This is a genomic window from Shewanella sp. CAL98-MNA-CIBAN-0140 (genome assembly GCF_040309905.1).
GTDB classification, from domain to species: Bacteria; Pseudomonadota; Gammaproteobacteria; order Enterobacterales; family Shewanellaceae; genus Shewanella; species Shewanella psychromarinicola.
Map to the genome: position 1 here is coordinate 115,343 of NZ_JBEOPI010000003.1, position 57,671 is coordinate 173,013.

Below are 57,671 nucleotides of genomic sequence, written 5' to 3' on the forward strand. Positions count from 1 at the left end.
TAAAGATATTCTCAGCCGATGATATAAAAATCAATGATTGATAATACCAATATTCACTTTGTTACATGATAAATCAGAGGGCGACATTATGAACTTCGAATTAAAAGCACAACAACACGCGAGTGTAGTTCGCTTACCAAGAAAAATGGTAATGGCACAAACGCCAACATATAGAGCCGCTATTTTAGAATACATCAACAAGGGTAATACTCGACTGGTCTTCGACATGAGCCAGCTTGAATACATTGACTCAAGTGGGCTTTCAGTTTTGATTTCTGCACGTAAAAATACCATGCATTACCATGGGAATATTGTGTTGTTAAATCCAAATTCTAGCGTGAGAGCATTAATTGAGTTAACTCGGTTGCATCATATTATGGATATTTATGAATCTGAAGAGCAAGCGCTTGATGGGCTGCGTGAAGATACGCCTTTAAAAGAAATAACCCGCTAGTGTCAATACGGGCAGATTGTTGGGCTTTACTTATTAAGGAATTTATCATGACAAACTTATCCCACGTTACGCTCATTGGATTATTTTGCGTAAGTGTTTCAGCTTGCGTCACCCCCAATAGACCAGCAAGCCAAGATATTTGCCAGTTAACTACCTCTAGTGAATGCCACTATTTTGGTCAGCACACGCCTTATGATCGACAGATCAGTGCCCAACGTCCAAATAATCTTAAATTGGGCTTAATCGAAAACGTGCCAATCAATAATTCCTACATTAATGCAAACAGCCATTTGCTCACTAAAGAAGGTGTTAAGGCGCAACACCTTGCCCCGGGCTTAATTGACTCGCAATGGCAAAAAGCCCAACTGAAATTGTCGGTGGGTGACAAATTAGATATTAATATTTTAAACGGTGAAGATTTCAGTAAAGCCGTTGAAATTGATGCCGATGGCAATATCTACCTGCCATTCATTCAAAGTGTATCAGCAAAAAACCTCACCTTAATACAATTGAACGATGCCATCAGGCATCAATTGATCGTTGAAAAACTGATGCAACCTGCTGCTATCCGTATCAGCATTGTGCCCATCAGTTGGGCCCCGATTAATATCACCACTTCTGGCGCGGTATATGAACCTGGTCAGCACATGATTAATAAAAAACAACCCATTGAAACTAAAGATGACGGAAGTGATTTTTCTGGTGATCAAGCCACTGAGCGAAGCATTGATGCAGCGCTTCGTTCTTCTGGAGGTATTCGTCCAGATGCCGATTTAACGGCGGTGAATGTTATTCGTGATAATCGGATATACCGCATCGACTTAACAGGTGTTTTAACCGGCGAATCGATTCAAGAGTTTACCTTAATGGCAGGGGACAAAGTGTATGTCCCCTCAACAAACCAATTCAATGACGAATTGGCTAGACCATCGCCGATTACAACACCGGGTATTCGAGTATTTATGTCTAACTTAACCCAACCAGCAAGTTCAAACAGCCAATCAGCAGTAGACAGAGAAGCCACCCGATTCCCTTACGGTACACGCTTACTTCATGGCGCCATTGCAGCCAACTGTGTCGGCGGCGCGCAATCAACCAATGCCAGCCGTTACATATTATTAGTGACCAAAAATCCATTATCGAATCAGATGGATGTAGTCGAACGTTCGATTGATGGGTTAATACAGCAATCTTGGAAAAATAATATGAACCCAGTGTTATTACCGGGTGATGGCATTGCCTGTTATGACTCAAGAATGACCAACTTCCGTGAACTTGCACGTAGCCTAACCGACGTCATTATTCCAAGCAGCTTAATTGGCTGGTTATAAGGAGCATGTCATGGATAATATTATTGAAGATAAAAACCAGCAAAAAAGGGCACACAGTAACAATGAAGCTGATTATCAAATCAATGATGCCAAAGATAATAGCTTAAGCGAATTGGCTTACTTATTTTGGATAAAACGGGCAGCATTGGAAGGCAGTAAACTCACCCCCAAAGCACGTAAGCGTTTATATCTTAAAACGGCAATGATGAGCTTATTAATTATCTGGGTAATGACGTCGATATTACTGGTGATTAAACCCACCTCTTACGTGTCAAAGTGGATATTAATCTTGCCCGGTAATGGCGCAGGAGCATTAGTTAACCTAGATAGCGTAGGCCAAGCAACCAGCTCATCTAGCTCACCTTATTTGAGTTCGGCAATTGATCCTCGAGAAAATTATAAAGCCATATCAAGCAGTGATATGTTAATGACTCAGGCAGCAAAACAATTAAAAATGTCCGTTGCAAAACTCGGTAAACCAAAGCTTAAGTTACCCAGCCAAACGGGCCTAATGGAATTTAGCGTTAAAGGCGGTACAGCTCAAGAAGCGCAAGATAAAGGTTGGGCATTATATCGTTCATTACAACAGCTGCTCAGCGACCTTCGTACCGATGAAGTGAATCTTCGAGATAGTGGCATTAGTCAAGGTTTAGCGGGCTACAATAGCAAAGTAAAAAAGACTCAAGATGCTATTTTAGCCTTTCAGTCAGAACGTGGTTTAGTATCACTTGATCAGTTTAAAGAACTCGCATTAACCATTGAGCGATTACGCCATGGTCGGGTCAATATGCTGTCTACTTTAACCGGGATTGAAGCGGAAGAACAAAGTCTACATCAACATTTAGGAACATCATCTGATGAGGCCGCAGCTCTGTTAAAGCTGCATAATGATAAGCTCTTTCAGCAGCTATTAATGGCTTACAATGACACCATGGGCCAACAACATGCCCTATCCGCTCATTATGGAACTAATCATCCACAAATAACCAGTTTACGTGCCGAAGAAACTAAATTACAAACAGCCTTAGAAGCGCGTATAACGTTATTATTAAGACAAAAACAGCGTATACAACAAACTAAGCTACTGAATATACTGATGTTAAAAGACATTGATGGCCGCGCAGAGTTAATGGGGCAACTGATACAACTAAGGGCTAAACATCTTGGTTTAAAGCAACAACTTAGCACATTGGATGAACAAATTGTACACTGGGAAATCCGTTTAGACTTGTCTAATGATGATGCCGCAAAACTAGAAGATTTACATCGTGCTCATCAACTGGCCACCGCGGTAATGACCTCTGCTGTAGCCAAAATGGATGTAGGAAAAGCGGATATTTTTACTGCCTATCCGTTATTGCAATTACTGTCGCCACCTTCATTTGCTTCTAAAGCAGATAATTTGGCGACCATGTTATTACTTGTTGCGGCCTTTTGCGCATCGTTTATGGCAATAATAGGACTGAGTATTTTATGGATCCGCAAACCGTTACTCCGCAAAATGCTGACGAAAGAATCGTCTACAAAGCCATAGTCTATAGCTATTTGTTTTGGCTAGTGGGAGCCCTTTATATTATCGCTCCGGTTATTGCTTGGATTTTATTTTGTCGCTTACTGGTCAAAAAGCTGTCTTATCAACCCGCAAGTACCATCAGCTTAACCCTGTATATTTGGTTATTAGGTATGTGGGTGATGTTAATCGCCCTTATTGTTGGCCATCTTGAACAGAGCTTGGGCATAGCCAAATTAATCAAGTCGAGTATAGGCTGGGCTAAGGGATGGGCTTTATTGGCTATTTTTCCTGTGATTGGTTGTTTAGACATTAGGCCGCAAGTTATTTACCGAGCGTGTTGTCAAGTCTGCAAACATACCGTTATATTGCTGCCGATATTTGTACTGGCATGGCTACTTAAATTACCCAGTACCTTATATGTTTCCCCATTAAGTATTATTGGTGGCCCAGGGCCTGAGTTTTTCTCATTAAGCTTATATGAGATAGATCCTGGCAGTGGGATCCCGCGCTGGCGTTTATTTACACCTTGGGCTCCCGCATTAGGGATGTTGGGCAATTTATATTTTATTTTTGCACTGCAAGAGTCTTCTCGTCGTTGGAAACGTTGGGGGGTTATTGGCAGTTTACTTATGGTGCTAATGTCTCAATCTCGGCTGGCCTTAATTTGCTATATGGCCTTATTTGGCTACTTCTCGATGCTAAAATTTGTCCGTACCCCACTCCTGTACTTTATATTATGCCCTATCATTTTAGCGACTGGATTTGTTGGTGAATCCATTCTGAATAAAATAACCATGACTATTGCTGCGGTGAAAGGAGCCAGAGCAGACTCCACTCGGGTTCGACAGTCCTTAGCTGATATTGCTGTTGAACGATGGTGGAACGAAGCGGTTATGTTTGGTCATGGTATTGTTGAGCGAGGACCGCATATGGTGGAGTTTATGCCAATTGGTTCTCACCATACTTGGTATGGGCTATTATTTGTCAAAGGTTTGGTGGGGGCTATAGCACTGGCTATTCCCATGCTAGTGACATTTGTGGTGTTATTGCTGAGGATTTTTACCCACCCATTGGCAAAAGTAGGCATGGCGATACTGATGCTGTTAATGCTATACACTTTTGGTGAAAACTTAGAAATTCTCGCTTATCTATTTTGGCCTGGGTTGATCATTTTGGGCAAAGCGCTTATTGATCCACCGACCGCGCCATCGCACCTTGTTGACACCAAGCAGTAAATCAATTTCATCAAGGTCATTTACTCATCAAGTCTATCACTTAGCGATATTCGTTAAGTGAACTACTCTGCGACTTTCGCTCCGCCCGGATCACAGGGTTTTCTCGACAGATTCAATAAATAAAGCTCACTCCCTCCAGACTATCGAACGTTGCATTTTGCTTTTGCAATCTGCAACACGACCTTTTACAAATCGCCATTCTCAATTAAAAAAACAAATAAACCATATAAAACAATGCATTAAAACATGGCACAATTTATGTATTAATCCCTACGAGGCATAGCATCTATGCAGTAAATTACCGTGGGATTAATATGAAAAACTGGCACGTTAATAAGTTATATCAATCAAGCCAACTCATAAATCAAGGCTTTGCGGGGTTGGGAAAAAGTATGATGTGGCTTGGTTCTGCGCAATTTAGTGGCCGAATGATCCGCTTAGTTTCCAGTGTTATTTTAGCGCGTTTATTAATGCCCGAAATTTTTGGCCAAGCAGCAATCGTACTCACCCTATTTGAACTCATTTGCACCGCCACTCGCCGTATTACCTCAGCGGCATTAATTCGCATGGATGATCAAACCTTTTCCGACCACTTTAACAGTGCAAACTGGGTCAATATCATCGTCTGCATCATTGCCTTTTTGCTTATGGTGGCGATTAGTTTTCCATTAGCGAACTACTACCAATCTCCTCAATTGGTTATGCCTATCGCGCTAATGGCGACGAGCTTTTTATTTCTACCAATGGGTATGCAGTATGCAACATTAAATTTGCGTAGAAATAATATGCGTATTGTGGGCAGAGCTAATTTATGGCAGACCCTAATAGATGCGTTTTTAACGGCCACATTGGCATTATTAGGCTTTGGAATTTGGGCCATTATTTTACCCAAAGTTCTGGTTATTTTTATTTGGATTGCGATCCATCGTTATCAAAATCCTCTTCCTCAAACGCTGTCTACTTCGAACACCTTTAGGGACATCAACTTGGTTAAAATAACCTCGTTGTTAGCTTTTGGTATTCCGGTGAGCTTAAGCGATCTCACCACCACCCTTAGACAAAATATCGATTACTTGCTAATTGGTTTCTTTATGGGGGTAGAGACACTCGGAGTGTACTTTTTTGCTTATAACATCAGTTTAGGGATCAGCCTTGGCTTAATACAAAGTTTTGGCACCGCGTTTTACAGTCACCTTTGTCAACGCAGTTCTTTACAACGCGATCTTTGTGCTAAATATCTCAGCAGCATTGCAGCCATTATGGCGATAACCATCCCGATAATTTTATTACAAAGCCTGTTATCACATTGGTATGTGCCCATGGTCTATGGCGATAAATGGCTCGCAACGGATGCTGTGAGTGTATTCCTGTTTTTGTGTCTGAGTGGTTTAGCAAGGCCATTAGGCGAAGCCGCTAGTCAATTATTGCTCGTTAATGGCTTAAGCCAAGTCAATTTGAAAATCAACCTATTACTAACCGCTCTATATGCCGTGGTCATCAGTATTGCTTGTCAATATAGCCTCGTTGCCGTAGCTCAAACAGTAATGGTCACCTATCTCATCACGTTACCGCTAGTGAGTATTTATAGCTATCAAAGAGTGTTTAAAAGCACTCTCCAATTAAGCCCTGTAGGAGAATCATCATGAGCCCTAAAATCTCTGTAATCATGCCCGTTTATAATGTGCAGAAATTTGTAAAACAAGCCATTGAATCTGTTTTAAGTCAAACGTTTACTGATTTTGAACTTATCATAATTAATGACTGTGCGACGGACAATAGTCTGAGAATTTGTCAGAAAATAATCGATCCTCGTATCCGTATCATTAATCATATTGAAAACAAAGGACTGGCAGCTGCTCGTAATACCGGAATTCGTCATGCTTTAGGTAAATACGTCGCCTTTATTGACTCCGATGACATGTGGCATACAGAAAAACTGCAGCGTCACTGCACCCATTTAGACGAAAACCCTAAGGTGGGGATCAGCTTTTCACGTTCAAGCTTTATGAACTATGAGGGCAAAACGATTGATTTTTACCAAATGCCACAGTTAACTAATATTGATGCTGCACATTTACTTTGCCGTAATCCGGTTGGTAATGGCTCAGCACCCGTTATCCGTCGCGAAACGTTGGATGATATTCGTTTTCAAGCGGTATACAAATATGAGTTGTACTCATGTTATTTTGATGAAAAATTTCGTCAATCTGAAGATATCGAATGTTGGCTGCGTATTGTGGCAACCACTAAGTGGAAAATGGAAGGATTGCCGCAACCGTTAACTTATTATCGACTTAACCATGGCGGATTATCCGCTAACTTACTAAAGCAGCTTGCCTCTTGGGAGCAAATGATCAACAAGGCAAGATATTTTGCTCCTAAACTATTAAAACGTCATGAAAATGTTGCACGAGCTTATCAGTTACGTTATTTAGCTCGTCAAGCAATAAGAATGAAAGATGGCAAAATGGCAGCCAAATTAGCCACCCAAGCATTGCAAACGTCACCTAAAATTCTAATCGATGAAATGGGCAGGACAATTAGCACTGTGAGTGCCGCTTATTTACAATGGATACTGCCGGCAATTTGCTACCATTGGTGTGAAAGTGTAGGACATAAAATCATTGGTTTAATCCAAAAATACAAGATTATCCGTGACGGCGTGTCATCCGCGTTCTTATAACAAGGTTCATTCAAGCAATATCATCTGATTGCAAGCTGCTTTGCAAACTGCAATCAGGTGAAACAAACCCAAACAAATCAAAATAAACCCATACAAATCAACATTATAAATAGTGGCACGATTTAAGCATTATCTAGATAACTCATTAGGAAACTCACCGAGTTTCCTATCCGTACCACAATGGTTATCGAGGTGGCTTATGCGCACTCACATCAAAAACATTTCATGGTCAGTCAGAATAGTTGAATCAATTATCAGCTTGATATTACTACTCTTGGTCAGTCCGTTGTTATTATTAAAAGCTTGTTACTTGAAATATCAGCACGCTCAAGCGATTGAAGTGGTCTATTTACACAGCGGCAATGAAAAACCTATCGCGTTATTACAATTTATTCAGCCGCAATGGTCCTATTGGTTAGGCCTCATTAATGTGATTAAAGGTGAGCTTGGCTTTGTGGGTTGTCAATATCAATATGAGGTATTGGAATATCAAGACTATATAGTCCGTCCAGGTTTAATGTCCTTTAGCCAAATGCACTCAAGAATGGGTATTGCCTATGACAAGTTTACCATTGACCCGAAATTAAATGCCTCAGTGAGCCGCTATATATTAACAACCCTTCGTTGCTTAATAGGTTATACCTTGTCATCAAAGATGGTTTGCACTAGCCAGACCCATTTTACCTTACTCAAAGTGGCGATTAGTAACGTCACCATGAAACAAGCCATTGATAGCTTATTAACCAGTGGCCGAAGCCGTAACTGTGACGCTTTCGCATTCGTCAATACAGACTGCATGAATATTGCCCATACCAATATTGAGTATCGCCAAGTATTAAATCAAACCAAGCATGTTTTTGCTGACGGCAGTGGTTTGCGCTTAGCCTGTAAATACAACCACATTGTGCTTAAAGATAATGTTAATGGCACCGATATGTTTCCACGCTTATGTGAACAAGCAGCCAAAAATGGCACATCTATTTATTTGTTAGGTGCTAAACCTGGCGTAGCAGAAAAAGCCGCGGCGAACATGACAAAACGTTATCCCCAATTACGCATTGCTGGCATACAAGATGGCTATTTTAAAGCTCATCAAACTGAGGACATCATTAAGCATATTAATCAGTCTGATAGCGGAATTTTATTGGTCGCTATGGGGGCTCCTACTCAAGAGATGTGGATAGCTAATCATCAGCATCAGTTGAATGTGGGAGCAGCCGTTGGTGTCGGAGGGTTATTCGACTTTTATGCTGATGCGGTCACTCGTGCACCTTTGGCACTTCGTCAAATGGGAATGGAATGGACTTGGCGGTTAATGCAAGAGCCTAAGAGAATGTGGCGTCGATATATTATTGGCAACCCATTGTTTGTTCTGCGGGTATTAATTGATTTGATCGCGCAGCGATTACTAGCGCATAAGAGTGCAAACAAAGCCACATTGCAATTTGCATCAACGCCGTCTCAAAATGCAAATCCGTTGGTTGCGACATCGATAAACGTCAACCTTTTAGACGCTACCACACAGCGAAAATCATGGGGTAAACAACGATGGTTTTTCAGCAAAATAAAGTTAAACCAAATCAGCAAAAGGCTATTGGATATTAGTGCGTCGGCTAGCTTATTGCTGATGCTGTCTCCGCTTTTATTACTCACGGCTTGTGCGATACGACTTGAATCAAAAGGCAATGTATTTTTTAGCCAAACCCGTGCAGGACAAGACAATCAACCGTTTACCATGTTTAAGTTTCGTTCAATGTTTACCGATGCAGAAGCTAGATTGGCTAAATTAACTGCACAGAATGATATGCAAGGTGGGGTGCTGTTTAAGATGAAATCTGATCCTAGGATCACTCACATCGGCGCTTGGATCCGTAAGCTATCAATTGACGAATTACCACAACTTTGGAACGTCTTTAAAGGCGATATGTCATTAGTTGGCCCGCGTCCTGCATTACCCAGTGAAGTGAACCAATATCAGTTATCAGATAGACGAAGATTAATGGTTAAACCCGGTATTACCTGTATTTGGCAAGTATCTGGCCGATCTCACATTCCATTCGACAAACAGGTTGAACTTGATGTTGATTATATCTACCAACAATCACTGATAAAAGACATTAAGTTATTATTTAAGACCATTCCGGCAGTTATTTTCGCCCGGGGTGCATACTAGGAGTAAGGATATGCAAGCCATTATTTTTGCCAACCGTTCAGCGACCGAACTGGCACCATTGAATCGTCAATACTGTGCTGCGTTATTACCCGTGGCCAACAAAGCAATAATTGACTATACCCTTGAAGATCTTGCTCAAGCGGGTATTACCCGTGCGAAATTAGTCATCGCCAATAATGCTGCAGAAATTGAATCCCATGTTGCTAACGGTGCTAGATGGAATTTAACTATCGAATATTTTTTAAGCAAACCAGAAGAAGATATTGAATCAGTATTAAAACGGATGAAATTAGACCCTAATCAGTCTCTATTAGTCGTGAGGGGTGATATTGTTCGCACACCTTGTATTAGACGTTTTGTTGAATTTGCCAAGCAGGTTAAACAAGCATTTGTGCTAGCCTCAATGAGCGATCTAAACCCTGGACTATTAATGCTACCCGAAGGCCGCTTACATGGGCACAATTTAAATTGGCCATTAGCCGCTCCCCAAAAAGATAACGATAAAACCATTAATCAAGTCTTACACGGTATGGCTTTCCATCTAGACAGCATCGACAATTTTGTTGCCGCAAACCATTATATTATTAAACATGCCGACACCTTTGACTTAAAAGGCCGTAGAGTTGATTCCGCGCAAAAAAATAACCAACTTAGAATTGAACATCAAACACAGCACCCTAGTTTTGCAAACCAAAAAACTTACGGCAACATTGGAGCCAATACCTATTTAAATAATAAGGTAAAATGTCATGGTGCGATCGTGATCGGCCAGCATTGTTATATCGATAATAGCGAATTAAGCAATAGTATCGTATTACCCAATACATACATTGGTAATAACCTTAATGTTAGCAATCAAATTGTATCTCAAGATTACATTATCGATATTGCCAAAAACACTTGGGTTAAAGTCAACGATCCTAGTCTTGTTTCTACATGTCATCTCAAGGTAAAGAAATTAACCAAGGTGTCATTTATCACCCGATTAGTGGCGGCATTGTTAATTCTATTAACCCTACCGATTATGTTAATCAGTTTACTGGTAGCTTGTATTCAACGGCCTAAACATCCCATTAAACGGATTTGCGTCAGTAATAATCAGCAACAGCTTATCTCTTTGATTGAAATCGCCATCAACGCTCCGGTGCTGGCAAAGTTGCCACAATTGTGGCTCGTCGTTAAAGGTGAGCTATTGCTCTTTGGCGCAAGTTCTCTGGGTCACCAACATGCACGTTATGGTGTATTTGGTCCGGTACAAATCCTACTGAATGATACGACCCCACAGGAAGAAATAGAATTGGTTGAAATGGAGTTTCAACCATTAAGTCAACTAGGTTACCTGCGTCGATTATGGCAAATAACCCACTCAATCAATGCTCGTTAATTCATATATCAAGACTTGAGGTATTCCATGAAAACTATCATTACTTACGGCACGTTTGATTTATTTCATTTTGGACACGTGAGGTTGTTTAAACGCTTAAAAAAGCTTGGTGATAAGCTAATTGTGGGGGTATCCACCGACGAATTTAATGCGCTTAAAGGTAAGGCCGCGTTTTTCAATTTTCAACAACGACAAGAAATTGTCGCAGCCTGTAAATATGTTGATGAGGTGATAGCTGAAAACGATTGGCGCCAGAAAAGGAATGATATTATTCGGCTAAATGCTGACATCTTTGCTATTGGTGATGACTGGAAAGGTAAATTTGATGATTTATCTGATATCTGTAACGTATTTTATCTTGAACGCACGCAACAAATTTCAACGACAGAAATTAAGAATAATCTTGCCAACAGAGTGATTCCAGATCCAATAAATCATCCCGTTAGCGCTAATATTGCATAAGGAATTAACATGTTATTTAGCTATGTTAATCAATGTATTAGATTACTCATCACTCAAACGCTTTATTGTTTGTCAGGTTTGATACCGAAGCAACATAAAGCGGTCATGGGCTGCTATAAAAACAAGTTTGCAGATAATAGCAAATACTTGTTTCTCCATTGGCAAAGACAACAAACCATTACCGCGATTTGGATATCGGGTGATAAAGCACTCATTAAGCAGTTAACACAACAAGGCTATTTAGCTTATTATCGTTGGTCTTTAATGGGCGTTTTTCATGCATTAACGGCTAAATACTATATTTATAATAGTTATATTGGTGATATTAATCAGTACTTTGCTAAGGGTGCTATTAAAATTAATTTATGGCATGGTTCACCATTAAAACAAATCGAATTTGATATCAGTAATGGACCGTTACACTCGGTTTATCATCCATCGACATGGGCGCAAAAATTAAATGCTAAAGCCTTGTATCATCAACAGTACGTCAAACCCGATTTCATGCTTGCTGCCAGTGATACGGTGAAAGGGCTTTTTCGCACTGGCTTTAAAATGACAGACGAGCAGTTTCTCTGTTGTGGTAATCCTCGTACCGATTATCATCGTTATTATCAAATCAATAATCATCAAACACCATTTACTAATCAAGAGGTTAAACACGTTATTCTTTACGCGCCGTCATGGCGTGATTCAAGCTTAACCAATGACAATAATAACATTTATGCTGAGGCCATTAATTTTAAAGCCTTGTCAACACAATTGATCGATCAAAACCAAATACTATTACTGCGATTACATCCAAATGAAGCGCATTTTGCGGCTGAACTGGATCAATACCCTAATATCATCAATATTACCGAATGGGACGACATATACGGTATTATCAACAAAATAGATTTACTGATCACTGACTACTCATCGATTTACATTGATGCATTACAATACAAATGCGATATCGCTTTTTTTCCATTTGATAAGGCGCACTATCACAGCGAATGCAGAAGTGAATATTCTTATGTAGCGAAACTTCCTGCTGCTGGGCCCAGTGTTTATAACTTTGCCGAGTTGCAAAATATGCTCAAACACATGGCCACCAATGCTGAACCCTCATTAAATGTAGCCGACTCATCAAGACAAGCGTTTTGTAGTCCACAAACAAGACAAGTATTAACTAATACATTTTGGCAACATTCAACCAATGCATTAGATTGCTTAGATGAACTGGTAAAACAAGGTCAACACGAAGCAATAAAAAAGCCCGCATAAATGCAGGCTAAAGGATCATTTCAATGTCAGACTTACTTTTTACGCCATGTGGTGCCGCTTGGTCCGTCTTCTAAGATCACACCTAGTTGATTGAGGCGATCGCGGGCGACATCAGCTGCGGGCCAATCTTTTTCGGTGCGGGCGCGGTTACGCTCGACAATAAGCGCTTCAATTTCTGCCACTTCATCATCACTGCCCTCACCTTTAAAGAAAGCATCTGGTGTTTGGCTGATAATTCCCAGCACATCCGCTAATTGCTTCAAACGCACACCTAATGCAGAGGCGGCAGTCATATCGGTTATTTTAAGACGGTTAATTTCACGTACCATCTCAAATAAAACCGAATACGCTTCAGGCGTATTAAAGTCATCATCCATTGCCAACTTGAACTTGGCCACAAACGCTTCAGCAGGAGCTGCGTCGACGGTTAAGTCTAAGTCTTTAATCGCCGTGTATAAACGCTCTAATGCTGAACGAGCTTGCTTTAAATTATCTTCAGAATAATTTAACTGGCTGCGATAATGACCGGATAATAAAAAGTAACGTACCGTTTCAGGATCATAATGCTTAAGCACATCACGAATGGTAAAAAAGTTGTCTAATGATTTAGACATTTTTTCACGGTCAACCATCACCATTCCGGTGTGGATCCAATAATTTACATAAGGCGTATCGTGGGCACAGCAAGACTGAGCAATTTCATTTTCATGATGAGGAAACTGTAAATCAGAGCCGCCACCATGAATATCAAAATGTGAGCCCAAATGTTTACTGTTCATAGCTGAACATTCAATATGCCAACCAGGACGACCAGGTCCCCAAGGTGATTCCCATGTCGGCTCACCGGGTTTTGACATTTTCCATAACACAAAATCCATCGGATTATGTTTGGCATTATCAATTTCAACTCGAGCACCCGCTTGAAGTTGATCAAGGTTTTGACCTGACAACTGGCCATACTCAGGAAACGAGGCAACACTAAATAAGACATCGCCATTACTGGCGACATAGGCATGTTTTCGGTCCAGTAAACGCTCAACCATATCGATAATTTCTTCAATATGTAACGTTGCCCGAGGCTCAAAATCAGGTCGCATCATATTTAATGCGTCAAAATCTTTATGCATTTCGGCAATCAAGCGCTCAGTAAGTGACTCACAAGATTCATTGTTTTCAGCTGCCCGTTTGATGATTTTATCATCAACATCGGTAATATTACGCTGAAAATTCACCTCATAACCTAGGTAACGTAAATAACGTACTATCATGTCAAACGAAACAAAGGTACGCCCATGACCAATATGACATAAATCGTAAATGGTCACGCCACAGACGTACATTCCGATTTTACCTGGATTTATTGGTATAAATTCTTGTTTATCACGGCTAATACTATTGTAAATCTTTAACATCGAATGGTCTCTTTTACACTAATTTATAACGGGAAATATTAATTCAGATTCTACCATGATGTCACCTGTTTTGAACAATGCACTTTAAGCGGCACTTAAGATAAGTTAGAATCGCGCAAATCAATTTTTTCAAGTGAGATAACATGATTACTTTACATACCAATTTCGGCGATATTACTTTGCAACTAAATGCAGAAAAAGCGCCTATCACTGCCGCTAACTTTATGCAGTATGTTGAAGATGGCTTTTTTGACGGTACGATTTTCCACCGTGTTATTGACGGTTTTATGGTCCAAGGTGGTGGTTTCACTGAAGAGATGAGCCAAAAAAGTGTTAAAGCATCAATCAAAAACGAAGCTAACAATGGCTTATCTAACCGTAAAGGCACAGTTGCAATGGCGAGAACGTCTGATCCGCATTCAGCAACGGCACAATTTTTCTTTAACGTAAATGATAATACCTTCCTTGATTTTAAATCAGAAACCTCTCAAGGCTGGGGTTACTGTGTCTTTGGTGAAGTCGTTGAAGGCTTAGATATTATTGAAAAAATCAAGAATGTTGCAACCGGTAACAATGGCATGCATCAAGATGTGCCATTAGAAGCCATTGTGATCAAAAGCGTTAGCGTTAAAGCGTAATTGTGAAAAAAACAATCTTTGTGGGCGATTTGCACTTGAGTGTTGATCGCCCCGATATTACTCAAGCCTTTGTGTATTTTCTAAACCATGGTTTAGACAATACTGAAGCGCTTTATATCATCGGCGATCTATTCGAAGTGTGGATGGGTGATGATATTGCAGAACCCTTTAGTGTTGCCATCGCGGAGGCAATCAAAACGGTATCAGACACCCTACCAGTGTACTTTATTCATGGTAACCGTGATTTTATGGTTGGCAAACAATTTTGCCAACGCGCAGGTATGAAAATATTGCCTGAGGTGTATTGTATCAACTTGTACGGTGTTAACACCGTGATTTTGCATGGTGATAGCCTTTGTACACTTGATATTGCTTATCAGCGATTCAGACGCTTTCGAAGTTTTGGACTTGTTCGCTGGGTTTACGCCCACTTACCTAAAAAGACCCGCTTAAACATTGCCGCTAAAATTCGTCAAACAAGTGTGCAAGACAATCAGCACAAACACCACGAAATTATGGATGTTGAGCCAAGCGCGGTCACAGCACTACTAGCAAGTACTGGCTGCCAACGAATGATCCATGGTCATACACATCGGCCCGCGATTCATCAGCTCACAGCTCAAGAACAACGTGTGGTGGTCGGTGATTGGTATACTCAAGGCAGCGTGCTAAATGTCAGTGATAAAGGTTGTGAGTTAGTAACATTACCCTTTTCCGCAACAAACTAGGCTCACTTGAAGGTATCAGAATTGATATCAACTGTGAGTCTTGGTTTATATAGCGCCATTATTGATTATTGAGGCGGTATTCCACTGTGGAAACGAAACTCTGTATCTACTGACAAAATTAACTGCATTTCTTTTTCTCGAAAATAATTAATTCGTTCACTAATATCTTTACCTGCTACAACCTCAGCAAGAGCTAAATAATCCTGATAATGCCGAGCTTCTGAACGAAGTAATGAAGTGTAAAACTTAGCCAAGTCATCATCTAAGTGCGGCGCAAGCTTGGCAAATCGCTCACACGAACGTGCCTCAATAAACGCACCAATAATCAACTTATCAATCATGGTCTCAGGCTCATGAGTTCGGACATGAGAAATTAATTGTTTGGCATAACGGCCTGCGCGAATATTACGGTAGTCAATACCGCGTGCAGACATAATTTGCAGGACTTGTTCAAAATGATGAAACTCTTCTTTGGTAAGGCGCACCATTTTACTCATTAAGTCAGCACTATTGGTTAAGTCTTTGTTGGCGACTAATTCACTGGTGATATCATTTTTTTTACTATCACGAGCCAAAAATGCTTGCACATTACGGTCTGGTTGATAGATAAAATCCTCATAAGGTTTTGCCCAAGCCTTTAATAGATATGAACTACTTTTATCAATCGCATATTTGCGGATCATTAAAATAGCCGTTTGAGCAGCCTTAAGCTCGCAGTTGCAATGGTCGATCAACAGTGGCGTTAATTGTTCAGGTTGTTTTGCTTGTTCAAGCCAACTGTTTGGGGTCTCACAACCTAGAAAGTCATAAATAGGGACCAGTAATTGCTGCATAAGATGGATAATCCTTTCAAAAAAACTAAGGTTATTTTACCTATATAACGATCTTTTCTGAAGTCAAAAACGTAATACCACTTGACGAAAGTCTATTTATGTTTAATAAATAAGCTAAGCAGCTTATTTTAACGATTTTGTAACAGATGCAATCGATCACCTTAAATGATGACTCTACATTGGGATAGAGTCATAACTTAACAACATAGATGTTGGCAATGGAACCATCTCAGTGTGATGCCAACACAATAACGCCTGTTGATAAGTAGATGTGGACTGATTAAGGCGGTGGGTAAAGAGCTGTAGTCAGTTCGTCGTTGTTTGGCGAACTAGGTCAAAAAATGCTAAACAAGGATAACTATAATGGTATTGAATCACTTAATGGGACTGTACACTCATCCGAAACAAGAGTGGCAAAAAATTGAAAAAAATCATGAAGCGCTAAAAAGCAGTTTGAGCCATATACTGCTTATCGCACTTATCCCGGCAATTTGTGCTTATTTTGCAACGGCACACATTGGTTGGAATCCTGGCGTTGGAGAACCGTTATTTCTTACATCACAAAGCGCACTACTGATGTCAATTGCGATGTATTTTGGTTTAATTATTGGCGTTTTGGCGCTTGCTTATTTAGCCTTTTGGATGGGTAGGACGTTTGATGCAGATCCAACCTATACACAAGCTCTTGAATTAGCGTCCTATACTGCGACGCCCCTGTTTATGGTCGGTCTAGCCGCACTCTACCCTGTACTATGGTTCATTATGGTCATCGGACTAATTGGCTTATCCTATTCGGTTTATCTTCTGTATGCAGGTGTTCCTATTATTATGAATATCCCTGAAGAAAAAGGCTTTATTTACGCAAGCTCAGTAGTGACCGCTGGTCTGGTGTTATTAGTCGCACTGATGGCAAGTAGTGTGATTTTATGGAGTATTGGCTTAGGCCCAATGATGCAATAATTTATTGGTAACTTATATGAGTTATTGATTATTGATTGTTGATTGTTGATTGTTGATTGTTGATTATTGATTATTGATTATTGAAAAAATGATATAAAAAAGGCGCATTCAGCGCCTTTTTTTACTATTTACCTTGATTACGCAAAAGTATCTCGTAACGGTACGGTTAAGTTAAACACTAAATGTTCAGCGCTAGAATCTTTACTGTCAGCACAGAAATAACCTTCACGTTCAAACTGGTAGGTTTTTTCAGCCGATGCATTGACCAAACTAGGTTCAACCAGTCCCTTGACCACAGTGAGTGAATTGGGGTTAAGGACTTCATCGACCGTTTCAAAAGCCGCAGGATTTACATTGGTAAATAGACGTTCATACAAACGAAACTCAGCAGGTTTCGCTGTTGATGCCTCAACCCAATGAATAACCCCTTTTACTTTACGACCGTCAGCAGGATTTTTGCCTAAAGTATCTGCATCATAGGTACAATAAACCGTTGTGATATTACCATCAGCGTCTTTATCACACCGATCTGCTTTGATAATATAAGCATTACGTAAACGGACTTCTTTACCTAAAACCAGTCGTTTAAAATGCTTATTTGCCTCTTCTTTAAAATCTGCGACGTCAATAAATAGCTCACGCCCAAATGTCAGCTCACGAGTTCCCATGGTTTCATTGTTTGGATGAGCAGCAGCAATAATGGTTTCGGTTTCAGTATTCGAATAGTTTTCAATGACGACTTTTATCGGTCTTAACACTGCCATTGCTCGAGGAGCATGCTCATTAAGCTCTTCACGGATACAAGCATCTAACATGCCTACTTCAACCAAATTATCTTGCTTGGTGACGCCAATACGTGAGCAAAACTCACGAATAGATGCAGCCGTATAACCACGACGACGCAAGCCCGCAATCGTTGGCATTCTTGGGTCATCCCAACCGGTGACGAGTTTACGTACGACTAGATCATTCAACTTACGCTTAGACATCAGAGTATATTCAAGATTCAAACGCGAAAACTCATACTGACGCGTACGATCCGGGATTTTAAAATCGTCTAAATGATCCAATACCCAATCGTATAAACGACGATTATCTTGAAACTCTAACGTACAAATTGAATGAGTAATATTTTCAATCGCATCTGAAACACAATGGGTAAAATCGTACATAGGATAAATGCACCATTTATCCCCCGTTTGATGATGATGGGCAAAACGTATACGGTAAATAATAGGATCACGCATACACATAAAAGGCGATGCCATATCGATTTTGGCGCGCAGTGCACATTCGCCTTCTTTGAATTCACCTTTACGCATTTTTTCAAACAGCGTGAGGTTTTCTTCAATACTGGTATCACGATAAGGACTGTTTTTACCCGGTTCTTTTAATGAACCCCGGTATTCTCTTGTTTGCTCACCATTTAAAAAACAAACGTAAGCAAGCCCTTTAGTAATTAACTCAACAGCATACTGGTGTAACTGCTCAAAATAATTCGATGAATAACGGATATCGCCAGACCATTCAAAGCCCAACCAGCGCACGTCTTCCTGAATAGAATTAACATAATTGATGTCTTCTTTTTCAGGATTTGTATCATCAAAACGTAAGTTACACTGACCTTGATAATCTTTGGCAATACCAAAATTTAAGCAAATAGATTTAGCATGGCCAATATGTAAATACCCGTTAGGCTCTGGTGGGAAACGAGTATGTACTTGGCTATGCTTACCGCTTTTTAGGTCTTCGTCTATGATATTACGAATGAAGTTACTTGGACGTACTTCGGTGTCCACATGACTCATGGAATTCCTCTTGGCGCACAATGGCAATATGAATAAAAATAGATGATCCTACAGAACTTAAGTAGTTACAACTACTAGGATCGAAAAAGTTAACCTTATAAAGCAAATAAACCCAGCAAAGCTGGGTTTATGGTTTAAATCAAACAGGATTAAGGTTAACTATTCCGTGATAATGCGTATTCCAGGAATAATTTGTTGGGCTTTTCTGCCTTTTTTATTTAACCAGAGATAAAACCCAATCAATGCCACAACAAAGAAACCGATCCAACTGGCAGACTGCAACGGATGTTGAGTAAAGGTCGCGCCTTGGTAAACCACGGTCGCCGAACCATAGGCGAGTGAAAACGTCCAAATTGCAGCAAAACGAGCCCATTTAGCACCAAACTCATGAACCAAGGCCCCCATAGCGGCCACACAAGGCGTATAAAGCAAGATGAATAACAAGTATGAAAATGCCGCTATCTGACTTTTAAAGCCTGTTTGAAGCGCACTGAATGTGGAGGAATCAACAGACAATGCCATCGCAGCTTCATCTAAATCAGTAATACCCGCTATTGCAATTGATAATGGGTCACCTGGCTCTATGCCTAATAAATTTGCCGGAACGGTGGCTAAGCCTATTTTGACGCTATCCCAAATAGACACAAGTTCTACGTCATCACCATCGACGGTGCTGTATAAACTATTTAACGTCCCAACGACAGCTTCTTTAGCAAAAATGCCGGTAATAATACCCACTGTTGCCGCCCAGTTATCTTGCTCAATCCCCATTGGACTAAAAAAGGGTGTGATTTGTTGACTCGCAGCACTGAGTAATGATTCTTTACTATCTTCATGCCCAAAAGAGCCATCAGTACCAATAGCATTAACAAAGTTAAGCAGCGTCACCACAATAATGATGGTTTTACCCGCGCCCATAATAAAGCTTTTAGTTCGCTTAGTTGTGCGAGAGAACACCGCTTTAGATTTAGGCATTTCGTAACTTGGTAGCTCCATAACAACGGCACTGCTTGTACCTGGCAATACCGTTTTACGCAGTAATAAACCAGTACCAATCGCAGCAAAAATACCAATGATGTAAAGTAAAAACACCAAGTTTTGACCCGACTGTGGAAAGAATGCGGCAGCGAATAACGCATAAACAGGCAAGCGAGCACTACAAGACATAAACGGTGCCATCATACCTGTCACGATCCGCTCACGCTCACTGCCTAAGGTTCTCGTTGCCATAATGGCAGGAACGGAACAGCCAAAACCAACAATCATCGGCACAAAGGCTTTGCCCGGCAAACCAATACGGCGCATTAAACCATCAACGACAAAAGCTGCACGAGCCATGTAACCAGAGCCTTCAAGTACCGAGAGGGCTAAAAATAACGCTGCAATAACCGGTATAAACGTCGCGACCGTTTGAATACCTTGGCCAACACCGCCAGCTAAAATCGTCACTAGCCAATCAGGTGAGCCCATTGACGACAGCAAAGCCCCAAAATGATCAACAAAAATGGCACCCGCGGTAATATCAAACAAGTCAATAAATGCATTACCCACGTTAATACTGAATAAAAACATCAGATACATAACAAACAAGAAGATTGGGATGCCCAAAACGGGGTGCAACACCACCTTGTCGAGTCTATCAGTGGCACTAACGTGTGTACCTTGACTGACTGAAGCTTCAAACACCTGTTGCACAAAATCGTAACGTGTCGTCGCGATCATAATATCAATATCTTCACCAGCTTGCTCTACCCGCTGGGTACATTGTTGTACCGTGTCGTGTAATTGCGTTTCACTGGTACCACAGCCATTTCCATGACTGTTGGCTAAAATAGCAAGGGCTTGTCCGCGGCTTAACTCAACAAGACCTTGGCTGTCATTTTGCTTCTGTAAAGCTGTGACACTTGCCTCGATATCAGCATGGTACTGCAATAATAACGATGATGTTGTGTCGCCTTTTTTCAATAATGCCAATAATTCAGTCTGTAGATGTTCAACATCGGCTTGCTTACGTGAGCAAATTGCGACGACTGGACAACCAAGTCGTGCCGACATGTCATCTGCATTAATATTGATCCCCAGCTTTTTAGCTGCGTCAATTTTGTTAATGACAACAATAACCGGAATACCTAACTCACGTAATTGGGTGGTTAAATACAGATGACGCTCAACGTTTGTGGCATCAACTAAGTTGATAATGGCGTCCACTTGTTGATTTGAAAGATAGGCCTGGGCGATTTGTTCATCTAATGAACAATCGCAGCTATTACCTGCGGGTAATAAATCATATATGCCCGGTAAATCGGTAAGAAAAACATCAGTACCAGAGTAACTAAGCTTACCGGTTTTCTTTTCTACGGTTACACCCGACCAATTGCCAACCTGCTGGCTTGCACCTGTAAGTGCATTAAAAAGAGTCGATTTACCTGCATTGGGGTTACCCACGGTGACACAGTGAAATTGTTTAGTCATTTTTTAGAACTACCTCGATAATATCGGCTAAATCACAACGCATACATAATTTACTGCCACGTAAATCTAACTCAACACCCGAGCCCATAGGGGCTCGACGTATAAAATGAAAACGAGTGTTGGGTGTAATGCCCATAGATAACAATTTACGTTTGACAGTTTGCGGTAACGTTAATTGACCGATTTCAGAGATAATCGCCTGATCACCAGGCTTAAGTTCACTCAGCTTCATGTAACACTACCTTCAACTACATTAATAACGTTAAAATTTTATATGAACTGAAACAGTTAAACTCAAATCTAGATCAAAGTTTCACTTGTTAACGAGAATTGTTTTCAGTTGTATTACGCATTATGTGACAAATGCCCGTTAGAATATAGTACAACGAAGATTTTATTTTAACTTGCAAGCCAGAATGAGAAAAAAGGGCTACTCTCTTTGTGCTGTTAGTAATCCCATGCAGCAGTCATCTGACCATATTCCATCAATGCAGCTATTCTGTCTTAATGTTCCCTCAAGAATAAAACCAACCTTCTCTAGTACCTTACGTGATGCGGTATTTTCTTGAGCACAAATACCAATGTATTTATGCATACTAAATTGTAACGCCCCCCAATCCGTTAAGGCTTGCAGGCTTTCACTTGCAAACCCTAAACCTTGCTGTTCTGGTGCTACAAGGTAGCCTACTTCGGCGCGTCTTAATTCTGCATCGTCGCATCTAAAACCAATAAGCCCCACAAATTCATTGGTGTCGATCCGTTCAATAACGAGAGATAACCAGTCTCCAGATCCAAATTGCCATATCGCTTTGCGCTGCTCAAATTTAGCAACAATTTCCGATTCAGATTCAATACTTCGGATATGTTGATTGATACCCTTATCACGATGTAAGCGTAGAAAATGCTCCCAATCTTTACTTTGTAAATGTCGCAATTTCAAGCGCTCACTATAAAGATTTATTTGCATACATCCTCTCTTAGTTCATTAATAAAAATGGCAGCCTAGGCTGCCATTCGATATCACATAATCACTACGCGCTAGCTGCGGCTAGTGACTTCAAGTAAATGAAAACCAAATTGAGTTTTTACCGGACCTTGAACCGTATTTAATGGCGCGCTAAACACCACTTCATCAAATTCTTTAACCATCATTCCAGGACCAAAAGAACCTAAATCACCACCTTGCGCCCCAGATGGACAAGAAGAGTTTGCCTTAGCAATCTCGGCAAAGTCTGCACCAGCTTCGATCTGTTGCTTGAGTGATTCGCATTGATCTTGGGTGCTTACGAGTAGGTGTCTAGCCGTTGCTTGTACCATAATATCGCTCCTAAAAATGTAATATTAAATAAAAATAACACTAACATAACGACAAGGTGATGACATAATTAAGTCACCACACCTGTTCGTCATTTATTTTGCTGATTCAGCTTTAATCCAATCGGCAATTTTGTTTTCCATCACGGCCATCGGTAATGATCCTGATGTTAACAATTGGTCATGAAAACCTTTAAGATCAAATTTGTCACCAAGGGCTTTTTCTGCATCGGCACGTAATCTTAAAATAGTCAGTTGGCCCACTTTATATGACAAAGCTTGACCAGGAATAGCCATGTAACGCTCCACTTCAGCAATGATATCCGACTCCGCCATAGGCGAATTGTCCTTCATATATTGAATTGCTTGCTCACGACTCCAACCTTTTGCATGAAGCCCCGTATCAACCACTAATCGCATTGCCCGCAACATTTCATCTGATAACTTACCAAAGTACTGATATGGATCGCTAAATACGCCCATCTCAACACCTAAGTATTCTGCATACAGTGCCCAGCCTTCTTCAAATGCGGTATAACCCTGGAAACGTTGAAATTGTGGAACGTCAGTTAACTCTTGCTTAATCGAAATCTGAAAATGATGACCAGGTGCTGCTTCATGCAAAGAAAGGGTTGTCATACCCCATTTAGGTTGTGCTTTTAAGTTGTAGGTATTGATATAAAAAGTACCCGGGCGAGAACCATCCACTGCAGGTGATTCATACGATGCACCAGCGGCAGATTTTTCGCGGAAACTTTCCACAGGTTTTACAATATAATCCGCTTTGGGCATCACATTGAAATACTCTGGTAAAACCTGATTAATATGATCTTTAATCGTCATATAACCATCAATAAGATCTTGTTTGTCACTAAAAAAATACTTTGATTCTGACGATAAAGAAGCAAAAAAAGCGCTTAAATCGCCTTTAAAACCAACTTGCTCTCTTACCGTGTCCATTTCAGTTAAAATACGAGCCACTTCAGACAAACCAATTTGGTGGATCTCATCCACGGATAGGGTTGTTGTGGTGTGGCTATTGGCTAAATGTTGATACCAGTCTTTACCATTTGGCAATCCCCACCAACCATCTGAAGCACGAGAGTTCGGCAAATAGACATTCTTCACATAGTCACGTAACTGAGTCAATGCAGGTAATAACTCAGTATTGATAAGTTGTGTATATTCGATAGTTAATGCTGATTTTTGTGCGTTTGTAAAATCGTCAGGTAGCAAGGTTATTGGCGAATAAAAAAAGCTACTTTCTGCATCTGCAACAAGTTGGGCATCTAACTGAGGAATAATGCGTTCGACAAGCACTCGAGGTAATACCACTTTACTGGCAATACCTTCATCCATCCGCTGCTGTGCAAGCTTAGTCCAGTTAATAAAACCCCGTAATCGTAATAACCAATTCTGGTAATCTTTAACAGTCTTAAATGGTTGAGCACTCTCACCGCTTCCCAGCTGCACCATGGTAAATACTGTGCTAGAAAACTGATTAATAGGTAAGAAATACTCTGGATAGGTTTCGCCTATAAGCGCCATGTTACGATCATAAATGAACATGTCGTAACTCAATTTAAGTGAAGCAGGAAGCTTCTCAACATCAATGGTTTTAGCTTGGCTAAAGTAATGACTATTCAAGTCATGACGGGCCGCTAAGTACTCTTCAGTTAATGCACCACCAAATTGGTCATTATAATCGTTAACCCCAACAAAGGTGGCATAAATGGGTTCAAGCTTTAACTGAGCATTAAAAAAATCATCAACCATCGCTAAATACTGCTCTGAAGCAGATTGAGGCATAACGGCGGCGCTAGACTCTGAGGTCTTTTCAGACGTAGAAGAAACCGTCGAGCCTTCTGAACAACCTTGAGTGGCCAATAGTAAGGACACCGTTAACGCCAACAATGTTTTATTCATTATTATTATTCCTTAACACAAATTAACTCACGCCTTGTTACCCTAATAGAGTCAAAGGCTTAATATTAGTGGTCTGATTTATCCCATTGCAGCGATTCAATCTAAATGAAAAAGTCTTAAAATCGACAAGTTACAACCATTGTATCTTTGGCTAGCTTTACAAGAAACAAAACTTCAACAAAAAACACACAAACTAACAATTAATAGTACCCTAACGTCGCTCGGTAGATTTCACGCTGTAATATTCAACCTATTCACACAATAAAATAAGCGGGCCAAAAAAATGACTCTATTATTTTTACTAGCTAATAAAAAAGCCCCTAAAAGGGGCTTTTTAAATCAAGCTTAGATTAAAGTGTTACGTTGTGAATACGGGCTTTTTCTTTGATGTAAGAAATATAGCTCTTAGCACTACGTTCAGTCTTTTCATCTTTTGCGGCAAGTAGTGCACGCTGATAAGCAGACTTGTACTTTTTAAGGCTTAAGTATGATAAAGCTAACTCAAATTGAGCTTCGCCAGGATTATCAATGCCTGCATCAAGTGCTTTTTTAAGCACAGGAATGGCATCTAGATACTTTTGGTCTAAAGAAAGGATGCGACCTTGTTTTAAAAACAAATCACCCTCGTTGTTAACAGCAGCTGCTTTACCATAATAGTAAGCGGCTTCTTTTAACTCTTTAGCATTATGATAAAAACCAGCAAGTGTTGAAAAACTCTTCTCGTTTTCAGCAATAAGGCCTGACTTCATGTGCTTTTCAAAAATCGTAGCAGCTTTATAAGGCGCGCCTTTTTGAGCTAACAATTGAGTCAAACGAGTAATGTTACTGTCTGTCTCTAAAAAGCCATTCTTGTATGCCAAATCGTATGTTGCGAGTGATTTATCATAGTTTTCAGTCATCAAGTAAAATTGAGCCAACTGAACCCAGAGACGTTTATCGTCTTGGAACAACGGCACCATAGTTTCTAATACTTTTACGGCTTCATTGTACTTTTTCTGGTTAAAGTAAGCAGTTAACTTCATCTGATACAGACCTTTATCAGGTGTTTCAGATAAAGATAATCCCTTATCAGCAACTTGAAGCACTTTATTCCATTCTTTTAACTCAGTGTGGGCAATACCAATTCTGCGATACATTTGCGCATCAGAGTTACAGGTAAAGTCCATCCACTTATAATAATATGGAATTGCTTCTTTAAACTTTTTTTCTTGTAGTAACAAATCAGCATACAAACGCATTGTTGCAGCATGATCGGTACCACCAAGAATGTCAGCATCTACAGCAGTCTTTAAAAACTTGATAGCTGTTTTCATCTGACCTTTTTCAGCATAGAAGTTACCTAACATACGATCGACATACGCTTTGTCGAAATCGTTTCTAGCATTAGCTTCAAGCAAAATTGCAATTGCTTCGTCTAAATTACCTTCTGTATACGCTTTAAAAGATTTTTGAACTTTTTTTGCAGCGCTATCGCCCACAGCACGAGATTGACGGGTGTCAATTTCACACTTTTCAGCAGCAACTACAGAGTTAGACAGCAATGCACTTCCACAGACTGAAAGTAATAACACTGTAGCGATACTAGTAACTTTACGCATTATCTACCTCCCTTTCTCTAGTGTGAAGTCAAGCTGTACTTTCATACCTGTTTGTTTTAATGGCTTACCATCAACAATCTTTGGCTTGTATTTCCATTTTTTCAATGCACGAATTGCTTCACGATCGAATAAACGTCTAGGTTCAGCCTTGATAATAGAAACATCATCGACACCACCGAGTTCGTTGATTGTAAAGCTAAGTTGAACCCAACCCTCTTTACCATCACGAGCAGCAGCAATCGGATACTGAGGCTCAATACGAACAATAGGGGTAGCATCACCATCGCGGGTCATCATGTTACCGAGTTTAAAACCAGTACTGGGCCCACCAGATTCTATACCACCCATATTGAACGCCATATTGGTATCAATATTAGATGATGTATCAGGCGGAGTAGTATCCGGCTTAGGCGGCTGCTCCGGTGGTGGAGGTGGCTTAGGTGTAACCCTTGGTTTTTTCTGTGCCTTCGAATCCTGTTTATCCATCGTAATTTCAATAACAGGGGTTTCCTCTGAGTCAGCGTTGCGTTGTGCACCACCACCGACCAGAAAAGCCATGAAAGCAAACAGCCCAAAAGTCACTGCAGCACCAATGATTATTGATACGAGTGCTCTTAGCATATTAGTCATTCCCCGCTGATACTGAAATTTTGTCAATACCGGCCGCTTTAACGTTATCAAGTACTTTAACGACTAAACCATGTAAAGAGTCTTTGTCTGCTTGAATCAATACAGCTGCTTCAGGTGCTTCAGCTAACATACGCTCTACGTTAGCCGTTACACGTTCGATATCAACCTGACGGTTTTCCATCATAATGACACCATTTTTGCTGATGCCAATAAAGATGTTTGCCGATGGTTTAGACGTAGCCTGTGACGCTTTCGGCTTGTTGTAGTCTAAGCCTGATGGCTTAACAAACGATGTTGTTACAATGAAGAAAATCAGCATGATAAACACGATGTCTAGCATCGGAGTCATATCAATTTGCGCTTCCTCTTCCATAGTGGAATGCTTCTTACGTGCCATGTTCAATCTCTCTCTAATGGTGAGGCATGCTGTCTTTTAGCTTTTCTAAACTGATTCTCATTTTTGAGTCTAAACGCGTGCTAAAGAACACACCCGATAGCGCCGCAACCATTCCTGCCATTGTCGGCATTGTAGCCATAGAGATACCAGCAGCCATTAAACGAGCATTACTCGTCCCCTGAATTGCCATCACATCGAATACTGAAATCATACCGGTTACAGTACCTAATAAACCAATCATTGGACAAATGGCTACTAAGGTTTTGATTAACAGCATACGTGCATTCAAATCTTGTCTCGCTTGGGATATCCAAGCTTCACGGATACGGTGAGCATGCCAAGAAGTTGTCTCTTCTCTTGCTTCCCAAGAGGCTATCACGGCTTGATGTTGTTTTGGTGATATCCAATTTAGATACCAATAACGCTCAAGCATTAACACCCACATCAGGAATAGCACTGCTGCAACCAACCAGAGGACATCGCCTCCCGAGGCCATGAAGCCCCTGACGGAATCCCATACGTCCATCAGGATTAGCATCATTAGTCAGCCCTCTTCTCAGCATGTTCTGCAATAATACCAGCACTTTGCTCTTCAAGAATTTGAACGATAGACTTACTACGAGCAACTACGATTGCGTGTAACAGCATTAGAGGCAATGCAGCAATAAGACCTTGAACAGTAGTAATAAGCGCCATAGAAATACCACCAGCCATCAATTTAGGGTCACCAGTACCGAATAATTGAATAGATTGGAAGGTTGCGATCATACCGGTAACCGTACCCAATAGACCCATCATAGGAGCAATAGCCGCAATCACTTTGATAATTGAAATACGCGCTTCTAAAGCGGGTGTTTCTTTTAAGATAGCTTCATCAAGTTTGAGTTCAAGCGTTTCAACATCAACGTCTTTATTCGATTGATATACTTTTAAGATACGGCCTAGAGGATTGTTGCCAGGGTTTTCGATGCTCTTACGCTGACGATTAACTTTACCGCCAACAAGAGTCAGAGTCACTAAACGCTCAACAGCAATTAACGCACCGATTGCTAACAAGGTAAGAATGATATAACCAATAGTACCACCGGCTTCTAAACGATCTTCTATACTAGCTTTATTAGTAAAGATGTTTAATAACACGCCGCGGGCCGGATCGATATAAAAAGGAGCGACACCTGAAGTGGTGTTCTCCCACGAATCAACAGCGCTCACTTGGTAGCCTTCAGGCTGCTGTGATAATTGCTGAATTAAACCAAGATCAGGTTTGTAAACAACATATTTACCTTCGGCCGTTAAGTTAAAAGGACCGACGCGGTGAATAGCAGTATTCACTACGCTACCGTCAATGGCCGTAACATCACCATCGAATTTAACAACTTTACCTGACTCAACCATTTCAAATAATTGTGCTTCCCAAAATTGCTCTAACTCTTCAATTTTAGGCAGTGATTTACGTGCACCTAGTTCAGCAATAAAAGTATCGCGACCAGGGTACTGAGCACTGATGTTAGACGCGGCTAGCTTACCAGAAAAATCACCGGCTTCGCCTTTAACAACACCAAACATCTCACCCAAGTCACCTTGAGCAGTTTTTAAGTCTTCTTCTAACTGAGCAATTTTACGCTCGTTATCTAAGAAGGCTTGGTTTAAATCTTTACCGCGTTGCTTTTCAGCAGATAAAGCATCTTTTTCACGTTTAAGCAATGCGGCTTTATCACCACGCTCAGCCTGAAACTCTTTTTCACGCTTAACGTTTGACTTACCTTCGCTAGCTCGGTCTGCTTTAACTTGTTGTAACAATTGGTCGATAGTTTTTGGTGCATCTGCAGCATAAACCATACCAGCTGTTAAAGAGAAAGTTGCAGCCAGTAGCACTGATGTAATTAACTTCTTCATTATTGTGCAGTCTCCGCAGCAGGAATTGGTAATGCGAATAGGTCTAATGCGCCTTGCTTACGAGCAATACGAATACCTTTCGTGATGTCGCGTAGATAGCTGTCTTCTAACTTATTCCAGGTTTTCGCATCAGCATCATACATCCATGCTATTTTCTGATCTAAACTCTGGGCATAGAGAGCAACACGGCCTAAATTAAAGAAATCAACTAAGACTTCTTTGCCGTCTAGGTCTAGCTTACCTGTATGAACTGCAACAAAATTACCATACTCACGCTCAATGCTATAAGCATCAAGTATTAGACGATATTTCTCTGCCAATGTAACTTCTGCGGTATTAAGAATATCTTTTAGATTTTCAACTCGGTTATGACGAACTTCCGAATTAAAAGGTAAATCTAAATTAACAAACTGCTCTAAAGCATCGACCATTTTAAACATTAATGGCACAACACCCTGGCGAAGTTTATCTACGCCGTTGATATCAGTCTGAATTAAATCTAGTGAATTTTGTTGATCAGCTACTAAGCCCGCAACGTAATCATTGTATGATGTCAGTGATTCACGCTCATCAGCAACGTTGCTATACTCAAAAAGCATGTCTTGTGCTTGGTCGAAATATTTGTCGACTTTCTTTTGTGACGCAGCTGATGCAGCATTAAGACTGCTATCGGCTTTTTGAACCTCAGCGAGAGGGCCTGCAACAACGAAGTTGCTACCAGCTAAAGCCAGAGCGCCAACAAGTGCAGTAGCGATTTTTGTTCTATTGCTTACCTTGGACATAGTTCCCAACCAATTTGAAGTGAATTAAAAAGTTCAACTCTGCAAAATAACCTTGATCTAAAATTGTTAATCAATGTTACTTCAACTAAGTACGTCTTTTTCTTGTGATTGTTAGTTTTTCTTCCCTTTTCTACACCGGTTAAAGTGTAGACCCGCTGGCATCATTTCACAAAATGTCGACCTATGTCAACATTTACAAAGTTTAAAAACTACTGGAAAGAACAGTTAAAGCGGTCAATGTTGACGAAAGGTTAATAATCAAACGTCTTTAACATAAATGCGTGATAATTTAATGCTAATATAAAAAAATTATTTGTTTTCATTCAGTTAGTTACAAAAATACGGCAACACAACTTTACCTTCTATTTATCTACTTTCTAATTGATAAATAAATTTTGTAGCATGTAAATACCAACTTAAAACTTCATTTTGTTCACTTTTAAGTACTTTAAGTTCATTTAACATCATATTGTTTTGGTAGAGTTTATCGACAAAGAGTGCCAATTTAGATTCATCAAAAGAAGCATTGATCAATTCAGTTAATCGTAGTCTTAACGTTTCCATTTGTATTGTAATAAATTCAATAAATTGCATTTTTTTTGTAACAGGCCAAAATAATCCGGCCTTAAAAAATTCAGCCACAAAACGCATTAAATCAGAATCCTGGGCAGCGGCTTCATCGAAAACGACTAACAATTTAATCAAATGATTAATTTCTGTTCTAATATCTTCACATTTAGGGTCTTTCTTAATCCGCTCAACATCTTTTTGACTAGTGATATTGCCCATGGCATTGGCCATTTTAGTTAAACAATTAATCAGTAAATTAACTTCTTCTTTTTCTATTAAGGTTAAAATCTTTCTATTTCGGTTAAGGATCATTGAACGGCTATGATGAAAAACAATGGCAAACTGACCACCATCTTTTAACACTCTAGTCGCTTCTTCAAGTGACTTTTGAACGTTTGAATACTCAAAACCAAATTGAGATATATAAAGGTCAACAGAATTTGATTCAAAAGGGAGTTGTTCACAGCGAGTATTAGACATTAAGGCTATGTCGATTTTATGGCCGTTTTGATTTTCCGAGTTAACTAAACTGACTTCAGCTAAATCGACACCAATCACTTTACCGGTTAACTCACTGGTTAATAATCCGTCACGCAATAAAAGAGGTAAAGAGCCATTACCCGTGCCAACATCGACTACCAAAAAATCTTCATTTAGACCATTAAATATCGGTTGCCAAACACTTTTCAATATCCCTTCATAATTACCTGATATTGCCTCACCGAATGAAGTTGTGTGTCCTTGTTGCCAATATTCACTCCAGTGATTATTCATTTGATCTCCTCAATTAATCACAACATATTGCTAAATAAGCTCAACTCGAGATGGGAGATGAGGTAAATCGATAACAACGGGTTTATTTCAAGTCCACAATATCAAACTTGCCATTAGTTTTGCTAATAAGCCACATTTATGTGTTAATCGCGTGTCGATGACAAGTCAAAGCAACGCAGACCGCAGGACAAAGAGCGGTTTAATAATCGTTTATTATCCTAGCTGAGGTTTCATAATAGACTAAATAAAAAGGCTCCCGAAGGAGCCTTTCTTGTATCTAATTAATGAGCTATTAGAATTTAGAACTTAAGAGTATAACTTGCACGATATTCACGACCGTAGTTGTTATACAGATCAGCGTTATCGTATGTACCAAAAGAGCTCAACACTGGATCTTCATCTGTTAGGTTATTGATGCCTAACAGTAGTGAACCATAGTTACCCGCATCATACACATAACTTAGATTGTGGATTAACCAAGAATCTAAGTTACCTGTGTCATCATCTTCATAAGTAGAAGCTGTGTAGCTCATGTTCCAAGATACACGATGGTCACCCATGCTGTAGTTAGTGGTAAAGTTAGACTTATAGTCTGGTGAACCATTCCAACCAGCCGTATCAATCGCTTCACCGCCAGCTTCAACTTCTTCGATGTATTCTAGCACGAAGCTGTTGTTCCAGTTAAAGCCAATATCACCAATTGCTGTTTCAAACTTCGCGTTTAACGCGACATCTATACCAGTAATCTCTAACTTGTCAGTGTTACCGTAACCAGTACCAATTTCTAAAGCACGACCTAATGAACCATCCGTAGTTGGAGCACGGTTAACATAGAAAGTTTCATTTTCTTCCAGCGTACCCGCAGCAATACCACGCATTACGTTGGTGTTAGTACGTTGACTGATTACATCATCAATATTGAGGTTAAAGTAATCAACCTTAATACCGATGTCATCAATGATATCCCATGCTACACCAAAGTTGATGTATTCTGACGTTTCTGGACCTAGGGTATCGTTAGCACGAATGTAAGTATCGTACTGTTTTTCGCTACAATCGGCATCAGAAGTACCTGATTGTTGACAGAATGGATAATCTTTACCACTTTCAGCGCTGAATGTGGTTGCCGCATATAACTGATCTAATGCTGGAGCACGGAACGCTTCAGAGTACGACGCACGTACGACAACGTTTTCCAGTGCTTGCCAGCGAACAGAGGCCTTAGGCGCAAAGTTATTACCAAAATCACTGTAATCATCGTAGCGAGCCGCAAGGTTTAATTCAACGTCATCTGTTATCGGTAGAACCGCTTCATAGAACATTGCCCATACTTGACGATCGCCGCCTGCAGAGTTACCCGCGCTACCACCAATCAAGCCAGCTTCTGACTGAGCGTCATACACTTCACTATACTGTTGGTCAAAATATTCCATACCGACATAATGTGCAACGGCACCAGCAGGTAATTCAAACGCATCAAAACCAAGACCTGCACTGTACTGATCAAATGTGGCACGACCTTGAGTTAAGGTTGTAGCTTTCATATTATTGATGCCAGCTTCAGAACCTAAATCAATATCATTTGCTTGGTTATAAGCAAGACCGGCATAGCTTAAGTAGTACTCACCGATAGACTTGTTATCGGCGATATTGTGATGGTAGTAAACTTCCCACTCAGCATCGTTTAGTGCACTGATAGTACCGCGTAAACCGGTAAGGTAATCTTGGTTATAATCGTCTACGTTACCATCACGAGTACCAATACCAACCCAACGGAAGTAACCAGTAGTTTCCTCACCATATGGGTTATGCGGGTTGTCTGCAGCCATGCTATTCCAAGCTGCAGCTGGAGGCGCATAACGACCAAACGAGTTACCTTGAGTTACCATAACACGGCCAAACCATTCTACGTCTTCAGCAATTTCATAGTTAGCATCAACATAGACTGTATTACGCTCTGTAGAGGCTTTGTTATAAGAAACGTTAGCAAACGCATACATACAGTAAGTAGAACCAGCTCCACCCCAATCGTTGTCTGCTTTAACAGTTTGGAATACATTTGAACCGTATTCTGATTCTAAGTCATCACATAATAGTGATGCTTGAGTAGTAGAGAAATCAGGTGCCGCAACTGTTGCGCCATAGATACTCCAACCAGCAGTTTCTTCATAGGCTTGGATTTCACCATCACCATTGAAGTCTGTCATGCTTGCTGCCGTATATGGACGGTCTGCGTCAGAGATCCCTTTACGGTCTTGGTGGTCAAATGAGAAAGTAATGTTACCTTTGTCCATTTGATAACCAGCGACAACCGAGAATTCTTTACTTGTCAAACCACCGTCTTGGTCACGTGAGCCACCACCAACGTTGAATTCAATACCTTGATAGTTCTTTTTCATGATGATGTTAACAACACCAGCAATCGCGTCAGAACCATAAGTAGAAGATGCACCGTCAGTTAAAATTTCAATACGTTCTACTGCGGCCATTGGGATAGCGTTCAAGTTAGCAGATGCACCACCTAGCGTTGGTGAACCTGGGAAACGCTTACCATCGATAAGTACTAGGGTACGGCTTGAACCAGCACCACGTAAGTTAATCGTTGCTTGCGATTGTGCAGAACTACCTGAACGCTCAGAGAATGAACCGAAAGAGTTTAAGTTACTGTTACGAAGTGCGTCAGCAACTGTAAAGTTACCTTCCATCTTCATATCTTCCGTTGTAATTACGGTAACTGGCGAAGCGCCTTCAAGGTCAGAACGCTTAATACGTGAACCAGTTACCTCGATACGTTCTACTTTTGCGCCATCTTCAGCAGCAAAAGCTACTGGTGCAGCGAATGCAGTTGCAGTTGCAGCTACACCACCGATCAGTGCTAAGCGCACTGATTTAGCTAATACGTTCTTATGCATTGTCTATCTCCCTGGACTTTTATGTCTTTCTTATAATATTGACGACCATTTTAGGTGTCTATCGAATGAGGGGTTGCAACGAATTGACTACAAACACTCAATTGCAGGTGCAATAAAATCACATTTAATACAACTAATCAACATTTGAAACACCGTAAGCGCAAAAGTTAATCAAATGTAATGACTAAAGCTGTTAATAAATATGAACAGAGAGTTTTTTTTATCAATTTAAACAATAACTTGAAATAATGCATGTTCGAAGGAAATAAATACCCAAACCCAAATCAAAAACATAACATCATGTTTTGCTTTACGATTTATTCGAAATTGATATTTTTTTATCATTATGGCAAACATAAAAAATGTTAACGGTTCATAATAGGGATAAGTAGCAGTTGTTTAACATTTTTTATCGGGAGGGGATCTGTCATGACTTTAGATAGTCAGATTTCAGCTATCAAACGATGCTTACCCCCCTGTATTTAATAAATTGTTAATTAATACAAAGAAAATACAGCTCATTCTATCTCGCGCTAAAAGACATAAAGTAGAGGCTTAGGTCAGTAAACTTAAAGCAATATGAGTTGATTATTTACCAGTGAGTCAAAACTTTGTCCACACAGTTGCAAAATAGGCTCTGCGATGGGTTTAATTTGTTTACTAATGTAATATTCATAATCAATATTTTGTGGTTTTGCTTCAATGGCTTGGGCCCCAGTAAGAGTCATGATGTAGCGGATTTGTTGCCCTTTTCGAGTAACGTTGACGTCGCCTAAAATTTCACCAAGCTGTTTAGCCGCTTTTACATGGGGTGATGATTTAGCGGTATAATCTTCAACGTTGCGTCTTAAGCGCTTTTTAAAAATGAGTTCATCGTCTCTGGCACCATTGTTAATGGCCGCGATCTCATTGCTCAGGTAATCAATGATATCTTCACCTTTGAAAAACAGTTCATATAAATGATATTGCATCCTACGCGCTATCGGGCTCCAATCACTTCTCACCTGCTCCATGCCTTTAAACGTCAGCTTCAATTGCTGCTCATCATTGAACACCGCACCGACATAACGCTTTTTGCTGCCTTCATCTGAGCCCCTAAGCGTGGGCATAATAAACTGTTCAAAATGTGTTTCAAATTCAAGTTCAAGATAACTGCTTAATTGGTATTCTTGTGCGCACCAATCAAGCCAACGTTGAGTAATTGATACCGATAGGTGTTTACCGACAGCTTGAATATCTTTGATGCCATGATTATTCCCTAACCACACAAATGTGGAATCAGTATCACCATAAATCACCTGATAGCCGCATTCTTCTATCCATTGTTTGGTCAGTTTCATTATTTGATGACCGCGCATGGTAATAGAACTGGCTAATTTTGCATCATGAAATACGCAGCCTCGAGAGCCAAGCACGCCATACAATGAATTCATAATGATTTTTATCGCTTGCGATAAAGGGGCATTTTTATCACGTTTAGCCCGCTCTCTTTGTTCTGCAAGGCTGGCGACTAATGCTGGTAAGATGGGCTTGTCCCGGCTAAATTTAGCGCCTAAATAGCCATCCACGGCGGTGGTATCATTGTGTAAACTTGTCGCATGTAACCCTTCGACTAAGCCTTTAGGATCGATAAGGAATGTTCTGATAATCGACGGATACAGGCTTTTAAAGTCTAATACTAAGACATCTTTATAATAACCAGGGATAGAGGACATCACATAGCCGCCAGGGCTTTCTAAACCCTCACTTGCGGGGAATGCTGGTGCCACAAAGCCACTTCGATGTAAGTGTGGTAGATATAAATGATAAAATGCCGCAATCGATGCGCCAACGCGGCCAAACTCCAAGCCGGTTAACTTAGCGCGTTCAAGTGCAAAATCTAATAGCTGGGTTTTTTCAAAAATATCCCACACTAAGCGACAATCAGTCATGTTATAAAAAGCCAGTGCATTTTTATCTTGCTCAAACAAATGAGTAATTTGTTGACCACGATTTTCAACATGGTCAATGGCTTTACCTTCAGCCAATAATTGCCGCGAAACCGTCTCTAACGAAAAGCTATCAAATTGATAAAACGCGGCTTTAAGCCAATCAATACCATCTAAGACTACACGCCCAGGTAGAGATAATGTCTCAGGTCGATATTTGTCGGCCACTTTCCAACTCAGTTCGCTATTACCTCGGCCTATGATTAATGGAATTTGATGTAAAACACAGCGTTTGAACAACAAGGCTAAATCAAAGGTCACCACAGCCCAGCCGATAATAATATCGGGATCATAGTCGCTAAACCACGCAATTAATCGATGGATAAGTTCAACTTCATCCTTAACCCAAATGATAAAGTCATGACACTCTGGTTGTGGTTCGCCCACCATAAACACGCATTGATAATCGGCACCATACAAACCAACCGAATAGAGTTCGCCGGCAAAACTGCACTCAAAATCCAACGAAATCATCTTCAACGGTATCGAGGCAAGTGGGTTTGTGGGCATTTTTCTGACACGATTAATCGATAACACTGGAATGGTTGAAGCGGGATTAACCTCTTGATAATGCCCTATGCATTCAATATCTAAGGCGATAAAACGCTCAATAAGGTAGCGTTGCTCAGGCCTTATATCGGCTTCAAATAAACTAATATCGACATCATTAGCAATGCGACTGAGTAATTTTAATTGCGTATTTGACTTAAGATACAAGGCACTAATGGGCTCATGGGCAAAGCTCATCAGTGATATCGATTGCGCTTTAAGCGCAAAACCGACGGTGTTAATTAATTGATTGACGTCTTGTTGACGGCAAAAACATATCACCTCACTGTGATAAAGTTCTGCTAAGACAGGACCCTGAGCGGTTTTGATATAATACTGGAGGACTAATTGCCCATGACGATAAATAGCATGGCGAGTTAATACTTGTCCCATCACATTGGTATAAGTAGGTTGATGATTTGTCGGCTTCACTACGGGTTTGAATTCCTGCACAAGTTTACTCAATTTGATTTATTACTTCGTGGCATGCTAATTCACTGTTATTATGTACAGCATAATTCAGTCTATGTAGAAATCATACTTCCTATGCTAGCGGATAATATAAAAAGTCAAATTCGCACCATTTATAAAGAAATTGCCGCATCTATGCCGCAATTTCGTTCTCGTCGCGAACAAAACTATATGGTAGCGGAAATCTCTAAAACTTTAGCAGGTGAGTATGACAAAGACCGTCGTATTATTGTGGTTGAGGCGGGTACGGGTATTGGTAAATCCTTGTCCTATATATTAGGCACGATACCTTTAGCTATCGCCAGTAAAAAGAAAGTCTGCATTGCCAGTGCAACCGTAGCACTTCAAGAACAATTACTGCATAAGGATCTGCCTTATTTTTTACAACAATCAGGTATTGAGTTTAAGTTTGGTTTAGTCAAAGGTCGTCAACGCTATGTGTGTTTAGCCAAACTTGAAGCCATGATTGGTGCACAAGACAGCTCACAAATAGCCATGTGGCAAACTAAACCCGATCAGAGTCAAATTAATGAATTACAAAAATTACATCAAGATTTTCATCAAAAACGCTGGAATGGCGAAATCGATACCTTAGAGCATCCTATTCCTGATTTTTTGTGGCAACAAATTTGTTGTGATAAGCACAGTTGCCATCGTCAAGTGTCGGCTCACCATAATTGTCCGTTTCATAAAGCCCGTGAAGATGTCGACACTTGGGATGTATTAATTGTTAACCACAGCCTGCTATTTGCCGATTTAGAGCTCGGCGGTGGCGTCATTTTACCTGAACCAGAAGACATGTTTTATGTCATCGACGAAGCTCATCACCTGCCCCTTGTTGCCAGAGATTTCTCCAGTGCGCAAGCGACACTGCGGGGAGCATGTGATTGGTTAGATAAGGCATCAAAAACCTGTTCAAAATTACAAAATCAACTTAAAACCACCCATATTATCGCTCCAGTTCAAGCGATGCTCGATCACGCCACAGAATTAACCAATTTACTGACCCAAGTGGCTCATTATTGTGATACTCAACCCCAGCTATTTGCCAATCCGGAATCTAGGCTTCGTTTTGAACACGGTAAGTTACCGCAATCATTATTAATACAGGCAGAAAATCTTGCGACGGCATCCGGCGCCGCGGTAAAGCAATTTAATAAAGTGGTCTCAGTCTTAAATGAAGCCATCAAAGATGGTGAGGTGCCTAAACATCAGTCGGAAGGGTTATTGTCTGAAACCGGCTTCATCTTACAAAGGCTAGATAACTTACATAAGCTATGGAAGATGATGGCCAAAGAAGACAGCAAAAAAGGCGCGCCTATGGCACGTTGGGCGGAGTTAATTACCGGCAAACAACAAGATTATTTATTTTGTTCATCACCCATAGAAGTCGGCTTTATGCTTGAATCCATGTTATGGCAAAAGGCTGCTGGAGTGGTATTGTGCAGTGCCACGCTGCGGGCGTTAAATAGCTTCAACCATTTTGCCCACCAAGTCGGATTATCAATCAACGATGGCAGTCGCTTTTTAGCCTTACTATCGCCTTTTGACTATGAGAATAATGCAACCTTATTCATTCCTCAAATGGTTAATGAACCTACCAACGATAATTACACCGCCGAACTGGCACAACATATTGTGACATTAATCGATGGTGAAATGGCCACCTTAGTGCTGTTTGCATCATATTGGCAAATGGACAAAGTGGTTGAATTCGTCGAAGGTAAAATCCCTAAGGACCAGCTTTTTGTTCAAGGTGCAATCCCGCGCCAGCAAATATTAACGCAGCACAAAAAACGTTGTGATGAGGGGCTACCCAGTGTTATTTTCGGCACCGGCAGTTTTTCTGAGGGCCTTGATTTACCGGGAGACTATTTAACAAACTTGATCATCACCAAGCTCCCGTTTGCGGTTCCTACATCACCGGTAGAACAAGCTCACGCCGAATATGTAAAAGTAAAAGGCGGTAACCCATTTTTACAGCTGACAATTCCCGATGCTTCACGTAAATTAGTCCAAAGTTGTGGCCGACTGTTACGAAATGAGCAAGATTATGGCCGAGTGACCATTTTAGACCGTCGTTTGGTCACTAAACGTTATGGCAAATCATTAATTGATGCCCTTCCTCCTTTTAGACGTGTTATCGAATAGGTATTGAGTTGGATTTATTATTAGACCCTAGCCATTGGGCTGTATTAGCGGTCATCGGTATTATTGCTGGTTTTATTGACGCCATAGTTGGCGGTGGTGGGCTTCTTTCTATTCCGGCATTGCTGACCGTCGGTATTCCACCACATTTAGCCTTAGGGACCAATAAACTTGCTGCTTGTTTTGGCTCTCTTACCTCAAGTTACACCTTTTATAAACAACATTTATTTACTCCTGCATTATGGAAAGCGTGCTTTTTTGCCACACTGATAGGATCTATTGCAGGTTGTGGTTTAGTGTTTCTTATTGATGCTAAATGGTTAGAGAAAATATTGCCATTGCTGATTATTAGTATCGCGATTTACACCTTATTGAACCCCAAAGCCATGGGCGAAAAAAATATAACTGTCCCCAAATCTCGCTCGCCAAAGTACAAACAGATTAGCCAAGGTTTTATTTTGGGTGGATACGATGGTTTTGCAGGACCTGGTATTGGTGCCTTTTGGACGGTAACGTCTATCTCACTGCATAAGCTCCCTCTACTTCACAGTTGTGGCTTAGCGCGAGTGATGACAGCAGTGAGTAACATTACAGCATTAATTATCTTTGCCTCGGTGGGGCAAGTGCAATGGATGCTTGGCTTGTGGATGGGTGTATGCATGATGGCGGGGTCATTTATCGGCGCAAGAAGCGCGATTCGATTCGGAATACCTTTTATTAAACCAATATTTATTATTATGGTATTGTCGATAGCAGTCCATCTTACGTGGAGTGCATGGGTATGAACACCCAACAATTAGTCTCAATGTTAAAACAGCAGCTCGTGCAGCTTGAACAAGATGCCTTAATTCATGACCAAAATTTGGCACCTTCTCAACGTCAATCATTAAAAGATATTGAACGTTTTAACAGTCAGTTATTTGCCCAACAAGGTGCTCAACTAAGCCCTTGCATTACACAATTACGTAAAGATATCAAACAACTCGAAAAGCAACTTTTCCTTAAATTGGGTAGCAATGTTATCCAACTCAGTTGCGATCGGATTCAAGACCGATTTAGTGCGTTACGCAGAGCCTTGCTTACCACTGACATCAATCTTAAATCCGAACAACAGCGTAAAGCCAGTAATCGGGCTCGATATGCTAAAAAACAACAACAAACAATACAAGACAGTGGCTTTGGTTGGATCGCCAGTAATGTGATGCAAAACAGCCATCAACTCTATGCAGAACTCAATAAACATTTAAATTGGGCAAAAAAAATAGAGCAAAAAATACAACAATTGGAAGCAAATCTTGAATTCTGTCATAGTGATGACAAGATAAAATTGCAAAATGATATCCTATCAACGCATCGTCGTTTAGGAAAATGTAAACAAGCAACCAGTTATATAGAAGAGCGTATTCAACTTTTTGAACGACCTCGACAAATTCACCCACGTTAAGGAGAAACAATGAAATCTTTATTTACCACTAGTGCGCTTTTGGCATTGTTATCGTCATCATCTGTTCTAGCCGCTAATTTGACTATTCCCATGTCTTTTGAGTATCTAGCGCTTGATGGTACAGAGGTTGAAACCAGTATGTTCAACCACCAATCAGATTTAGCGTTAACCAATGGCACCCATAAAATTGCTATTCGTTATTATGATGTGGTTGATGATTCCTTTAGTGATAGCCAAACCTTTGTAAAATCAACGCCTTTAATTTTAACGTTAATGGTGGATGGCGATCATCAATACCAGTTGCAGGCTGCTGAAGGCAAGGTGATCAAAAATCCAAAAGCGTTCGCAAAAAAACCACAAATTAGCATTACTCGTCAAGACAATGGGTCGGTTACTTACAGTGTCAAACAGACCGATTTTACTGACGAATCATTTATGACGAGTCTGTTTCAAAGTAAAAAACAACATGATATTGAAACCTTATCGGCTTCAGCAACGAGTAACGCTAGCCAATCGGTACAAACATTACCGGTAATCGCAGACGTTGCAACAGCGACGATGAGCGCCCCCGATGTCACTCCAGTACCGGCAGCAACGGCTCAGAAACCGAGTCCGGCAAAAGCCGAACAAATGCTGCAGTATTGGTGGTTACAAGCCGATGATAAAACGCGGAAAGAATTTATGGGCTGGGCAATCAAACAACTCTAATCTTGATGTCTATCCCTTTTGTATATCACGCCAGCTATTCACAGCTGGCGTTGCCTAGTACCCATCGTTTTCCAACGACCAAATATCATAATTTATACCAGCATGCGCTCAAACATCACTTGTTGATTGAGCAATGTCGTCATACTCCGATGCCAATGACCAAAGAGGCCCTTTTTCGCGTACATTGCCCGCAGTATGTAGAACAATTTATCAATGGCACCTTAGATCACAAAGCCCAAAGGCGCATTGGTTTCCCGTGGAGTACAGCATTAGTCACCCGTACTTTACACGCGGTAAATGGTACCCGTTTGTGTACCGACTTAGCGCTTGAACATGGAATAGCAATTCATTTAACCGGTGGTTATCATCATGCTCACTATAATTATGGTAGTGGCTTTTGCATTTTCAATGACTTGGTTATCGCAGCTAGATTAGCCATTGACTCAGGAAAAATAGATAAAGTACTCATTTTTGATTGCGATGTTCATCAAGGCGATGGAACGGCGACCCTCACTCAAGGCTGCCCAGACATCATTAGTTGCTCGATCCACTGTGCTCAAAATTTCCCGTCCCGAAAACAGCAATCTGACCACGATATCGATCTCGATAAAGGCTGTACCGATAAACGCTATCTTGAACACATTCAACAAATATTACCTTACTTGATCCGTCTCCATCAGCCAGATCTGATCATCTATGATGCGGGAGTCGATATCCATCAACATGATGACCTCGGATATTTTGCTATTTCAAACCAAGGTATTCTCGCTCGAGATAAACAGGTAATATCAATAGCAAAAATGCATAACATCCCTCTTGCAGCGGTCATAGGGGGAGGCTATAGTCGTAATGAGGCAGAATTAACTCATCGCCATAGCCAATTATTAATTGCTGCAAATGAATCATGGTGACGACTGCATTAAGCCGTGCCAATCAAAAAATGCACCACAGAGTTAACCTCAATACTCTCGACATTAACACTCATGTCGATACATCAAACCGTCTCAATGGAGCGTAATAATGCAATTAGAGATCCGAAACTATTATGAAGTTCTATTAATGGAAATACTCAGAGATGAAGGCTTAATGGAAGAATTGCCAGAAGAGTACTTGGCAGACTTATGCTGTGTCACATTGAATCAATTACCCGTTAGGTACATTCGCCATTTAGTTGATACGTATTTCTTCGAAAATTATCAAGAACTACAGCAGATGAAAACCGAAATAAGTGAAGCACTCGAACGGTCAAGGCAATTCCTCAAAATGAATTTGCAAAAACGTTTAAAAGAAGAAGCCGCAGCACTCGCGGGCGAACAGCCACAATAATCTAACATGTATTAATCGATGTAGAACTGAGCATTAATCATAAAATAATCAATACTTAATAACTATAATTATTCGTTAGACCCAATATGGGCATCATTCGTTTAATCAAAGGATTTATAAATAGCAGATTACGAGTATTAACGTTTGAACGATTTGGTGATTTGGTGATTTGGTGAAAAATGACACGGGGAGTATTGGAGGCTCCCCTAGAGCCGACACCCCGGCACACGAGTCACTTGCTGCGGTTGCTCCCTTCCAGGTCTGGCCGAGTTCACAAGTTATCGTTGCGGGGGGACCCTAGGGTCACCATTGACTTCTGGATCATAAAATATAAAGCTTATGTCTCAGAACGGGGAGATTATCCCCTAACCTATTGGCTTGATCAAGCCTTTATCTTAATTAGTTCTCAATCCTCCACCTAACTGCACAATACTTAACCTCAACCAGAGATAATAGCGGAGGTAAATAGGTAAAGGACAAAATATTTTATATCAAACTTGCCTGATTGTTTGCTAATAGAGCGAATTAACACATCAATAGCCGGTATTTTACAGTTGAATGTCAGGGCGTTAGCAGGACAATGTTTTTTGATAATCATTTTTTGATAATGGTTTTTCATTCCTATCTGCGGTTACTTAGCCAAAACGAACACCCAATAACTTATACACAAGTGAGTCAACCGCGCACATTAGGATTTTAGGCATGATGTCACTTTGTGTCTCAATACCGACTTAATTCTTATCAAGCCACGTTACTCACAAAGGAATAGTCAGATCTTAGTCACAACTCTACACATAATTCAATGAGTAAGTAGTTAAGGTTAGCTAACATAAGATTGAAATAAAATCCGCACACATCTATCTGATAGTGACATGCGAGATAACAAAAAAATGCAGGGAATACATGATGAAGACAAGAATAGTTAGTCCCGCTGCAAAAGCGGTATTGAGTGCAGGGCTTATAGCTTTAGCGCTATCGGGTTGTGGAGGCAGTGATGGTAACAATGGCGAAGATGGTCCAGATGGTATTATCGGTGTCAATATTGATGCAACATCAACGTTAGACGCTACATTTACCGACGCCACTGTCGTCGATGGAAAAGTCAATGTTGCCTTTACCCTTAGAAATGCCAATGGGGTTGCGGTATTAGGGTTAACAAAAGATCACGATCTTCGTTTTGGCATGGCTCAATTAACTCCTGTACAGGAAATGGTCGGTGCTGATGGTGCTAAGGTTGAAGTCGACCGCGGCTATCAATGGCAGTCTTATATCAATACAACAAAGCAAGCTAATGCCAGTTGGATCCCTGATGGTGAAACCAATATTTCCCCATCGGATCAATATCAGGCTGAGGTTGAGGCAGCATCAAAATGTGCTGACTGTTTAGTCGATAATCAAGATGGCTCTTACTCATACACTTTTCAAACTAATATTGCTCAAGTAACTGAGCCAATTAGTATTACTTACCAAGCTGATGACACTCAACGTATTACCTTAGAATTAAAGCAGCCATTAATCACTGCAAATGCCCATTACGACTTTCAACCTTCAAGCGGCTTAACCGAAGGTATTACGTCACGTGATGTGGTATCGATTGAAGCTTGTTATACATGCCATCAACCAGAAAGCTTAGCATTACATGGCGGTCGTCGAATCGATCTTGAAAACTGTGCTTCTTGTCATACGGCAACATCGGGCGATCCTGAAACCGGTAACAGTGTCGATTTCACCTATATGATCCATGCTATTCATAAGGGCCAAGATCGCGTAACCAGTACTGCCGATGGCGATGTAGCAGCACCATACAAAGTGATTGGTTATGGCGGCGGATTACACAATTACGGTAACGTGATGTACCCGCAAAAACCCGCTGCGGATTGCAGTGCATGTCACGTAGAGGGCGCAAACGCTCCCAAAGATGCCGCGCTGTTTAATGCCAATAAAAGTGATACCGCTTGTATTGCATGCCACACAGAGTTAGCGACTCAGCACCATGTTGGTGCCGGCACAAATTGTACTTCATGCCATGTTGAAGAAGGCTATGGTCGCAGTGCAAAAGAAGCTCATGGCGATGTCATGAAAGCTTATAACGAAACCCAAACCATGAAAGTGGTCTTTAGCGATATTACTGTGACTGCTGACAACAAGTTCAGCACTAACGTCAGCTTTACTGACGCAAGTGGCCAGGTCATCCCGGCTGAGTTTATCGACCAAAGCGGCCGAGTGGTGATGGCGTGGGACAGTGACAAAAACTATCCTGCTTATAGCGATGCCAGTTACGATGATCGTCGTCTTAGGTTGAGTCAAGGTACCGCCAACACAGACAATAGCTGGACCCTGGTTTGGGATAGTGTCTCCTTACCAACCGATTACGTCGGCAAAACCTTTGAACTATGGTCTGCGGTTAAAGCCTGTTATAACCATGGTGGTTACGGTAGACCTGAAGTGAAATTGACCGCGTGCAGTACTGATGATGTCCAAACAGTGGAAATCAAAAGTAGCCCATATCATTTTGTCATGGCAGCAAGCGCTGTAGATGATAGTCAGGCCATAGCCTCGCGTCGAAATATTATCAACACTGCAAGCTGTCAAGGTTGCCATAACCAAGAAGTGTATCACTATGACAATGGTGTCAATTGCCAAACCTGTCATACCGCTGATAAGACCCTTAGGAGTGATGACTCTTACCCTGGTGGCAAAAAATCAACCAGTTTTGCCTTTAAAGCGCACGAAGCTGAAGGCCATTACCTCAAGTATGCTGGGGTTAAGTCTGGCACTGTGTTAAAAAGCGACTGTAAAACCTGCCATACTGCAGATGGGATCGAACTTGGTAGAGCCACTGACAGAGTGTGGCGATATGGCGACCTCGAAACGGGTGCCGATATTTGGGTGTCATCAGATACTGGAGCGTGCTTAAGTTGTCACCAAAAGTATCTTACTGACGCCGCCGAGTCTCATATTGAGATAAATGGCGGTATTATTGATGGGATCAGTGAAGGCGATGTTCATAATCGTGCATCTGAAATATGCTCAACCTGTCATACAGTAGATCGCGTCACTAAAACACACGGTTTTTAACCCTAAAATGTAAATAGAATTATCGTTTTATCTTCCAAAGACCTTAGTGTATTACTAAGGTCTTTTTTTTTGTACCAACAATAATCCTCAATAAACTCCGTATTTTATATACCTCTTTATTAATAGGCTGATCGCCATCACACAATTACGTTCGCTTTAAAGACGAGTAGCGGTTTGTAACGTAATCTTAGTGTTGGGAAAATTAATTCCAACGTCAACTTAACTGAATAAGATAATTGCAGAACATACTGCCAGTAAGTTAGACGGATGACCTTTGCAGGGAAAACATGATGAATAAAAAATACACAAAAATGGCATTATTACTTGCTATGTCAGCATCAATGACAATGGTAGGTTGTGGCGGAGGCGATGATGGTGAAGCAGGTAATCCAGGCAACCCTAGTGGCGAGCCGGCTGCAGCGATTAACACGCTGAACTTAGATATTACCAAAGTCACTTATCAAGACGGCAAACCGACGATTGAAGTCTTTGCGACAAATGAACAAGACCTCCCAGTAGCTGGCCTTAAAGACTTTGAAGTTAAAAAAGTCGTTCAGCTCATTCCTGTTGGCGCAAGTGGCGCGGGTAATTCAGCCCAATGGCAATTTATTGGTTCAGAAAAAACCTTTACCGATCATGGTAATGGAAATTATAGCTTTAATGTCAATGTTGAAGGCTTTAATCCAGAGCTGACACAGCGCTATAACATCATTGCAAGTGCATCCACCTTGCAAGATGGCGTTACCGGTGTGCCGCGCACTGAAATCAGCGAAGATTTTGACGGTGAAGGCTTCGAAGCTAAATACACCAAAAACATTGTTAGCGGAGCCACTTGTAATACCTGCCATGCAAAGGGTGAAAGCATTTATCATAGCTACACTGATTTAGAAACCTGTACATCATGCCATACCAACGAACTGGCCATTGAAAAAGACAAGGTTCAAGATGAGTTTAGTCATTTGATCCATAATGTTCACAACAATGCCAAAATGTATGGTCGCAACATGGACAAGAGTGCTGAAACAGCACATGCCATAGTGCAAGATAATTGCACCACTTGTCATGTCGACTCTGAACAACTTAGCGAATCAAGTAACTGGACTCGCATTCCTACCATGGAAACCTGTTCAAGTTGTCATACCGATATTGACTTTAAAACCGGTCAAGGTCACTCACAACAAGTTGATAATTCAAATTGTGTTGCGTGCCATAATGCTAACTGGACAGAAGAGTTACACACTACGGCTTATACTCAGAAAAAAGCATTCATCGATTTATATGGCATGACAGCCACATTGACTGCTAATAAAACCAGCCCTGATGACAAATCAGCAACCTTATCGGTAACCATTTTAGATGCCAACGGTACGGCCATTGACGCCTCAAGCTTAGTCAGTAAAATTCAACGTCTTGAAACAAACACTAACGTTGGGCCTAACTTCCCAATTATGGGATATAAAGCTAGCCCAGGTAGTGGCTTAGCCAAAATCAGTAAAGACTTTATCACAGCGGGTCTGTTACAAACTGATGTAGTGATTGAATCAGGTAACTTGGTCTATAACATTGCATCACTGCCATTTGGCGCAGGCGACACAGATACCGCCTTTAGCTTTATTGGTCTTGAAATGTGTAACGACGGTATCCAAGCCATCGATTGCGCTGACGGCGTAGCGACCACCAGCATGAAAGCTGAGCTCACAGTAGGTACTTTCTCTGGCAACGCACCGAGCTATCGTCACATTGACTCGGTCAATTTTGGCTCGTGTGATAATTGTCATGGCGACACCTTTGAGTTGCATAAAGGTCACCATGCAGGCTTTGTGATGACCGAACAATTAGCTCGCGAGCTTAATGGCGAAGTCACTGTCGGTTTGGATGCTTGTGTGGTTTGTCACACACCTGACGGCACTTATGCTTCCGGTGCTAATCAAGGTGCGATTGAAATGAAATTGCACAGTGTTCATGGCGAGCAAGGCATTATCAAAGACTGTACCCAGTGTCACAATGACTTTAACCTTGATGCATTCAGAGTTAAAGGTGCACTAGCCACATCTGCAGGCCTTTATACCACCCCTATCACGGCGACATGTGCCTCATGTCATGGCTTTGACGAGATTAAACAACATGTTGAGCTCCAAGGTGGCGCAATTGTTAATGGTAGCTATCAAGAAGCCAATGATGCTGCGCAGTTAGAAACCTGTTTCTACTGCCATGCACCCACCATTGAAAACCACACACAAGTGAAACTTTAATTTGTTCATTGAGAGAGAAGCCCTGCTTCTCTCTCATGTTATGACTTATGTTATTAACCAATGACCATTTAAATGGACAAATTAGGAAGTCTACTTATGAAGACCACACATCAAATTAATACAATATTTTTAGCCCTACTCTGCCTCACCGCGTCGCTGTTGGTGTCGAATCCTGTACAGGCAGCAAAATGGGATGCCAACATGACGCCGGCCGAAGTTGAAGCCACGTTAGATAAAAAATTCGCCGAAGGAAAATACTCAACTAAAGGCGCTGACACTTGCTTAATGTGTCATAAAAGATCAGAAAAAGTCATGGCCATCTTTAAGGGTGCGCACGGCTCAATTGACTCTTCAAAAAGTCCAATGGCAGGATTACAGTGCGAAGCTTGTCACGGTCCATTGGGATCACATAATCGGGGTGGTAAAGAGCCTATGATTACGTTTGGCCCAACGTCTACACTCGCCGCAGATAAGCAAAACAGTGTGTGCATGAGTTGTCACCTCGACGACGAACGTGTTGCATGGGACAGTAGCCATCACGCCAATGCTGATGTGGCATGTGCATCTTGTCATAGCGTGCACGCTGAACACGACCCTATATTGTCAAAGCAAACTGAAGTGGAAGTGTGTACCAGTTGTCACACCAGACAAAAAGCCGACATGAATAAGCGTTCAAGTCATCCAATGAAATGGAATCAAATGACCTGTAGCGACTGTCATAACGCCCATGGCAGTATGAGTGACGCAGACCTTGTTCAACCCACGGTGAATGAAACCTGTTATTCATGTCACGCAGAGAAACGCGGCCCAAAGCTGTGGGAGCATGCACCCGTCACCGAAAATTGCGTCAATTGCCATAATCCTCACGGTTCGGTAAACGACGCCATGCTCAAAACTCGCGCGCCACAACTGTGCCAGCAATGTCATGCGAGTGACAATCATACAAGCAATGCTTATCTAGGCAACACCGACATGGGCTCAACGGTAAATGGTAATGCCTTTACTGGCGGGCGTAGCTGCTTGAATTGTCACAGCCAAGTACATGGTTCAAACCATCCGTCTGGTAAGTTACTGCAGCGCTAAGGAGCTAATATTATGAACACTAAATTAAACATCATCACCTTAGCGTTACTCACTAGCACCAGCTTTAGCCTTATGGCTGATGGTTATGGCCTAGCAAATGCTAAAACCGACAATATTAAATATGATGCTTGGAATTGTAAGGCTTGTGCTGTCGAAACAGGTACCACAGGAACTGTCGGTGTTGGTATTGGTTACAACAGTGAAGACGATATTCAATCAGCCAATGCATTTAATAGCAGCAATCAAACCGCGGGTAAAGTTGATGCCGATATAAAGTATCAAGGTGACAATGGCTACCAAGCAAAAGTTGTCGCAAATAACATGGGCATGGACAACGGTCGAATGGAGATTGATGCCGGTAAACTTGGATTATATCGCCTCAATCTAGGCTATCGATCCATTGCAACTTATCAAAGCAACAATGCATTGAGCCCTTATCAAAATATCGGCAGCGATAACCTGACACTAGCGGGTGATTGGGTAACCGCGGGTGCAAGTTCAGACATGCCAATGTTATATAACAGTTTAACCCCATTTGAACTGTCACTAAAACGTGAACTGGCTAGTATAGGCTTTGAATATCAAACCGAATCATTATTCACGACCTACGTCAATTTTCAGCGCGAAGAGAAAACTGGAACCAAAATTGCTTCAGGCAGTTTCTTCAATCAATCTATGATGCTGGCAGAGCCGGTTGATTACACCACAGACATCTTAAACGCCGGGATTAAACTGCGCGGTGATAATTGGTTTACCAGCTTAAACTACAGTGGTTCTGTGTTTAGTAATAACCACCAACAGCTTGGCTTTGACAGTGCCTTTAATCCCACTTTTGGGGCTCAAACCCGAGGTTACATTGCACTCGACCCCGATAACGAAGCCCATACTATTTCACTAATGGGCCAATATAACGATTCCATCACTAGCTTGAGTGGTCGCTTACGCTTAGGCCAAATGACCCAAGATCAGCAATTAACCAGCTTAGGTTATAGCTATTCATTACCAGCTGACAGTATTGATGCCAAAGTCGACATCGCCGGCATGACATTGAAAGCGGTAACCAAACTGAGTCGTGCATGGCGTCTGACTGGCAGTTATGATTATAACGACAGAGAAAACAATACCCAAATTGAGCAATGGACCCAAATTAGTATTAACGATGTAACCGGCAAAGTGGTGTACAACACCCCTTATGATCACACTTCCCATCGAGCCAAATTATCAACCGACTATCGTATTAGTCATGATATTAAGCTTGATGCAGGTTATGACTTCAGACGAGACGAGCGCAGTAATCAAGGCAGAGAAACCACTGACGACAATAACGTTTGGGCGCGTTTACGCCTTAATAGTTTTGATATGTGGGATATGTGGGATATGTGGCTTAAAGGTAGTTTCAGCAAAAGAGATGGTTCTGAATATCTAGCATCTGAATCGTCATCGGCAGAGCAAAATCCACTGCTACGCCGCTATTACATTGCCGACCGCGACCGCACCCAAGTTGAAGCACGCATCAACCACACACCTATGGATAACTTGAACATAGATTTTGGTGTACGCTACGCGTTTGATGACTATACCGACACTCAAATTGGCTTAACTGAATCAAAAGACACTAACTACGATATTAATATTAACTACATGATTAATAATGATATTAATATAAATACATTTTATAACCATCAAATCATAAAATCAGCTCAATCTGGTAGTGCTAATGTTAGTATCGCCACTTGGCAAGCCGATATTGAAGACACGGTCGATGTCGTTGGTGCTGGCTTAAGTTACAATAATTTAATGGATAGTCGTTTACGCCTAGGATTAGATTATACCTACTCTGACTCAGACAGTACTACCCAAGTCAGACAAGGTGTTAGTGGTGACTACGGTGACTATTTTGCCAAAGTACATAACATTAATGTCTATGCACAATATCAAGCGACAGACAAAATGTCCTTACGCATAGACTACAAAATGGAAAAGTACCTTGATAATGACGATGCCAATGATATCGAACCTGATACCATTTGGAACGTGATGAGTTTAGGCAACTTACAGCATGATTATACTGCACACATGATTATGCTTAACGTCCGTTATACTCTGTAAGTGAAATAACCGTCCTATAACGGGTTCACTCACACTGCACATTACGCCAACCTTATCCAGGTTGGCGTTTTTATATCACTTCAGATAATCCATGGATGGGAAAATGTTCGCGAATACTTGATTGAATAAAAACTTGCCACCAGGCCTTTGCTAACATTGCATTAACAAGGTGCATGGCTTGAGATTGAGTTTGGGCAAACTAATGTTTATCTTTCTTGTTCTTCATCTCTATTACCTCGTCTTTATCTCACAAGATGCGCCCTTCTTTTTACTTTTTGAACACATTTGTGGGTCAACAGCCTCCCAATACCTGACCAACATCAGGTATCATTCAGTACTGATATTTATTGCTTAGAGAACTTCATGTTTCAGATTGATACCCAAATTGCGGCTAAAATTGTCAACCGGACCATGAAAATTATTGGCCATAATATCAATGTTATGAATGCTCAAGCCGTTATATTGGGATCGGGCGAAGTCGATCGAATTGGCACCGTACATGAGGGCGCATTATTGGCTATCAGCCAAAATCGCAACGTTGAGATCAGTCAAACTATTGCCTCAAATCTACAAGGGGTAAAACCTGGACTTAATTTACCATTGCATTATCAAGGTCAAGTTGTCGGCGTTATCGGTATTACGGGCGAACCAGGCACATTAAGTCATTATGGCGAGCTGCTTAAAATGACCGCTGAAATGATTGTCGAGCAAGCTAATTTGCAAGAACAACTACAATGGCAAAATCGTCAAAAAGAAGAGTTTATTTCACAGCTTATTCATGCCACCGAACAAGACTTACCTTCATTAAAGCAATGGGCATTACAATTAGGTATCGATTTGAGCTTACCTCGAGTGGCCGCTATCATCGAACTCGACAGTAATAACCCCATGTACCAACAAGATAATCAAGCGTTAAAACAAGTACTGTCTTTATTACAGCATCCTGTACGAGATAATTTAATTGCGATGACTTCGTTAACCCAATTAGTTATTTTAAAACCCGCGTTTTTAGACGGTAAACAATTTGACCCTGAACTTGAAAATCAACGCATCAACAAATTACTCAAACGCTTGCCAGCAAACATGCAATTGAGCCTACATATTTCATTGGGCCATTATTTCAATGGTGATTTAGGCATCAGTTACTCTTACCGCACCGCCAAAGAAACCATGGATATTGGCAAAAAATTACACCCAACAAAAAGTAAATATTTATACCAGGATTACAGCTTACAGGTGCTTTTATCAGGCTTACGTCAACACTGGCGAGGTAATGCGCTTGCCGGACCCTACCTGAAACTCATTGAAGTGGACAAGAATCAACAATTACAAAAAACACTCACCGCTTATCTTGAACATATGGGTGACATACAAACCTGTGCTAACAGTTTGTTTATACATCGAAATACATTACGTTATCGATTAGATAAAATTCAAACCATCACCAATATCGATTTACACAGTTTTAATGGATTACTGAGTCTCTATTTAGGTCAGCTCATCCATCAGCCCAACACTTAACTGTGCATTAGCACAAAAAATGTCTCTTATAATGCATTTATCAGTGCGGATGAATAAAGTAATTTATCGGTAATAGTCTACTATGATGGGTCACTAAACCATTCTAATAAAAATAAATAACGAGTATTCTATGGGACTAATATTGATCTTACTCGGCGTGATTGCGTTCATCGTCATCGCCACTTCTACATTCAAACTACACCCTTTTTTAACCCTTATTTTAGCGTCGTTTTTAACGGCGTTTGCCTATGGCTTACCCAGCAATGAAATAGCGAAAACCATCACTGGCGGTTTTGGTGGCATTTTAGGCTATATCGGATTAGTTATTGTATTAGGTACCATTATTGGTACTATTCTCGAAAAAAGCGGCGCGGCAATTACCATGGCAGATGTTGTCATTAAACTGTTTGGCCAGCGCTTTCCAACCCTAACCATGTCAATGATTGGTTATTTGGTGTCGATCCCGGTTTTCTGTGATTCTGGTTTTGTTATTTTAAATTCATTGAAACAATCGATGGCTAACCGGATGAAAGTGTCGCAAGTAGCCATGAGTGTCGCGCTAGCAACGGGATTATATGCCACTCACACCTTTGTGCCACCTACCCCGGGTCCTATCGCAGCGGCGGGCAATCTAGGGCTTGAGTCACAACTAGGACTGGTCATTGCTGTCGGTGTGTTTGTTGCTGCTATAGCCGCTTTTGCAGGTATGCTATGGGCTAACCGTTTTGCCAACGAACAACCTGACGGCGAAGGTGCTGAAGAACTTAATGCACAACTACCAGACTTTGACGATCTGAAGCAGACATACGGCGAATTACCCAGCCCCCTCAAAGCATTTGCGCCTATTTTTGTGCCTATTATTTTTATCTGTTTAGGAACAGTGGCTAACTTCCCTTCAAAACCGCTTGATGAACAGGGGTTATTTAATTTATTAGTCTTTTTAGGACAACCTGTTAACGCCTTAATGATTGGCTTATTTTTATCTTTACCTCTGCTAAAGAGTAACCAGAAAATCAAAGAATTTAGCGAACGTATTAGCCAAGGCTTAGTGGTATCCGCGCCTATTTTATTGATCACCGGTGCTGGCGGTGCATTTGGCGCAGTATTAAAAGCCACTGAAATTGGTGCTTTTTTAGGCAGCAGTTTATCGGCTTTGGGCGTCGGTATTTTTATGCCCTTTATCGTTGCTGCCGCACTCAAATCAGCGCAAGGTTCATCCACTGTCGCATTAGTTGCAACATCTGCATTAGTGGCACCATTATTAGGCGATATTGGTTTAGCCTCCGAAATGGGCCGCGTACTCACGGTAATGGCCATTGGTGCAGGCGCAATGACCGTATCTCATGCTAATGACAGTTTCTTCTGGGTTGTTACTCAGTTTAGTCATATGAGTGTCAAGCAAGCTTACCGAGCCCAAACAATGGCAACCTTGGTCCAAGGGATCACGGCGATGATCACTGTTTACCTGCTAAGCTTATTTTTACTGTAACTTACTAAATAGAGCCTTCTATGAAAATCGTTATTGCACCTGATTCATTTAAAGAAAGCTTAAGCGCGCTTGAAGTGGCCAATGCCATCGAACAAGGCTTTAAGCTTATCTTCCCTGATGCACAGTATTGTAAAGTGCCAATGGCCGATGGCGGTGAAGGCACGGTACAAGCTATGGTCGATGCCACACAAGGGCAAATTATTAACCTAACAGTAACAGGCCCTTTAGGATCACCTGTTAACGCATTTTATGGCGTGTTAGGACAACTTAACGAGACTGGAAACCAAACCGCTATTATCGAAATGGCCGCCGCCTCTGGTTTACACCATGTGCCGTTAACCCAACGTAATCCGTTGTTGACCACCAGTTTTGGTACGGGTGAGTTAATTGCCGATGCATTAAACCGTGGGATTAGGCACATTATCCTTGGCCTTGGCGGCAGCGCGACTAATGATGCTGGCGCAGGAATGATGCAAGCCTTAGGCGTAAAACTAAGCGATATAGCTATGACGCCATTACCTTTTGGAGGCGCTGCGCTGACCACATTGCATCATATAGATGTTCAATTGCTCCATCCTGCTATTAAGGATTGTGTTATCGAAGTCGCGTGTGATGTCGATAACCCGTTATGCGGACCTCGAGGTGCTAGTGCGATTTTTGGTCCTCAAAAAGGGGCGACAACAGAGATGATTGAGCAACTCGACCTAGCGCTAAGCCATTTTGCACACACCATAACCCAACAGCTGAGCCAATCCATTGATGCTCATTGTCGCTTACATCCAGGTGCCGGCGCCGCTGGAGGCATGGGGTTTGGCGTAATGACAATCTTAAACGCAACCTTAAAACCTGGGGTCGATATCGTCACTAAGAGCGTTAAACTGGCACAATATTGTCACAATGCCGACTTAGTCATTACGGGTGAAGGCCGCATTGACGGTCAAACAGTATTTGGTAAAACCCCAATGGGAGTATTGAATGTCGCTAAGCAACAAAATGTTCCCGTTATTGGTATTTCCGGATGTCTTGGCCCAAATGCAGATGCTATTTTAGCCCAAGGCATGCATGCTATTTTCCCGATCATCCCTGCGCTACAACCATTAGAACAAGTATTATCTGAAGCACAAGTTAATCTCACTAATACTGCCCGCAATATTGCTGCTATTTTATCGCTTTCATTTACTAAAAAGTAATCATATACGGCACAAATACCCACAGGTGTTTGTGCCGTATATGTAATGCTAACATGCTGTACCCTAGGGACTACTGACCATTTTGCGGCGGCTTTGCAAGGTATTAACGCAGCGTCACTAAAGGGGCACACATTACCTAGCGATTTAAACACGTATACCACGAACCGAATTCGACCACAAAAATTAAGACGCTGCGGGAATTTATTGAACTTAATCATCAGCAATAACACGATAAATACTTGAAGCGGAACCAGCCATACAGTAAAGTTAGCACCCTCATTTCATCCTGAAGGTGCGGCGTTAATCGTAAAGCATCAGTCAACGCTAACAGGATGGAGTTTTCATCATTACGGCAAGCAAAATGACTTCGAAAATCCCCCGTAAAGCAAGCGCTTCAGAAGACAGTTTACTGCGCATTTTTACCGCGCCTGAAGCTTCAACCTCGACGTTGAGCATTATTGAGCAGAAATTGTCACAAGACCTTGCTGGTTTTTTAGGCAACAGCATCGCCGCACTGGAAAAGCCTCTTTCAGAAATTGAAACCGATTTTAACGCTTATCAGATCCCCTCCGATCCTAAATTTGTCTCTGATTATGCAGACGAAATCATGCAAAATTTAGTCGCGCATTCAGTCCATACCGCGGCGCCCAGTTTTATTGGTCATATGACCTCAGCATTACCTTATTTTGTGTTGCCATTGTCGAAGATCATGGTGGGACTGAACCAAAATCTGGTTAAAATCGAGACATCAAAAGCTTTTACTCCGTTAGAGCGCCAAGTATTAGGCATGATGCATCATTTGGTGTATCAACAATCAGATGATTTTTATCATCAATGGATGCACAGCGCTAATCATTCGCTCGGGGCATTTTGCTCAGGGGGCACCGTTGCTAACATTACCGCACTGTGGATTGCCCGAAACCGCTTATTACAACCTAGCGGCGAATTTAAAGGTATTACTCGTGAAGGAATGACTAAAGCACTTCGCTTTTATGGCTATGATGACCTTGCCATTTTAGTGTCCGATCGGGGGCATTATTCTTTGGGTAAGAGCGCAGACTTATTAGGTATTGGCCGAGATAATATCATTAGCATCGCAACGGATGAACATCATAAAGTCGATGTTGTCGCGATGCGTGAGACCGCGGCTAAACTGGCACAGCAGAATATTAAAGTGATGGCTATTGTGGGCGTAGCCGGCACGACCGAAACCGGTAATGTCGATCCATTAACTGAGTTAGCCGCTTTAGCCAGCGAGTTAAATTGCCATTTTCATGTTGATGCCGCTTGGGGCGGCGCCAGTTTATTATCCAATAAATATCGTCACCTGCTTAACGGCATTGAGTTAGCAGACTCTGTCACTATCGATGCTCATAAGCAAATGTATGTTCCAATGGGTGCCGGCATGGTGTTGTTTAAAGACCCAGAACTGGCCAAAGCCATTGTGCATCATGCTGAATATATCTTACGCGTGGGTTCAAAAGATTTAGGCAGTCAAACGCTAGAAGGCTCTCGCCCAGGCATGGCAATGCTCGTGCATGCTTGCTTGCAGATCATTGGTCGTGATGGTTATGAAATCCTCATCAATAACAGCCTAGAAAAAGCCCGTTATTTTGCTTCAATTATCGACCGACATGTGGATTTTGAACTCGTCACCGTCCCAGAGTTGTGTTTGCTGACCTATCGTTATGTGCCGGCATCGGTACAAGCAATATTAACGACAGCCATATCAAACCACGACACTGAATTGGTTGCAAAAATCAACGAACTACTGGATGGATTAACGCAATTTATTCAAAAGCATCAACGTGAACAAGGTAAATCATTTGTATCACGCACACGGATTAAACCGGCAAAATACTTCCGCCAACAGACGACGGTATTTAGAGTGGTATTAGCCAACCCGTTAACCAGCCATCAGATTTTGCACGACGTACTGACAGAACAAGTTGAGATAGCAGCATTAGACAGCGAATATTTACCCCAGCTGTTGGCGTTATAGTGTTAGCTTAAAAGTGCTCAGGTTAAGCACTCATATTAAATAAGTTGCGTTATTCATTACAAATCAGAAATGTGTTTGAGATATTGATTAACTCAGCTTATTTGGCATTGGTTAAGTTTGATTGATAACGCAGCTTCATTATTACTCATTGCCTGCAGC

The 57,671-nt window shown here is 41.2% G+C and carries 44 protein-coding genes and 1 other RNA gene; 27 read left to right on the forward strand and 18 right to left on the reverse strand.

Going from position 1 to position 57,671, the window contains the following annotated elements; translation table 11 throughout:
• The first annotated feature begins 88 nt into the window (after positions 1 to 88).
• The 10 genes from AAEY93_RS02715 to AAEY93_RS02760 all read left to right on the forward strand — a co-directional run bounded on the left by AAEY93_RS02715 (position 89) and on the right by AAEY93_RS02760 (position 12,504).
• Positions 89 to 454 (forward strand): STAS domain-containing protein, encoded by a 366-nt coding sequence (locus tag AAEY93_RS02715; RefSeq protein ID WP_124013382.1) that lies wholly within the window; start codon positions 89 to 91, stop codon positions 452 to 454.
• 47 nt (positions 455 to 501) lie between these two features.
• Complete coding sequence (locus AAEY93_RS02720; protein ID WP_351074820.1) at positions 502 to 1,785, forward strand: polysaccharide biosynthesis/export family protein; 1,284 nt, start codon at positions 502 to 504, stop codon at positions 1,783 to 1,785.
• Positions 1,786 to 1,795: 10 nt separating this feature from the next.
• Positions 1,796 to 3,319 (forward strand): GumC domain-containing protein, encoded by a 1,524-nt coding sequence (locus tag AAEY93_RS02725; protein WP_351074822.1) that lies wholly within the window; start codon positions 1,796 to 1,798, stop codon positions 3,317 to 3,319.
• The gene (locus AAEY93_RS02730) at positions 3,259 to 4,533 is read left to right on the forward strand and encodes an O-antigen ligase family protein (protein ID WP_351074824.1); all 1,275 of its coding nucleotides are present in this window, start codon (positions 3,259 to 3,261) and stop codon (positions 4,531 to 4,533) included. The genes AAEY93_RS02725 and AAEY93_RS02730 overlap by 61 nt, the downstream gene beginning before the upstream one ends.
• A 314-nt stretch (positions 4,534 to 4,847) precedes the next feature.
• A complete protein-coding gene (locus tag AAEY93_RS02735; protein ID WP_351074826.1) occupies positions 4,848 to 6,179 on the forward strand; it encodes an oligosaccharide flippase family protein in 1,332 nt (443 codons plus the stop codon).
• The gene (locus AAEY93_RS02740; RefSeq protein ID WP_101030311.1) at positions 6,176 to 7,216 is read left to right on the forward strand and encodes a glycosyltransferase family 2 protein; all 1,041 of its coding nucleotides are present in this window, start codon (positions 6,176 to 6,178) and stop codon (positions 7,214 to 7,216) included. Before AAEY93_RS02735 ends, AAEY93_RS02740 begins: the two co-directional genes overlap by 4 nt.
• A gap of 199 nt (positions 7,217 to 7,415) precedes the next feature.
• Positions 7,416 to 9,389 carry a WecB/TagA/CpsF family glycosyltransferase gene (locus AAEY93_RS02745; RefSeq protein WP_351074828.1) on the forward strand — a complete coding sequence of 658 codons (1,974 nt, stop codon included), beginning with the start codon at positions 7,416 to 7,418 and terminating at the stop codon, positions 9,387 to 9,389.
• Positions 9,390 to 9,399: 10 nt separating this feature from the next.
• A complete protein-coding gene (locus AAEY93_RS02750) occupies positions 9,400 to 10,773 on the forward strand; it encodes a nucleotidyltransferase family protein (protein WP_351074830.1) in 1,374 nt (457 codons plus the stop codon).
• 27 nt (positions 10,774 to 10,800) lie between these two features.
• Positions 10,801 to 11,235: an FAD synthase family protein gene (locus AAEY93_RS02755; RefSeq protein ID WP_101030308.1), complete on the forward strand. Its 435-nt coding sequence runs from the start codon at positions 10,801 to 10,803 to the stop codon at positions 11,233 to 11,235.
• Between the two features lie 9 nt (positions 11,236 to 11,244).
• Positions 11,245 to 12,504: a CDP-glycerol glycerophosphotransferase family protein gene (locus tag AAEY93_RS02760; RefSeq protein ID WP_351074832.1), complete on the forward strand. Its 1,260-nt coding sequence runs from the start codon at positions 11,245 to 11,247 to the stop codon at positions 12,502 to 12,504.
• Positions 12,505 to 12,536: 32 nt separating this feature from the next.
• On the opposite strand, the gene cysS is transcribed toward AAEY93_RS02760, so the two are convergent.
• Positions 12,537 to 13,916 carry a cysteine--tRNA ligase gene (gene cysS, locus AAEY93_RS02765; RefSeq protein ID WP_351074834.1) on the reverse strand — a complete coding sequence of 460 codons (1,380 nt, stop codon included), beginning with the start codon at positions 13,914 to 13,916 and terminating at the stop codon, positions 12,537 to 12,539.
• 143 nt (positions 13,917 to 14,059) lie between these two features.
• Here cysS and AAEY93_RS02770 point away from each other — a divergent pair, with 143 nt between their 5' ends.
• Together AAEY93_RS02770 and AAEY93_RS02775 are read left to right on the forward strand one after the other, a co-directional pair.
• Positions 14,060 to 14,554, forward strand: a complete 495-nt coding sequence (locus AAEY93_RS02770) for a peptidylprolyl isomerase (protein WP_101030305.1) — start codon at positions 14,060 to 14,062, stop codon at positions 14,552 to 14,554.
• A gap of 2 nt (positions 14,555 to 14,556) precedes the next feature.
• On the forward strand, positions 14,557 to 15,282 hold the full coding sequence (locus AAEY93_RS02775) for a UDP-2,3-diacylglucosamine diphosphatase (RefSeq protein WP_101030304.1): 726 nt from the start codon (positions 14,557 to 14,559) through the stop codon (positions 15,280 to 15,282).
• A gap of 65 nt (positions 15,283 to 15,347) precedes the next feature.
• Here AAEY93_RS02775 and miaE read toward each other — a convergent pair whose 3' ends face one another.
• Positions 15,348 to 16,115: a tRNA isopentenyl-2-thiomethyl-A-37 hydroxylase MiaE gene (gene miaE / locus AAEY93_RS02780; RefSeq protein ID WP_351074837.1), complete on the reverse strand. Its 768-nt coding sequence runs from the start codon at positions 16,113 to 16,115 to the stop codon at positions 15,348 to 15,350.
• 363 nt (positions 16,116 to 16,478) lie between these two features.
• Here miaE and AAEY93_RS02785 point away from each other — a divergent pair, with 363 nt between their 5' ends.
• A complete protein-coding gene (locus AAEY93_RS02785) occupies positions 16,479 to 17,075 on the forward strand; it encodes a Yip1 family protein (RefSeq protein ID WP_101030302.1) in 597 nt (198 codons plus the stop codon).
• Between the two features lie 137 nt (positions 17,076 to 17,212).
• On the opposite strand, the gene glnS is transcribed toward AAEY93_RS02785, so the two are convergent.
• From glnS to AAEY93_RS02860, 15 genes are all read right to left on the reverse strand, one after another.
• Positions 17,213 to 18,883: a glutamine--tRNA ligase gene (gene glnS / locus AAEY93_RS02790; RefSeq protein ID WP_351074839.1), complete on the reverse strand. Its 1,671-nt coding sequence runs from the start codon at positions 18,881 to 18,883 to the stop codon at positions 17,213 to 17,215.
• A gap of 159 nt (positions 18,884 to 19,042) precedes the next feature.
• Positions 19,043 to 21,355, reverse strand: coding sequence for a Fe(2+) transporter permease subunit FeoB (gene feoB, locus AAEY93_RS02795; protein WP_124013396.1), 2,313 nt, complete (start codon positions 21,353 to 21,355; stop codon positions 19,043 to 19,045).
• The gene (locus tag AAEY93_RS02800; RefSeq protein WP_011638067.1) at positions 21,348 to 21,587 is read right to left on the reverse strand and encodes a FeoA family protein; all 240 of its coding nucleotides are present in this window, start codon (positions 21,585 to 21,587) and stop codon (positions 21,348 to 21,350) included. The genes feoB and AAEY93_RS02800 overlap by 8 nt, the downstream gene beginning before the upstream one ends.
• Before the next feature lie 198 nt (positions 21,588 to 21,785).
• Entirely contained in the window at positions 21,786 to 22,322 is a 537-nt protein-coding gene (locus AAEY93_RS02805) for a GNAT family N-acetyltransferase (protein WP_101030299.1), read from the reverse strand.
• Between the two features lie 71 nt (positions 22,323 to 22,393).
• Entirely contained in the window at positions 22,394 to 22,672 is a 279-nt protein-coding gene (locus AAEY93_RS02810) for a peptidylprolyl isomerase (protein ID WP_101030298.1), read from the reverse strand.
• A 93-nt stretch (positions 22,673 to 22,765) separates the two neighbouring features.
• Positions 22,766 to 24,595: a DUF885 domain-containing protein gene (locus AAEY93_RS02815; RefSeq protein WP_351074843.1), complete on the reverse strand. Its 1,830-nt coding sequence runs from the start codon at positions 24,593 to 24,595 to the stop codon at positions 22,766 to 22,768.
• 350 nt (positions 24,596 to 24,945) lie between these two features.
• Positions 24,946 to 26,193 (reverse strand): tetratricopeptide repeat protein, encoded by a 1,248-nt coding sequence (locus AAEY93_RS02820; protein ID WP_101030296.1) that lies wholly within the window; start codon positions 26,191 to 26,193, stop codon positions 24,946 to 24,948.
• A gap of 3 nt (positions 26,194 to 26,196) precedes the next feature.
• The gene (locus AAEY93_RS02825; protein WP_101030295.1) at positions 26,197 to 26,814 is read right to left on the reverse strand and encodes an energy transducer TonB; all 618 of its coding nucleotides are present in this window, start codon (positions 26,812 to 26,814) and stop codon (positions 26,197 to 26,199) included.
• 1 nt (position 26,815) lies between these two features.
• Complete coding sequence (locus AAEY93_RS02830; RefSeq protein ID WP_101030294.1) at positions 26,816 to 27,220, reverse strand: ExbD/TolR family protein; 405 nt, start codon at positions 27,218 to 27,220, stop codon at positions 26,816 to 26,818.
• 13 nt (positions 27,221 to 27,233) lie between these two features.
• Positions 27,234 to 27,761, reverse strand: a complete 528-nt coding sequence (locus AAEY93_RS02835) for a MotA/TolQ/ExbB proton channel family protein (RefSeq protein WP_101030293.1) — start codon at positions 27,759 to 27,761, stop codon at positions 27,234 to 27,236.
• A complete protein-coding gene (locus AAEY93_RS02840) occupies positions 27,761 to 29,116 on the reverse strand; it encodes a MotA/TolQ/ExbB proton channel family protein (protein ID WP_101030292.1) in 1,356 nt (451 codons plus the stop codon). Before AAEY93_RS02840 ends, AAEY93_RS02835 begins: the two co-directional genes overlap by 1 nt.
• Positions 29,116 to 29,898 (reverse strand): DUF3450 domain-containing protein, encoded by a 783-nt coding sequence (locus tag AAEY93_RS02845; RefSeq protein ID WP_101030291.1) that lies wholly within the window; start codon positions 29,896 to 29,898, stop codon positions 29,116 to 29,118. Before AAEY93_RS02845 ends, AAEY93_RS02840 begins: the two co-directional genes overlap by 1 nt.
• 366 nt (positions 29,899 to 30,264) lie before the next feature.
• A complete protein-coding gene (locus AAEY93_RS02850; RefSeq protein WP_351074847.1) occupies positions 30,265 to 31,242 on the reverse strand; it encodes a class I SAM-dependent methyltransferase in 978 nt (325 codons plus the stop codon).
• A 299-nt stretch (positions 31,243 to 31,541) separates the two neighbouring features.
• A complete protein-coding gene (locus tag AAEY93_RS02855) occupies positions 31,542 to 34,154 on the reverse strand; it encodes a TonB-dependent receptor domain-containing protein (RefSeq protein WP_101030289.1) in 2,613 nt (870 codons plus the stop codon).
• Between the two features lie 569 nt (positions 34,155 to 34,723).
• Complete coding sequence (locus AAEY93_RS02860) at positions 34,724 to 37,123, reverse strand: DNA polymerase II (RefSeq protein WP_502959546.1); 2,400 nt, start codon at positions 37,121 to 37,123, stop codon at positions 34,724 to 34,726.
• Between the two features lie 114 nt (positions 37,124 to 37,237).
• Here AAEY93_RS02860 and dinG point away from each other — a divergent pair, with 114 nt between their 5' ends.
• The 6 genes from dinG (at position 37,238) to AAEY93_RS02890 (ending at position 42,788) form a co-directional block, all read left to right on the forward strand.
• Positions 37,238 to 39,313 (forward strand): ATP-dependent DNA helicase DinG, encoded by a 2,076-nt coding sequence (gene dinG, locus AAEY93_RS02865; RefSeq protein WP_101034627.1) that lies wholly within the window; start codon positions 37,238 to 37,240, stop codon positions 39,311 to 39,313.
• 8 nt (positions 39,314 to 39,321) lie between these two features.
• A complete protein-coding gene (locus tag AAEY93_RS02870; protein ID WP_124013399.1) occupies positions 39,322 to 40,095 on the forward strand; it encodes a TSUP family transporter in 774 nt (257 codons plus the stop codon).
• Complete coding sequence (locus AAEY93_RS02875; protein WP_101030287.1) at positions 40,092 to 40,754, forward strand: primosomal replication protein; 663 nt, start codon at positions 40,092 to 40,094, stop codon at positions 40,752 to 40,754. The genes AAEY93_RS02870 and AAEY93_RS02875 overlap by 4 nt, the downstream gene beginning before the upstream one ends.
• Positions 40,755 to 40,763: 9 nt before the next feature.
• Entirely contained in the window at positions 40,764 to 41,462 is a 699-nt protein-coding gene (locus AAEY93_RS02880; RefSeq protein ID WP_124013400.1) for a DUF2057 domain-containing protein, read from the forward strand.
• Positions 41,463 to 41,464: 2 nt separating this feature from the next.
• Complete coding sequence (locus AAEY93_RS02885; protein WP_164839465.1) at positions 41,465 to 42,373, forward strand: histone deacetylase family protein; 909 nt, start codon at positions 41,465 to 41,467, stop codon at positions 42,371 to 42,373.
• Between the two features lie 109 nt (positions 42,374 to 42,482).
• Positions 42,483 to 42,788, forward strand: a complete 306-nt coding sequence (locus tag AAEY93_RS02890; protein ID WP_124013402.1) for a late competence development ComFB family protein — start codon at positions 42,483 to 42,485, stop codon at positions 42,786 to 42,788.
• Between the two features lie 203 nt (positions 42,789 to 42,991).
• On the opposite strand, the gene ffs is transcribed toward AAEY93_RS02890, so the two are convergent.
• Positions 42,992 to 43,089, reverse strand: an RNA gene (ffs, locus tag AAEY93_RS02895) — signal recognition particle sRNA small type.
• 602 nt (positions 43,090 to 43,691) lie between these two features.
• On the opposite strand from ffs, the gene AAEY93_RS02900 reads away from it, so the two are divergent.
• The 8 genes from AAEY93_RS02900 to panP all read left to right on the forward strand — a co-directional run bounded on the left by AAEY93_RS02900 (position 43,692) and on the right by panP (position 57,512).
• Positions 43,692 to 45,866, forward strand: a complete 2,175-nt coding sequence (locus tag AAEY93_RS02900) for an OmcA/MtrC family decaheme c-type cytochrome (RefSeq protein WP_351074852.1) — start codon at positions 43,692 to 43,694, stop codon at positions 45,864 to 45,866.
• Positions 45,867 to 46,153: 287 nt separating this feature from the next.
• Complete coding sequence (locus tag AAEY93_RS02905; RefSeq protein ID WP_124013404.1) at positions 46,154 to 48,118, forward strand: OmcA/MtrC family decaheme c-type cytochrome; 1,965 nt, start codon at positions 46,154 to 46,156, stop codon at positions 48,116 to 48,118.
• Positions 48,119 to 48,214: 96 nt separating this feature from the next.
• Positions 48,215 to 49,201, forward strand: coding sequence for a DmsE family decaheme c-type cytochrome (locus AAEY93_RS02910; protein ID WP_124013405.1), 987 nt, complete (start codon positions 48,215 to 48,217; stop codon positions 49,199 to 49,201).
• A 12-nt stretch (positions 49,202 to 49,213) separates the two neighbouring features.
• A complete protein-coding gene (locus AAEY93_RS02915) occupies positions 49,214 to 51,310 on the forward strand; it encodes an MtrB/PioB family decaheme-associated outer membrane protein (protein ID WP_351074855.1) in 2,097 nt (698 codons plus the stop codon).
• 363 nt (positions 51,311 to 51,673) lie between these two features.
• Positions 51,674 to 52,831: a sugar diacid recognition domain-containing protein gene (locus AAEY93_RS02920; protein WP_124013407.1), complete on the forward strand. Its 1,158-nt coding sequence runs from the start codon at positions 51,674 to 51,676 to the stop codon at positions 52,829 to 52,831.
• A 130-nt stretch (positions 52,832 to 52,961) separates the two neighbouring features.
• Positions 52,962 to 54,320: a GntP family permease gene (locus AAEY93_RS02925; protein ID WP_101030278.1), complete on the forward strand. Its 1,359-nt coding sequence runs from the start codon at positions 52,962 to 52,964 to the stop codon at positions 54,318 to 54,320.
• A gap of 20 nt (positions 54,321 to 54,340) precedes the next feature.
• The gene (locus tag AAEY93_RS02930) at positions 54,341 to 55,510 is read left to right on the forward strand and encodes a glycerate kinase family protein (protein ID WP_351074858.1); all 1,170 of its coding nucleotides are present in this window, start codon (positions 54,341 to 54,343) and stop codon (positions 55,508 to 55,510) included.
• A gap of 361 nt (positions 55,511 to 55,871) precedes the next feature.
• Complete coding sequence (panP, locus tag AAEY93_RS02935) at positions 55,872 to 57,512, forward strand: pyridoxal-dependent aspartate 1-decarboxylase PanP (RefSeq protein WP_351074860.1); 1,641 nt, start codon at positions 55,872 to 55,874, stop codon at positions 57,510 to 57,512.
• Positions 57,513 to 57,671 lie beyond the last annotated feature (159 nt).

Coding starts and splice junctions, on each gene's coding strand:
- AAEY93_RS02915 (WP_351074855.1), top strand. CDS start 49,214: ATGAACACTAAATTAAACATCATCACCTTAGCGTTACTCACTAGCACC.
- AAEY93_RS02845 (WP_101030291.1), bottom strand. CDS start 29,898: ATGTCCAAGGTAAGCAATAGAACAAAAATCGCTACTGCACTTGTTGGC.
- AAEY93_RS02770 (WP_101030305.1), top strand. CDS start 14,060: ATGATTACTTTACATACCAATTTCGGCGATATTACTTTGCAACTAAAT.
- AAEY93_RS02740 (WP_101030311.1), top strand. CDS start 6,176: ATGAGCCCTAAAATCTCTGTAATCATGCCCGTTTATAATGTGCAGAAA.
- AAEY93_RS02750 (WP_351074830.1), top strand. CDS start 9,400: ATGCAAGCCATTATTTTTGCCAACCGTTCAGCGACCGAACTGGCACCA.
- AAEY93_RS02805 (WP_101030299.1), bottom strand. CDS start 22,322: ATGCAAATAAATCTTTATAGTGAGCGCTTGAAATTGCGACATTTACAA.
- AAEY93_RS02715 (WP_124013382.1), top strand. CDS start 89: ATGAACTTCGAATTAAAAGCACAACAACACGCGAGTGTAGTTCGCTTA.
- AAEY93_RS02850 (WP_351074847.1), bottom strand. CDS start 31,242: ATGAATAATCACTGGAGTGAATATTGGCAACAAGGACACACAACTTCA.
- AAEY93_RS02900 (WP_351074852.1), top strand. CDS start 43,692: ATGATGAAGACAAGAATAGTTAGTCCCGCTGCAAAAGCGGTATTGAGT.
- AAEY93_RS02800 (WP_011638067.1), bottom strand. CDS start 21,587: ATGAAGCTGAGTGAACTTAAGCCTGGTGATCAGGCGATTATCTCTGAA.
- AAEY93_RS02925 (WP_101030278.1), top strand. CDS start 52,962: ATGGGACTAATATTGATCTTACTCGGCGTGATTGCGTTCATCGTCATC.
- AAEY93_RS02735 (WP_351074826.1), top strand. CDS start 4,848: ATGAAAAACTGGCACGTTAATAAGTTATATCAATCAAGCCAACTCATA.
- AAEY93_RS02815 (WP_351074843.1), bottom strand. CDS start 24,595: ATGAATAAAACATTGTTGGCGTTAACGGTGTCCTTACTATTGGCCACT.
- AAEY93_RS02720 (WP_351074820.1), top strand. CDS start 502: ATGACAAACTTATCCCACGTTACGCTCATTGGATTATTTTGCGTAAGT.
- AAEY93_RS02810 (WP_101030298.1), bottom strand. CDS start 22,672: ATGGTACAAGCAACGGCTAGACACCTACTCGTAAGCACCCAAGATCAA.
- AAEY93_RS02930 (WP_351074858.1), top strand. CDS start 54,341: ATGAAAATCGTTATTGCACCTGATTCATTTAAAGAAAGCTTAAGCGCG.
- AAEY93_RS02890 (WP_124013402.1), top strand. CDS start 42,483: ATGCAATTAGAGATCCGAAACTATTATGAAGTTCTATTAATGGAAATA.
- AAEY93_RS02835 (WP_101030293.1), bottom strand. CDS start 27,761: ATGATGCTAATCCTGATGGACGTATGGGATTCCGTCAGGGGCTTCATG.
- AAEY93_RS02725 (WP_351074822.1), top strand. CDS start 1,796: ATGGATAATATTATTGAAGATAAAAACCAGCAAAAAAGGGCACACAGT.
- AAEY93_RS02760 (WP_351074832.1), top strand. CDS start 11,245: ATGTTATTTAGCTATGTTAATCAATGTATTAGATTACTCATCACTCAA.
- AAEY93_RS02825 (WP_101030295.1), bottom strand. CDS start 26,814: ATGCTAAGAGCACTCGTATCAATAATCATTGGTGCTGCAGTGACTTTT.
- dinG (WP_101034627.1), top strand. CDS start 37,238: ATGCTAGCGGATAATATAAAAAGTCAAATTCGCACCATTTATAAAGAA.
- AAEY93_RS02730 (WP_351074824.1), top strand. CDS start 3,259: ATGGATCCGCAAACCGTTACTCCGCAAAATGCTGACGAAAGAATCGTC.
- panP (WP_351074860.1), top strand. CDS start 55,872: ATGACTTCGAAAATCCCCCGTAAAGCAAGCGCTTCAGAAGACAGTTTA.
- AAEY93_RS02830 (WP_101030294.1), bottom strand. CDS start 27,220: ATGGCACGTAAGAAGCATTCCACTATGGAAGAGGAAGCGCAAATTGAT.
- AAEY93_RS02910 (WP_124013405.1), top strand. CDS start 48,215: ATGAAGACCACACATCAAATTAATACAATATTTTTAGCCCTACTCTGC.
- AAEY93_RS02755 (WP_101030308.1), top strand. CDS start 10,801: ATGAAAACTATCATTACTTACGGCACGTTTGATTTATTTCATTTTGGA.
- cysS (WP_351074834.1), bottom strand. CDS start 13,916: ATGTTAAAGATTTACAATAGTATTAGCCGTGATAAACAAGAATTTATA.
- AAEY93_RS02840 (WP_101030292.1), bottom strand. CDS start 29,116: ATGAAGAAGTTAATTACATCAGTGCTACTGGCTGCAACTTTCTCTTTA.
- AAEY93_RS02745 (WP_351074828.1), top strand. CDS start 7,416: ATGCGCACTCACATCAAAAACATTTCATGGTCAGTCAGAATAGTTGAA.
- AAEY93_RS02920 (WP_124013407.1), top strand. CDS start 51,674: ATGTTTCAGATTGATACCCAAATTGCGGCTAAAATTGTCAACCGGACC.
- AAEY93_RS02820 (WP_101030296.1), bottom strand. CDS start 26,193: ATGCGTAAAGTTACTAGTATCGCTACAGTGTTATTACTTTCAGTCTGT.
- miaE (WP_351074837.1), bottom strand. CDS start 16,115: ATGCAGCAATTACTGGTCCCTATTTATGACTTTCTAGGTTGTGAGACC.
- AAEY93_RS02785 (WP_101030302.1), top strand. CDS start 16,479: ATGGTATTGAATCACTTAATGGGACTGTACACTCATCCGAAACAAGAG.
- feoB (WP_124013396.1), bottom strand. CDS start 21,355: ATGACTAAACAATTTCACTGTGTCACCGTGGGTAACCCCAATGCAGGT.
- AAEY93_RS02905 (WP_124013404.1), top strand. CDS start 46,154: ATGATGAATAAAAAATACACAAAAATGGCATTATTACTTGCTATGTCA.
- glnS (WP_351074839.1), bottom strand. CDS start 18,883: ATGAGTCATGTGGACACCGAAGTACGTCCAAGTAACTTCATTCGTAAT.
- AAEY93_RS02855 (WP_101030289.1), bottom strand. CDS start 34,154: ATGCATAAGAACGTATTAGCTAAATCAGTGCGCTTAGCACTGATCGGT.
- AAEY93_RS02880 (WP_124013400.1), top strand. CDS start 40,764: ATGAAATCTTTATTTACCACTAGTGCGCTTTTGGCATTGTTATCGTCA.
- AAEY93_RS02875 (WP_101030287.1), top strand. CDS start 40,092: ATGAACACCCAACAATTAGTCTCAATGTTAAAACAGCAGCTCGTGCAG.